The sequence below is a fragment of the Vulcanibacillus modesticaldus genome (genome assembly GCF_001730235.1).
Lineage (GTDB): Bacteria > Bacillota > Bacilli > Tepidibacillales > Tepidibacillaceae > Vulcanibacillus > Vulcanibacillus modesticaldus.
This window is the reverse complement of sequence record NZ_MIJF01000007.1, coordinates 1-46,640: the sequence shown is the minus strand read 5'-3', so window position 1 is coordinate 46,640 and position 46,640 is coordinate 1. Positions and strand designations below refer to the sequence as shown.

Sequence of the window (46,640 nt, the reverse complement as noted above, 5' to 3'; positions counted from 1 at the left end):
ATAGAAAGAGTATTTGCAGATATGAAAGAGAAACATGGTTTGCGTTGGACTACGTTAAGAGGTTTGAAAAAAGTCTCGATGCAGGCGATGTTAGTTTTTGCTGCCATGAATTTGAAAAAGCTAGCGAATTGGACGTGGAAGAGACGTCCGAATCGCTCTCAATTTTTTATTTCATCCAAGATTTTAAGCATTTTTGACAAAAATAACCTCATACTAGGTAATTTAGCATGAGGTTAGTCTTCAGTCTGACCAGACAGAGAAAACTCTGTCTGGTTTTTGCATATAAAAAAGCTGAAGAGATAAGATTTTTTAAAATAAAATATTTGTTGTATAATGGTGTAAATATGTAATCTTTCGTGGTATCGGAATGTATGTATTTTGTTTCAATATTGAGAGGAGATGTTTTTTAATGATTGGTTTGATAAAAAAAATAATTGGTGATGCCAACGATAGAGAGATAAAGCGACTTAGCAAGATTGTTGAGAAGGTTAACCAACTGGAAAATTCGATTAGTTCTTTATCAGATAACGAACTAAAAGATAAAACTACAGAGTTCAAAGAAAAATTAAATAATGGACAAAACTTAGATGACATTTTACCGGAAGCCTTTGCCGTGGTTAGGGAAGCTGCGAAAAGGGTTCTGGGAATGAGACATTTTGATGTCCAAATAATCGGTGGGATAGTCCTTCACGAGGGAAGAATTGCCGAAATGAAAACAGGTGAAGGTAAGACATTGGTCGCTACCTTACCAGCATACTTAAATGCCTTAACAGGTAAAGGAGTTCATATAATTACGGTTAATGAATACTTGGCTGAACGTGATAGAAATCAAATGGGACAAATCTTTGAATTTCTTGGATTAACCGTTGGCTTGAATCTCCATGATATGACTTCTCAAGAAAAGCAACAGGCTTACGCGGCAGATATTACTTATGGTACTAATAATGAGTTTGGCTTTGACTACTTAAGGGACAACATGGTGTTGTATAAAGAGCAGATGGTGCAGCGTCCCTTAAATTTTGCTATTATCGACGAAGTGGATAGTATTTTGATTGATGAAGCGAGGACACCATTGATTATTTCTGGACATGCTTCAAAATCCACAGACTTGTACTATGCCGCTGCTCATTTTGTCAAAGGTTTGAGTGAAGAAGAGGATTATGTTGTTGATGTAAAGGCGAATTCAGTATCTTTAACGGAAGCTGGTGTGGAAAGAGCTGAAAAGGCCTTTGGAATCGAGAATCTTTATGATACAAACCATATGACTTTAAATCATCATATTACTCAAGCATTAAAGGCGAAGGTTTTGATGAAACGAGACCGAGATTATGTTGTTCAGGATGGCGAAGTTATCATTGTTGATGATTTTACTGGTCGTTTAATGCATGGACGTCGTTATAGTGATGGGCTTCATCAGAGCATTGAGGCTAAAGAAGGACTAAAAGTGCAAAATGAAAGTATGACCTTAGCTACCATCACCTTGCAAAACTATTTCAGAATGTATCAAAAGCTTGCTGGTATGACGGGTACTGCAAAAACAGAAGAAGAAGAATTCCGTAAAATATATGGTTTAGATGTGGTAGTTGTCCCTACCAATAAACCAATGATTCGTGAAGACTTACCAGATGTAGTATACAAAACAGAGAGGGCAAAATACAGGGCGGTTGTTGAAGAAATAGTACATCGTCATCATAAGAAGCAACCTATACTGGTGGGTACAGTTTCTATTGAGAAATCCGAGTTATTATCCGATATGTTAAAGAAAAAAGGAATTCCACATAATGTTTTAAATGCTAAATACCATGAAATGGAAGCTGAAATAGTAGCTCAAGCAGGACAACTCGGAATGGTAACAATCGCAACAAATATGGCTGGACGTGGTACTGATATCGTTCTTGGCGAAGGCGTCAAAGAATTAGGTGGACTCCATATCATTGGTACCGAACGTCATGAAAGTAGACGGATTGATAACCAGTTGCGAGGACGTTCAGGACGTCAAGGGGATCCTGGTTCAACCCAATTTTTCTTATCTTTAGAAGATGATTTGATGAGAAAATTTGGTTCTGATCACATTATGGGTATGATGGAAAAGTTAGGTATGGATGAAGATCAACCGATTGAGAGCAAGATGGTTAGTAGGGCGATTGAACAAGCACAGAAGAGAGTAGAAGGTCATAACTTTGATGTAAGAAGGGTTGTATTACAATATGATGATGTAATGAACCAACAACGTGATGTAATTTATAGTCAGCGACGTGAAGTGTTAGAAAGTGAGAATTTACGTGAAGTAATCATTAACATGATTATGAATTTTGTTGAACGTCTTGTGAACTTACATTGTCCTACAGAATTAGTGCCTGAAGAATGGGATTTAAAAGCAATTATTGAACATGCCAATAGAACTTTCTTAAATGAAGGTGCGTTAACAGAAAAAGATATTTGGGGTAAAGAACCGGAAGAGATTATTGAGCTATTCCGCGAAGAGGTTGAAAAGCAATATAGCAAACGTGAAGAAGAACTTGGCGAAAATATGCGTGAGTTCGAAAAGGTTATCCTACTAAGAGCAGTCGATAGCAAATGGATGGATCATATTGATGCAATGGATCAGTTAAGGCAAGGTATCCATCTGCGTGCATATGGTCAAACTAATCCATTACAGGAATATCAAAAAGAAGGATTTGAGATGTTCCAAGGGATGATTCAAGCGATTGAGGAAGAAGTTGCAACATATATCATGAAGGCACAAATCCATGATAATTTACAACGGGAAGCAGTTGCAGTTGGTCAAGCTGTTGGCTCAGGTGAAAAAAATAACAAGAAAAAGCCAATAAAGGCATCTAAGAAGATTGGAAGAAATGATCCTTGTCCTTGTGGAAGCGGTAAGAAGTACAAACATTGTCACGGCAAGGCATAAAATTGGGAGCTATTGCTCCCTTTTTGATTGCAATTTTAATTGGAATAATGAAAAAAACTGTGTTATTATGTTACTTGAATTTTAGAAGAGGTGAAAGGAATGCTAGCAGAAAGTGATATTAAGAACGAATTAGAAAAGATGGCCAAAAGATTGGCGGAGATCAGGGGGTCTCTTTGACTTAGATAGTAAGAGAATTCGGATTAAAGAACTAGAAGAAAAAATGTCCGCTATTGATTTTTGGGATGATCAAAGTGCTGCACAAAAAGTGATTAATGAAACAAATCATCTAAAAGATCAGATTGAAAAGATGGATAAATTAAGTGAACAGTACGATGACTTACAAATTATGTTTGAATTAGCTATAGAAGAAGACGATGAATCGATATTAAAAGATATCGAAAAAGGTCTTAAAGAACTCTGGAAAAACTTTGCCGATTTTGAGTTGCAATTATTGCTTAATGAACCATATGATAAAAACAATGCGATTTTAGAGATCCATCCTGGTGCCGGTGGTACGGAATCTCAGGATTGGGCTTCGATGTTGCTTAGGATGTATACTAGATGGGCTGAAGATCATGGTTATAAGGTAGAAATATTAGATTATCTTGCTGGAGATGAAGCAGGTATTAAAAGTGTTACTCTCTTAATTAAGGGACATAATGCCTATGGTTATCTTAAATCTGAAAAGGGAGTTCATCGTCTAGTTAGAATCTCTCCTTTTGACGCATCGGGTAGAAGGCATACTTCATTTAGTTCTGTTGAAGTTATGCCTGAAATTGATGATGACATAGATATTGAGATTAAGGGTGAAGATTTAAAAATTGATACATACCGTTCCAGTGGTGCAGGTGGACAGCATGTTAATACAACTGATTCTGCTGTTCGAATTACTCATATTCCAACTGGTACAGTGGTAACTTGTCAAACTGAACGCTCGCAAATTAAAAATCGTGAACGAGCGATGAAAATTTTAAAAGCGAGATTGTATGAATTGCAAATAGAAGAGCAACAAAAGGAACTAGCGGAGTTACGAGGAGAACAAAAAGAAATTGGTTGGGGAAGCCAAATCCGTTCTTACGTATTCCATCCTTATTCGATGGTAAAAGATCATCGTACTAACACAGAAGTTGGAAATGTTAATGCCGTGATGGATGGAGAAATAGATGTTTTTATAGATGCTTATTTAAGAAATAAGATTTCTAAAACCTAAATAATAATCGGTTGCTCAAATAAAATACTTGACGGGGAAATGAATTATGAAACGACATCAAGTGAAAGAAAGACATCTAAGAGAATATGGATTATTAATCTCTGGTTCATTAATCATTGCTTTAGCGTTCAATCTATTTTTAAACCCTAATGGAATTGCTCCAGGCGGGGTTAGTGGTCTTAGCACAATCATTGAATATAAATTTGGAATTGAAGCTGCCTTTACCCAGTGGTCTTTAAATATCCCCTTGTTCATTGCTGGAGTAATCATATTGGGAAAACGATTTGGGGTTAAAACAGCAACTGGCTCGATAATATTGCCTATGTTTGTTTATCTAACGAGGAATTTGCAACCATTGACTCATCAACTATTACTTGCTGCTGTTTATGGGGGATTAAGTGTTGGGATAGGATTAGGGTTAGTTTTTCGGGGAAAAGCTTCAACAGGAGGTACAGACTTAGCTGCCCAAATAATACATAAATTTACTGGTATCAGTTTAGGCGTTTCTGTATTAGTTATGGACGGGTTAGTAGTCTTTACCTCAGGAATCGTTTTTGGATTAGAAAATGCCATGTTTGCGTTGATATCCTTATTTATTACTAGTAAAACGATTGACATGGTTCAATTGGGTTTAAATTACTCTAAGTTGGCATATATTATATCTGATAAACAGGAAGAAATTAGCCGAGCGATTCTTAGCGATCTGGACCGCGGCGTGACCATTTTAGATGGAGTTGGCGGTTATACTAGGGAAAAACGTCAAGTCCTGATGGTTGTCTTTCAACAAAAAGAAACTACAAAATTAAAAGAGATTGTAAAACTAATTGATCCCTTAGCTTTTGTAATCGTAACTAATACCAACGAAGTTTTAGGAGAAGGTTTCAAAAATCACTAAGGGAACTTTTGGGAACAATATATTAATAATTAACAGTTTTCTTTGAAAAAAAACTTTGGAGGGAAAAATAATGGCTTTTGATGAACAAACATTAGCTTCATTAAAGGAGACAGCGAACACAATTCGCAAGGACATCGTTAAGATGGTTGCAGAAGCAAGTTCTGGACATCCAGGAGGTTCACTATCGGCTGCAGACATCTTAACTGTACTTTACTTCAATGAAATGAATATCGATCCTAATAATCCACAGGATCCTAATAGAGATCGTTTTGTATTGAGTAAAGGACACGCTAGTCCTGTTCTTTATGGAGCGCTAGCAGAAAAAGGGTTCTTTCCAAAGGAAGAACTAATGACATTTCGTAAGATAAATTCTCGTCTTCAAGGACATCCAAGCAAAAAATCTCTTCCTGGTGTTGAGATGAGTACCGGATCTCTTGGACAAGGCTTATCAGTAGCTAATGGTATGGCTTTAGCTGGCAAATTAGATAACAGGGATTACCGTGTTTATGTTTTACTTGGAGACGGAGAGATCCAAGAAGGAATGATTTGGGAGGCTGCAATGTCTGCAGCACATTACAAGTTAGATAACTTGACAGCTTTCTTAGACTACAACCATCTTCAAATTGATGGAAGAGTCGAGGATGTAATGAATCCTGCTCCAGTAGATGAAAAGTTTCGTGCTTTTGGATGGCATGTGATCATCATTGATGGGCATGATATGAATCAAATTAGTGACGCAATTCAAGAAGCAAAAAGTATAAAGGGTAAGCCAACAATGATCATTGCTAATACCATCAAAGGTAAAGGAGTATCCTTTATGGAAAATCAAGTTGGTTGGCATGGAACTGCACCAAATGCAGAGCAATTAGCACAAGCATTAGAAGAATTAAATGGGGTGAAGCAAAATGACTAAGATTGCAACCCGTGATGCCTATGGTAAAGCATTGGTTGAATTAGGGGAAAAGAATCCAAATGTAATTGTATTAGATGCAGATTTATCTAAATCCACAAAAACTGCGGATTTTGCGAAAACTTATCCTGATCGCTTCTTCGATATGGGAATATCTGAAGCGAATATGATTGGAACTGCTGCTGGGTTGGCAACTGCAGGTAAGATTCCATTTGTAAGTACATTTGCTCTTTTTGGTACCTTAAGAGTAGGAGACCAAATTCGTAACTCTATTTGTTATCCAAACTTAAATGTTAAAATTGCTGTGACCCACTCTGGATTAACTTTGGGTGAAGATGGAGCTTCTCACCAAGCTGTAGAAGATATTTCAATGATGAGAGCTATCCCAAATATGACTGTTATCGTACCAGCAGATGCTGAAGAAACAAGACAGGTTATTCATGCAGCAGCTGAATATGATGGTCCGGTATATATCCGTTTAGGTCGTCCAGCTGTCCCAGTAGTTTTTGATAAAAACTATAAGTTTGAAATTGGAAAAGGAGTAGTAGTGAACGAAGGGGCTGATGTGACAGTTATTGCTATGGGAGTTATGTTAAGTCCTGCAATCGAAGCGGCAAAGGAATTAGAAAAAGAAGGAATCTCTGTACGTGTAATCAATATGCCAACAATTAAACCGATTGATAAGGATATAATTATAAAAGCAGCACAAGAAACAAAAGGAATTGTAACAGCTGAAGAACATAACATTTATGGTGGTTTGGGAAGTGCTGTTGCTGAAGTGGTTACTGAATCAGTACCAACTGTCGTAAAACGAGTAGGCGTGGAAGATACTTTCGGTGAATCAGGTAAGCCTAACGAATTATTAGAAAAATATGGACTAACCAAGGAACATATTATTGAAAAGGTTAAAGAGATTATTAAGTAAATAACATTAAACCAATTAATTAAGGAGTATGGAGAGACAAATTTGTTTCTTTATACTCTTTTTTTATTTAAAGTGTATTTTGCAACGTGTTCAATAAATGTTAACCTATATCATTTTTTTGGTTGACAAATGAGATCTAAATCAATGATAATGTGATTAGTTGAATATGGAGGTGTTAGCTTTGAAGATTAGAGATATGATGTTTGCCGCATTATTTACGGCTTTAGTTGCAGTATTGGGATATATGCCTTCAATCCCATTACCGTTTGGGGTACCGATAACCTTACAAACCTTCGGAGTCATGTTAGCTGGAGCTGTTTTAGGTGCTCGTTTAGGAGGATTAAGTTTATTGGTTTTTATCCTTTTAGCCGCTGTTGGTGCTCCTGTCTTAAATGGCGGAGCTGGGGGATTGACCAAATTATTAGGACCAACTGGAGGATACATTTTAAGTTGGCCACTTGCTGCTTATATTATCGGTTATTTAGCAGAAAAGAATTGGGATAAATTAAATGTTTGGAAATTATTTATTTTCAATATTATAGGTGGAATTTTAGTAGTTTATGCGATTGGAATTCCTTATTTAGTAGCAGTAACTGAATATAAATTAGTTCCTGCATTGATTGGTAATCTAGCCTTTATTCCAGGAGATTTAATAAAAGCTTTTGTTTCTGCCTGGATTGCGATCAAACTTAAGAAAACTTATCCGATCATCAACAAATAATTAGCCACTCAATCACCCGCTCAAGGGTGATTTTTTCTCTTTTTCCTTTTCCTTCGTCAATATTTTCCCGGGAAATATGTCGATTTTAATAGTATTAATGTGGAATTTATATTTTACTCTATTTACCAAAAGGAATTCAGTAGAATATGTCGAATTGATAATAATATATTGCATTCGAAATGACAAGCATTCGACATTATCAGTTCAATCGACATTATCAGTTTATTTATCCGATATTAGAAATTTAATAAACAAAATCTAGCATAATAGGTAGAATCTATTACAATAATATTCTATTTCATCAATATAAGACACAATACAACAAGGAAAGAAGTGAATTATATGATAGAAATGTTCAACGTCTGGAAAACCTATCCCAATGGAGTCTATGCATTAAGAGGAATAAATATAAAAATCGATAAAGGTGAATTTGTTTATGTTGTAGGACCAAGTGGTGCTGGAAAATCGACATTTATTAAATTGATGTACCGAGAAGAACGTTTAACAAAGGGGAAGATTTTTGTAAATGGATTTAACGTAGAAAGATTAAAAGAAAGACAAATCCCTCAACTTAGAAGAAATATCGGGGTTATCTTCCAAGACTATCGATTACTACCAAATTTGAACGTATATGAAAACGTATCTTTTGCAATGGAAGTGATTGAGGCACCAAAGAAAACTATTAAAAAAAGGGTGCCTGAAGTACTAGAATTAGTCGGGTTAAAAGATAAAATGGCAGCATTACCGAACCAATTGTCTGGTGGGGAACAACAACGTGTGGCAATTGCAAGAGCTTTGGTTAATAATCCAGCAGTTATAATTGCAGACGAACCTACCGGTAATTTAGACCCTGAAACTTCATGGGAGATAATGGAGTTATTTGAAAAAATTAATTTCCGTGGCACCACAATAGTTATGGCTACCCATAACAAAGAAATAGTAGATACTATGAAAAAAAGGGTAATAGTAATCAAGGACGGAAAAGTTACAAGGGACGAATATAGAGGTGGTTACAGCTATGAGGATTAGAACATTTGGAAGACATCTAAAGGAAGGTACAAAAAACATTGTTAGAAATGGTTGGATGACATTTGCAGCAGTAAGTGCAGTAACTGTTACTCTTCTCATATTAGGGGTATTTTTAGTTCTGGCAATGAATATCAACCACATAGCTGAGGTAATAGAAAATCAAGTAGAGATTACTGTAGAACTAGATTTAAGTATTGAAGAGAGTCAAATATCTCCAATTGAAGACCAGATTAGAAATATAGACGGGGTAAAATCTGTTGTATTTGTGTCAAAAGAAGAAGGGTTGGAACAACTTAAAGAAAGATTTGGGGAAGACGCCTATTTGTTAGAAGGATTGGAAGAAGAGAATCCATTGAACGATATTTTTATAGTTAAAGCGTATAAACCTGAAAATATTGATTATATTGCAAAGGAAATCACCAAGATCGACTTAGTTACTGGAGTAGATTATGGTAAGACAACAGTTGACAAATTATTTGCAGTCACAAGATGGATCAGGCATATAGGATTAATATTTGTTGTAGGTTTATCCTTTACAGCGATGTTTTTAATAGCCAATACTATCAAAATTACGATCTATGCTAGAAAGAGAGAAATTGAAATTATGAAGTTAGTAGGAGCAACAAATTGGTTTATTAGATGGCCCTTTTTTGTCGAAGGCACTTTGCTAGGAATACTAGGTTCATTAGTTCCGATCGTTTTAATAGTTTTTGGTTACGAATTTTTATTGGAAAAATTAAATTCAAATCTAACATTATCTTTCTTTCAACTATTACCACTTTATCCTCTAGCCTATCAGATTTCTATTTTGTTAGTTAGTATTGGAGTATTCATTGGAGTCTGGGGAAGTATGATGTCAGTGCATCGTTTCTTAAAGATATAAATGGATCAAAGGAGAGGTATCGTAATTATGAAGAAGAATCGGGTGCTCTCAGTTGTCTTGGTTTTCACTTTGCTTATTACATTAATAATACCAGGTTTTGAAGTGAAAGCTGGAAGTGAATGGCAAAAACTAGATCAGCAGATACAAGAAATCAAAAAAAAGAAACAAGAAGCTGCAAGAAGATCTCAGAATATTGATGCCCAAATTGCGGAAATTAGACAAGAAAAGGAAGAAATCGAAAAGGAGCTTATCTCAATAGAATTAGAGATCGATCAAACTGAACAAAAGCTATTCTCTTTAGAACAAGAAATTGAGGATGTAACAGCTAAAGCTAAGACGGCAGCTGATGAGTTGGAACAGGCTACTAAGAGGGTTGAGAAAAGAAAAAAACTCTTAAAAACTAGAGTACGATTGATGTATCGTAAAGGGGATGTACAATACTTAGAAGTTTTATTGGGTTCAAATAATTTTGCTGACTTTTTACAAAGATTTTCGGCGTTACAAAAGATTGTTGAGTCAGATAGAAAAATTTTGACAGATAATATAAGAGATAAAAAAACGATTGAAGCTAAGAAGAAAGAGATTGATGAGCATTTAGCTAATTTAAGAAACCTCTATGATGAAGCTGAGAAAATTAAACTATCTTTAGTAGCAAAACGGAAAGAAAGAAAAGTTAAGATTGCTACACTTAATCAAGCTGAACAAGAATTAAAAGAATATAAGGAAGAAGAAGAAAAACTACTAGATGAATTAGCAGAGAAAGAGGCTGAACTTTTAAGAAAACAATATGAACTGAAGTATAATGGAGCAGCTTTTGTGTGGCCTGTTCCCGCTAGTACTCGTATTACCTCCGACTTTGGATTGCGTAAAGATCCAATAACAGGGGTAGAAAAGGGACATAAAGGGTTAGATATAGGTAGAGCGCCCGGTACTGCCACCCTTTATGGAGCAGATATTATTGCTGCAGCAGATGGAGTTGTTATTGTTGCGTCGTACGTAAGGGGCTTTGGTAATACAGTTATCATTAACCACGGAAGTGGAATTTGGACCCTATATGCACACATCAGAAATGGTGGAATTATGGTTAAAGTTGGGCAAAAAGTAAGTAAAGGGCAAAAAATTGCTGAAGTAGGTTCTACAGGTAGATCAACCGGACCTCATCTACACTTTGAAGTGAGAAAGAATAACAAAGCTGTAAGTCCGTGGGATTATATACCTAGATAAATCAAGTAATTACCGCCTTTATATTTAAAGATTAATATTTTGTACATGCCCATCATATAATGTAAGCAGGAATAAAAGGTGGTGGCGTAAATAATGGTGTTTAGAGGTAGAACGGTAGCTATTTTGTTAATATTAACGATTATTCTTAGTAGTTCAGCAACATTTTTATTGGTTGAACAACCTTCTTTATCATCCGGAGATTTTCCTGAGGAATTAAGAATTGTTGCCGAGGCTTATAAGAAGATTAAAAGTGATTATGTAGAAGAAAAAACTGAAAAAGAATTAATTGATGGTGCCATTTTGGGAATGGTTCAGGCTTTAGATGATCCACATTCCACATATATGGATGCTGAGGAAGCAAAGGAATTTTTCAGTTCTCTAAAGGACTCTTTCGAAGGAATAGGCGCTGAAGTAACGATGGAAAATGGAAGAGTAACTATTATTGCACCAATCAAAGGGAGTCCTTCTGAAAAAGCCGGACTTAAACCACGTGATCAGATTATTAAAGTAAATGGCGAATCATTGGAAGGATTAAGTCTATATGAAGCAGTTAATAAGATTAGAGGGCCTAAGGGAACCAAGGCTGAATTGGAAATCGTCCGTCCAGGTATTACTGAGACAATAACGATAACTGTTATTAGGGATGAAATTCCAATTCAAACAGTCCATTCAAGTACAATCTCAACGAGAAAAGGCTTAATTGGTAAGATTGAAATAACTAACTTTGGAGAAAAAACAGCCACTGAATTTAAAAAAGCTCTTACTGAACTAGAAAATCAAAAAATAAAAGGATTAATCATCGACCTCCGAGGCAACCCTGGTGGTTACCTACAAAGTGTTGTTGAGATTGGAAACTTGCTAGTACCTAATAAAGGCATCATCGTTCAGATAGAAGATAAGTATAAGAACCGAAAAAAATACAATTCCAAGCTAGATGAAGCTAAGTACCCAATTGTGACACTAATCAACGGCGGAAGTGCTAGTGCATCAGAGATTTTGGCTTCAGCTCTTCAAGAAGCAGGAAATTATCCAATCGTTGGAGAGACATCATTTGGTAAAGGAACAGTTCAGAATGTATTTGAAATGACAGACGGAAGTAATATTAAATTAACGATTGCTAAATGGTTGACTCCAAATGGTAATTGGATTCATAAAAAAGGTGTTGTGCCAAACGTTAAGGTTACACAACCTGATTATTTCAATGCAACGCCATTTCCTCAAGATGTCAATCTAAAATTAGATATGAATGGCAATGATGTAAAAAATCTACAATTAATCTTAGATGGATTGGGATATAATCCAAGTAGAAATGATGGGTATTTTGATAAGGGCACTGAGTCAGCAGTTAAGGCATTTCAAAAAGTTAATGGCCTTGAGGTTACAGGTGTGGTTGATTCAAAAACAGCAATGATGCTTCAAGAAACACTGGTTAAACGAATTAAAGATCCAAAAGCTGATGTACAATTGCAAGTGTCAATTGAGACTTTGTTAAAATTAATTCAATAGGCAGGAAACTATTTTCTTTTATCGAATTAATACCACTAATGCAGTTGGAAACTAAAGTATATATTTAGTTTCTATGCATAGTGGTTTTTTCTTTTGGAAGGATGGAAATAAGGAGGGAGCCGAATGGAAGTCTTAATAGGGGTATTGAATCAAATTCCTCAAATATTCCTTCACCCAATGCTTTATGTTGGAGTATTAATAATAGTTTTACAATATCGTAGACAAATTACCTTAGAACGCAAACTATTTAGTTCTCGTATTCATTCATTACCAAAAGAAGTACTTAGTTCTTTGGGGTATGGATTATTAGGTGGAATTATAACTTCCTCGTTAATGATTGTTTTAGGAATCGTCCTCCATCCAAGTGATACGCTATTAATATGGGTAATTACAATTGTCTTAATACTTTTTAATGTAAGGTTCCTTTGTTTATCATATGCCACTGGAATAATTGGGGTAGTTGCTGGAGTATTTCAACTATTTGATTTATCAAAAATCCAATTTTTTAATAATCCGGCCTTTTCGTGGACAACTCCGATATTGGAAGGAATAAATCAGATTCAAATTCCTTCGATTATAGCGATTGTTGCCATTTTGCATTTAGTTGAAGCGATCTTAATTAGATTACAAGCAAGTAAACAGGCAACACCTTTGTTTTTAGAGACAAAGCGTGGGAAGTTAGTTGGAGGACATCACATTCAATCCTATTGGCTATTACCATTATTCTTAGTTGTCTCTACTGGAAATATTGATGCTGGTATTCAGTTGGATTTTTCATGGTGGCCATTAATCGGTAGTGGGGTTGGCTTAACCATTCTTCCTGTTCCGGCAATGATAGGTTATTCCGATTTAACTTCAGTTAATTCTCCCTCTGAAAAGAGTAAAAAAACTTCGAACTATCTACTTTTATACAGTCTAGTTTTATTAGGGATGGCATTTATCGCTGAAAAGTGGGTAGCATTTCAGATTGTAGCTGCATTTTTTGCAGGATTTGCCCATGAAATTATTCTATTTTTCGGCAAACAAAAGGAGAAGACGATGCCGCCAATCTATGTGCACCCTAAAGATGGTTTAAAGGTTTTAGCTGTATTACCAGATAGTATAGCGATGCGCATGGGAATAAAACCGGGAGAGGTAATTAAAAAGGTAAATGGCGTTCCTGTGACTAGTATTGAAGAGTTGTACTATGCACTACAACGTCAATCGGCTTTTGTTAAATTAGAAGTTATCAACCTTGAAGGACATCTGAAGTTTACCCAACATTCAATTTATGATGGAGACCATTATCAGTTGGGAATTATCTTAGCTCCTGATGATAATGCTCCTTATTACATTGAAGTTGAAAATACTAGTTTGTTAGAGTTATTAAAACAAAAGATTCATAAAACGTCACACAGTGCTTAATGTACTTGTAAATACCAAATAATAGTTTTGGGGGTGATTTTTTGAAAATTATTGCTGTTGATTTTGACGGTACACTTTATGAAGGTAATTCAATGAAAGGAACGGTTAAGGCAACCAAAGAGAACTTCACTTTAAAGGATTGGTGGACTATATCAAAAGGAGTACTAAAAGGTGCTATTGTAGCTTTTCATAAAGGAAAAAATGGATTTAAGATAGAGTTTTTTAAAGCCTTTGCCATGACTTTTAAAGGAAAACATCAAAATGAAATTGCGGAATATTTTAATGCACTTGCTGAAGAAAGTGTATTAGAAATCAATCAACAATTATTAAAAAAAATAAAAGAGTACATTAATAACGGTGATAAAGTTATTATTTTATCAGCTTCTCTACAACCATTTTTGCAAACTTTGGTGGCGAGATTAGGTTTGGATTTAGCGGCAATCGGTTCTAAATTGGTTTTTGATGAGAGAGGTATCTGTACAGGTGAAATAGGGATGATCAACCAAGGGGAAAATAAAGTTAATCAATTGAGAAAATGGATTACTGAGAATGGATACGAAAATCAAGAACTTTGGGCTTATGCTGATAGTGAATCTGACATACCTCTATTTGAATATGTGCAACATCCGGTTGTGGTAAATCCATCAAATGAAATGAAAGATATTGCCAAAAAGAGAGGATGGGAGCTTTTTAAGTCCTAGCACTGCTCTTTTTTTTTGCCCATAATAGCCCAATCAAGTGTGATTATTTGATTAAAAAATTTTTTTTGATATAATATAAGCAATTAAGAACGTTTGTTCTTTGTGATTAAAATTAATTTTTTATAGGAGTATAGTATGGAACAAGTTTTTCAATTAGTATCTGAATTTAAACCTCAAGGAGATCAACCTAGAGCGATCAAAGCTTTAGTTAATGGCATAGAAAAAAATAGAAAACATCAAGTTCTGTTAGGAGCAACAGGGACTGGTAAGACTTATACGATGGCTAATGTGATAGCTCAAGTAAATAAACCAACATTAATTATCGCACATAATAAGACATTGGCGGCTCAGTTAGCAAGTGAGTTTAAGGAATTTTTCCCAAATAATGCGGTTGAATATTTTGTTAGTTATTATGATTATTATCAACCAGAAGCTTATGTACCACAGACTGATACTTATATTGAAAAGGATGCTCAAATCAATGAAGAAATAGATAAGTTACGTCACTCAGCCACTAGTGCGTTATTTGAGAGAAAAGATGTTATTATTGTTGCTAGTGTATCCAGTATTTATGGTTTAGGTTCACCAAATGAATATCGAGATTTGGTTTTGTCTTTAAGGGTTGGTATGGAACGGGATCGAAATGAAATATTACGTAAATTAGTAGATATTCAGTACCAACGAAATGATATTAATTTTGTTCGTGGAACTTTTAGAGTACGGGGAGATGTAATCGAAATTTTTCCAGCCTCAAGAGGTGAACAAGCCGTCCGAGTAGAGTTCTTTGGAGATGAAATTGAGCGTATCCGTGAAATTGATGTAATTACGGGAGAAATAATCGGTGATAGGGAACATATTGCTATTTTTCCTGCTTCCCACTTTGTCACCAGAGAAGAAAAGATGAAAAAAGCAATCCAAGGTATTGAAGCAGAGTTAGAAGCAAGGTTGAGGGAATTAAGAAAGCAGGGAAAACTCTTAGAAGCACAACGTTTAGAACAAAGAACGAGATATGATCTGGAAATGATGGCGGAAGTAGGATTTTGTTCAGGGATTGAGAACTACTCTAGACATCTTGAAGGTCGTCAAGCTGGATCAACTCCATATACCTTGCTGGATTATTTTCCTGAAGATTTTTTAATGATAATTGATGAGTCTCATGTAACCATTCCTCAAATCAGGGGGATGTATAACGGTGACCAAGCACGTAAACAAGTTTTAGTAGATCATGGTTTCCGTTTACCATCTGCGTTAGATAATCGCCCTTTAAAATTTGAAGAATTTGAAAAACATATTCATCAAATTATTTATGTTTCGGCAACACCTGGGCCATATGAGCTAGAACGAGTACCAGAAGTAGTAGAGCAGATTATTCGTCCAACGGGGCTTTTAGATCCCGAGATAGAAGTGCGTCCGATTAGTGGCCAGATAGATGATTTAATCGGTGAGATTAATCAACGCATAGAAAAAAATGAACGTATTTTAGTAACAACATTGACAAAAAAAATGGCTGAAGACTTAACAGATTATCTAAAAGAAGTAGGAATAAAAGTTAAATACCTACATTCTGATATTAAGACACTAGAAAGAATGCAAATCATTCGCAGTTTACGTTTAGGAGAATTTGATGTGTTGATTGGAATTAACCTTCTAAGGGAAGGACTGGATATTCCAGAAGTTTCACTGGTTGCGATTTTAGATGCCGACAAAGAAGGATTTTTGAGATCAGAAAGGTCCTTAATCCAAACAATTGGTCGTGCTGCTAGAAATGCTAACGGAAAGGTTATAATGTATGCTGATAAAATAACTGATTCCATGAGAACAGCAATAGAAGAAACCAAACGTCGTCGATCAATTCAGATGGAATATAATAAGAAGCATGGTATTACTCCGAAAACGATAAGTAAGAAGGTTAGTGATGTCATCGAAGCAGTTAAGGTTGCAGAGTCTAAACCGGAATACGAAGCAGGTAAAAAGCAGAAAAAAATGAGTAAAAAAGAACGGATTAAATTAATTGAAAAAATTGAAAAAGAGATGAAACAAGCAGCAAAAGAACTCAACTTTGAACGAGCTGCAGAATTAAGGGATATACTGTTAGAGCTCAAAGCAGAAGGAGTGTAGTTATGGGACGAGATAGGATTGAAATAAAAGGGGCGAGGGTTCATAATCTAAAAAATATCGATGTATCGATTCCTCGAAATAAATTTGTGGTATTAACTGGATTAAGTGGTTCTGGTAAATCATCACTGGCATTTGACACCATATATGCAGAAGGGCAAAGGAGATATGTCGAGTCCCTTTCTGCTTATGCAAGACAATTTTTAGGGCAGATGGATAAACCAGATGTTGATTCAATTGAAGGTTTATCCCCTGCCATTTCTATCGATCAAAAAACAACTAGCCGTAACCCTAGATCGACAGTGGGAACAATTACAGAAATCTATGATTATTTGCGTCTATTATATGCTAGGATCGGTAAACCACATTGTCCAACCCATGGTACTGAGATTAGCTCACAGACTGTTGAGCAAATGGTAGACCGAATCAAAAAATATCCCGAAAGAACTAAACTACAAATATTAGCTCCTATTGTTGAAGGACGAAAGGGAGAACACATCAAGGTTTTAGAAGATATTAAGAAAAAAGGATTTGTTAGAGTTCGGATCGATGGAGAAAATAGAGACATTGAAGAAGAGATTTCTCTTGAAAAAAATAAAAAACATACTATCGAGGTTGTAGTCGATCGGATTATTTTAAAACCGGAGATTGATGCCCGATTAGCCGATTCGTTAGAAACAGCACTTAATATGGCTGATGGTAAGGTTAAAGTGGATATTATTGGGGAAGAAGAATTACTATTTAGTCAAAAATTAGCTTGTCCAATATGTGGATTTAGTATGGATGAATTGGCACCGAGGATGTTCTCGTTTAATAGTCCTTACGGGGCATGTCCTACTTGTGATGGATTAGGTAGTAAAATGGAGATCGATCCAGATTTAGTAATACCAGATAAAACCAAGTCTCTAAAAGAAGGTGCCATTGAACCATGGGCTGGTAGTAATGCAACCTACTATCCTCAATTATTAGAAGCATTATGCGAACATATGGGGGTAGATTTTGATACACCTGTTGAAAAATTAAGCAAAGAGCAATTAAATACCATCCTCTATGGAACAAACGGTGAAAAAATATATTTCCGTTATGAAAATGAATTCGGTGCTGTAAGAGAAGCAAATGTCCCCTTTAGCGGGGTTATTCCTAATCTTGAACGAAGATATAAGGAAACAGCTTCAGATTACGTAAGAGATAATATAGAAAAATATATGAGCCAAAAGGCATGTCCATCATGTAAGGGTACCCGTCTTAAAAAAGAAATAATAGCTGTTAAGGTAGGGGGCTATGATATTTCTTATGTTACAAACTTATCGATCAAAGAAGCTATTCGTTTTTTTACGGAATTAGCATTGACCGAAAAGGAGAAAACCATAGCTAATCTAATTTTGAAAGAAATAAATGCTAGACTAAGATTTTTGGCCAATGTGGGGTTAGACTATTTGACATTAAGTAGAGCTGCAGGTACTTTATCAGGGGGTGAAGCTCAAAGAATACGCCTAGCCACCCAAATAGGCTCGAGCTTAATGGGTGTGCTCTATATCTTGGATGAGCCTAGTATTGGATTACATCAGAGGGATAATGATCGTCTTCTATCAACTTTAAAACAGATGCGTGATTTAGGGAACACTCTGATCGTTGTAGAACATGATGAAGATACAATGTTAGCGGCCGATTACATCATTGATATTGGACCCGGTGCGGGGATTCATGGGGGTTATGTGGTAGCAGCTGGAACACCTAATGAAGTTATGGCTAATGAGAAATCCTTAACAGGCCAATATTTAAGTGGTAAAAAGTTCGTCTCTATTCCCAATCAACGTAGAAAACCAAATGGTAAGTGGATTGAGATTAGGGGAGCAAGAGAAAATAACCTGAAAAAGATTAATGTCAAAATTCCACTTGGAGTATTTATCAGTGTTACTGGGGTATCTGGATCAGGTAAGAGTACCTTAGTAAATCAAATTTTATATAAGGCTTTGGCAAAGGAACTACATCGTGCTAAAGAAAAACCTGGCAAACATAAGGAGATCTTGGGATTAGAACATTTAGATAAAGTTATTGAGATTGACCAAGCACCTATTGGTAGAACACCAAGATCAAACCCAGCGACATATACCGGGGTTTTTGATGATATTAGAGATATATTTGCTACTACTCAAGAAGCTAAGGTTAGAGGTTATAAAAAGGGACGTTTCAGTTTTAATGTCAAAGGTGGCCGTTGCGAAGCTTGTCGTGGTGACGGGATTATTAAAATTGAGATGCACTTTTTACCCGACGTCTATGTTCCTTGTGAAGTTTGTAAAGGTAAAAGGTACAATCGAGAAACATTAGAAATTAAATATAAGGGTAAAACTATTGCTGATGTATTGAATATGACAGTTGAAGATGCACTAGAGTTCTTTAAAAATATTCCTCGAATTAAAAGGAAGTTGCAGACACTTTATGATGTTGGTTTGGGTTATATAAAATTAGGTCAACCAGCAACCACTTTGTCTGGTGGGGAAGCTCAAAGGGTAAAATTAGCATCTGAATTATATCGTAGAAGTAATGGTAGGACCTTATATATCTTAGACGAACCAACAACAGGGCTTCACATGGATGATGTAGCAAGGTTACTGAACGTACTGCAGAGATTGGTCGATAATGGGGATACAGTTCTAGTTATCGAACATAATTTAGACGTAATCAAAACTTCTGATTATATTATAGATTTAGGTCCAGAAGGTGGAGATGGCGGAGGAACGATCATGGCCCAAGGGACTCCAGAAGAAATAGTAGAAATAAAGGATTCTTATACTGGTAAATATCTAAAGCAAATAATTGAAAGGGATCGGGCTAGGATCAATAAAGAAATTGATGAATATATTAAAGCTACTTAACAAAATACAATTCTTTGTTCAAAATTGTTATTGACCTATTAAAAAATAGGGTGTAGAATAATGCTGTAAACGTTTACAGTTAGTTTGATTCTTTAGGGGGGAAACAGAGTGAGGAAAACAACTATCAAAGACGTAGCTAAATATGCAAATGTATCTATCGCAACTGTTTCCCGTGTAATTAATAATAGTCCACTAGCTTCTAAAGAGGCCAAAAAAAAGGTTCTGCAAGCAATTAGAGAATTGGGATATGAGCCTAATGCATTAGCACGAGGATTAGTTAGTCGTAAATCAAATACAATTGGTGTATTGATTCCGGATGTTTCAAACCCATTCTTTGCTAAAGTCTTTCGTGGAATGGAAGATGCAGTTCATAAAAATAATAGTAATGTTTTTATTTGTAATACCGATAAAGATAAAGAGAGAATGTTACGCTACATAAAATTTTTGAGAGAAAAACAGGTTGAAGGTGTAATTTTCACTAGCGAAGAGGTTACCAAGGAGTATTACGAAGCTTTATATAGTTTAAATGTACCAGTTGTGTTAGTAGCTACGGAGGCAAAAGAATATAACCTTCCAGCAGTTAAGGTAAACGATTATCAGGCTGTTAGTGATGCTATAAAATACCTCGTTGATAATGGTCATAGTAATATAGGAATGATTAGCGGTCCTTTAGAAGACAAAATTGCTGGTTTACCGCGTTACGAAGGATATAAGTCAACATTGATGGAAATGGGTATCCCATTTAACGAAGAAAATGTGGTTTTTGGAGATTATCGTTTTGAAAGTGGAAAAAAAGCGATTAAAGAATTACTATCAAAGAATCCTGAAATTACTGCAGTGTTTGTAAGTAGTGACGAAATGGCAATTGGAAGTATTGTAGGAGCTTGTAAAATGGGAATTGAAGTTCCAAAAGAGCTTTCAATTATTGGATACGATAATGTAAGTATTTCAGAAATGTCTAATCCAGCACTGACCACTATTGATCAATCTTTATATCAAATGGGATATCAGGGTGTTGAATTATTATTTGAGATGATAGAAAAACAAAAGAAAGAAGATAGTAGGATATGTAAGGGTGATACAATTTACATTCCACATAGAATTATAGAAAGAGAGTCAGTTTCTAATTTAATCCAATTAAATATATAAATTAGATGAGAAACTCTGATTTATATATATTTTTTCGGCATATTGTAAACGTTTTCAGTAAATAATATGGACAATTATGGGAAAGGGGGAAATAGTGTGAGCTTTGCCCGAAAGTATTGGCTAGAGATAACGATGTTTATACCATTAGTTCTTTATATTTTTTACTTTACATTAATTCCAGTATTACAAACTATAGGTATAAGTTTTATCGATCAAAGCACTGGAAAAATATCTTTAATTAATTATCAAATTTTATTTGCGGATATAAATTTTGAACGTGCTTTATTCAACACGATTTTCATTACATTAGTAGGAATTATTTTGCAGCTGATCATTGCCTTGATAATTGCATTATTATTGAAACAAAAATTCGCAGGTCAAGGATTTTTTAGAACTGTTATGCTAATACCTATGGGTGTTCCAACTTTAGTATCCGGAGCTACATTATTGTTTATATTTGGACAAACAGGATATTTTAATGAATTACTCTATCGCCTCGGTATTATTGATACTCAACCGTTTTGGTTAGGTGGAGGTATAGAGACTTTATTTGTGATTATTTTTGCAGATATGTGGAAGGTTTTACCTTTAACGATACTGTTATTGCTAGCAGGGTTAGAAAGTATTTCTGAAGACGTATATGAAGCTGCAGCAGTAGATGGCGCAAGTAAATGGCTTACTTTTTGGAATATTACATTACCATTATTAAAACCTTCTATCACGATGGCTGTCATCTTAAGAGCTATCGATTCATTTAGAATTTTCGAATTACCATTAGTTATGACGGGTAAAAATGCGCCAGTTCTATCTACTTTTGCCTATGAAACTTTCCGCCGTAATCAATATGGACAATCAGGGGCAGCAGCAACTATTCTTTTGGGAATTATAATTATTTTTATCATCTTTTATATGTTTTTGGTAGAGCGCAAAGAAAGGGAGTAGTTACCTGATGCATATAACGGGTCCAACAAAATTTACCAGATTAATCATTTATGCTTTGTTAATTGTATTTTCAATTATGATGATTACACCAGTTTATATTTTAGTTAAGGTCTCGATTAGTGAACCTAAGGAAGTGAATACTGATCATCCAACTTTTCTTATTCATGATGCCACTTTAGAGCATTGGAAAAATATCTTACTGGCAGATAAAAAAACTGAAAACGGTATGGTAATATATCATATCTCGTCTGATCGGTATACTCTTCGTGGAGTTGACGGATCAACATTGAATTTAACTCCAGATGATCAATATACAATCAATGGTGTTTTACGTAAGATTCAACTAGAAGATGGTAGAAGCATAAGCTTAGACCTAGAAGAATTAAGTAAGTTAAGAGAAATAAGTGAGTCAACAAAAACTTTTTTTAGCAAAGATATAGTTAGAGATTTGTATGCTCCTCTTGGGAAAAGTTTAACTGTGGCAACATTGGCGACGATTATTGCAATTTTAATAGCTTCACCGGCTGCGTATGTGATATCTCGATTCCCTAAAAAAATAAAGTACACAGTTATATTAGCGTTGTTATTCACGCGAATGTTTCCTGATGTAGGTATTGCATTACCTATCGCCACGAGATTTCTTTCATGGCAATTAACGGATACAACATTAGGATTGGTATTAGCACATTTAATTCCTAATCTACCTTTTTTAGCTTGGATTCTTGTAGGAACCTTCGATGTAATTCCTAGAGATCTTGAAAAAGCAGCAATGATTGATGGAGCTAATCGGATTTCTGCACTTACTAAAATTGTATTTCCAATAGCTGCTCCGGGAATTGCAGTTGGGGCAATATTTGTTTGGCTAAATTCGTGGAATGAATTTATCTATGCTAGATATCTATCGACTGTCGCTAGTACATTGCCTATAAAAACCTATGAGGTTATCACAACTGGAACATTTTTTACAGCAGCAGCTTATTCTACTATACTAACGATTCCAGTTATCTTAATTACATTCTTTTTACAACGTTATATACAGTCCGGTATGTTATCCGGTGCTGTTAAATAAAAAATATACGAAAAGGGGTAATGAGAAATGAAATCTTTCCGCAAGTTTTTCACTGTATTTTTTGCAATCATGATTATTGCTACGATTGCATTGACAGGATGTTCAAGTACAAATGATGAAAATCAAGTAAACAATGAAGAACAACCAAAAGAAACTAAGACTTTAAAAGTTGCATTTGGAATGGGAGAAACAGAGTGGGAGTTATTCCGAAACGAGATTTTACCAGCATTCGAACAGGAGACAGGTATTAAGATTGAAGCAATTGAACTAAAGCAGGAAGATTTAATTAATTCATTAACGGCTCAAGTGGAGTCTGGAAATATAACAATTGATATGTTTGCTCAAGATGTTAACTCTCTATCCAGTTTAGTAACTCGTGATTTAGTAGAAGATTTGTCAGCTTATAAAGATCGAATTCCAGAAACTGTTATTCCTGGAATGATGGAAGTTTCTGAATTTGATGGTAAACTATTATTCTTACCTTACCGTCCTAACGTAGAAATTACTTTTTATAATGAAGCTAAATTTAATGAATATGGTTTAGAAGTTCCAAAAACTTGGGATGAACTTCTTGAAGTAGCTAAAGCGTTAAAAGAAAAGACTGGCCAAGGACGTGTAGCAATTAAAGCGAACCTTCAAGGTGACAATATCCTTCATATGTTTGATTTTATTAAAGCAGCAGGTGGAGATCCATATGTGTTAAATGATGAAGGAAGTATAAAAGCTTTTGAATTTATGCAAGAACTATATCCTTATTTAAGTGAACAAAGTACTACTGCTAACTGGGATACAATGAATAAATATCTTGAAAAAGATAGTGTATATCTTGGAGCTAACTGGCCATTCTATATTCCGCAATTTTACAAAAACGGCAAAGAAGAAATTAAAGCATATAGTGGCTGGAGTGGCCCAGTTAAAGAATCACATGCTTTAGGTGGCGAAGTAATTGGTATTCCAAAAGGGTCTAAGAAAGTAGAAGAAGCGATCAAATTCGCGGAATATTTAATGTCAAAACCTGTTCAAGAACTATTGGTAAGCGAGTTGGCATGGCCAGCAGTTCGTTCTGATGCTTATGGATTAGTAAAAGGTTATCAAAAACCATATTTTGAAGCTATTAAAAATGCACTAAACTATGCTGAACCTCGTGGTAATAAACCTTACTGGTCCGATGCTGAAAAGATTTATTTAGATGCTTTCCAAAAGGCAGTAATTAATGGCGAAGACGTAAAAACTGTATTAAATGAGGCTGCTAAAAAGTTAGAAGAGCTTAAAAAGTAATCTACCCTTATTTAGCTAATTATTGATACGGCATAGATATAAAAGTGGGGATAACAATGAAAATAGAAAAAATGAGAAAAAAATCAATATATCCATATAGCGAATGGGAAATAGTTGAAGAATCCTTTGATGTAGATTCAAATCTCCAAGATGAAACAATTTTTGCAATTGGAAATGGCTATATTGGAATGAGAGGTAATTTTGAAGAAGGTTATTCTGGACCAGAAGGAACTTCGGTAAATGGCACCTATTTAAATGGTTTTTATGAATCAGAACCAATTATTTATGGTGAAGAAGCATATGGTTACGCAAAATATAGCCAAACGATGTTAAATGTTACCGACGGTAAAATTATTAAATTATATATTGATGATGAACCATTTGACTTGTTCAAAGGGAAGATACTTTCTTATAAACGTATTTTGGATATGAAAAATGGAGTTTTAATAAGAAGGGTTACCTGGGAATCAGCAACAGGTAAACGGATTGAGCTTCATATAAGAAGGTTGGTTTCATTCAATGACAAACATTTGGTAGCTATTTCCTATGAAGTATTACCACTTAATTTTGATGGAAAAATAACCATAATATCATCATTAAATGGTAAAGTTCAAAATCAGGTTACAGCAGGTGATCCTCGTACTGGTTCTGTTTTATCCGGACAAGTACTTATTACCGAAGATAAAAGACAATTCGGTTCCTTTGGTGCAATTAAACAAAGAACAAGAAATACCCAATTTACTTTAGTATGTTCAATGGAAAACGAGCTAGAAACTGATAATCCATATGAAATGCAATCAGAACTAGAAGCAGATTGGGTAGCTATTAAATATATAGTTGAAGCTAAGCAAGGGAAAAAGATTCAATTATCTAAATATATTTCTTATCATACATCAAGGGATTATCCGGAAGAAAAACTTCTTGAAAATGCAAAACAAACTGTTGAGAAAGCTAAAATAAGTGGTTTTGAAAGCTTGTTAGCACAGCAAAAACAATATTTAGAACAGTTCTGGTATCGCACCGATATCGAGATAGATGGCGATTTAGCTTTACAGCAAAGTATTCGTTTTAATGAATTTCATCTTCTCCAATCTGTGGGGAAAGATGGTAAGACGAATATTGGCGCTAAAGGTTTAACCGGAGAAGGATATGAGGGACACTACTTTTGGGATACGGAGACTTATATCCTTCCCTTTTTCCTTTACACTAACCCAGAAATAAGTAAAAAGTTACTAGAATATCGATTCAATACCTTAAATAAAGCCAGAGAGCGAGCAAAAGAGCTATCTCATAAAGGCGCTCTTTATGCGTGGAGAACAATTGATGGTGCAGAAACATCTGCCTATTATCCTGCCGGGACCGCTCAATACCACATAAATGCGGATATTATTTATGCATTAAAGAGGTATATGGATGCTACAGATGATATTCAATTTTTCTTGCAAAAAGGAGCAGAGATGCTCTTTGAAACTGCAAGATTATGGGTGGATATAGGAAATTATAATCCAAGAAAAAGTAATCGTTTTTGCATTAATGATGTAACTGGACCAGACGAATACACTGCAATAGTTAACAATAATGTTTATACTAATTTAATGGCAAAGAGTCATTTAGAATATGCTTATAAGATGGCTAATCTTATCAAAGAAAAATATCCAAAAGAATATGAAGCACTAGTACAAAAAATCGGGTTAAGTGATATTGAAGTAGGAGAATGGAAAAAAGCTGCTGAATTAATGTATATCCCTTATGATGAAGAATTAGGGATTTATCCACAGGATGACAGTTTCTTAGATAAGGCAGTTTGGGATTTTAAAAACACACCTGAAGAAAATTATCCGTTACTTTTACATTATCATCCATTAGTAATTTATCGTTATCAAGTGTTAAAACAAGCAGATTTAGTTCTTGCTTTATTTTTACAAGGTGATAGTTTTACGCTAGCTGAGAAAAAACGAAACTTTGAGTATTATGAGCCAATCACTACTCATGATTCTTCACTATCACCTTGTATACACAGTATAATTGCAGCAGAAATTGGCTATGATGAAAAGGCTTATCAATATTTTGCTCAAACTGCTCGCATGGATTTAGATGATTATAATGGTAATGTAAAAGATGGTATTCATTCTGCAGCAATGGCAGGAGCGTGGATGTCCATTGTATATGGTTTCGCTGGCTTACGAGATTTTGATGGGAAATTAAAGTTTAACCCGATCATACCAGATGGATGGAAAGGCTACCGCTTCAAAGTAACTTTTAAAGCACGGTTGATTGAGTTAAATATAACCAAAGAAGAAGTGATATATAAACTATTAGAGGGCGAACCTATTACAATTTATCATCTCAATCAAGCACTTACTTTGGAATTAGATAAAGAAGTAAAAGTAAACTTAACTCCAAAATTAGAAGCTGTTATATTTGATCTAGATGGAGTTATTACCGATACTGCAGAATATCACTTTTTGGCATGGAAAAAACTCGCTGATAAAATAGGGGTTCCTTTTGATCGTGAGTTTAATGAAAAATTAAAGGGTATTGGTAGGCTTGAATCCCTTGAACTAATATTAAACCAAGGTAACAAGAAGTTAACTGAACAAGAAAAGTTAGAGTTAGCAAAGGAAAAGAATGAGTATTATCTAGAGTTGATTCAAGGAATCACACCTGCTAATCTTCTACCTGGTATCCTTCCTTTATTAAAGGAACTTAAGGAGAATGGAATAAAAATTGCTTTAGCATCAGCTAGTAAAAATGCAAAAACAGTAATTGATAAATTACAGATCAAGGAGTATTTTGACTATGTAGTTGATGCAGCGAAGATTAAAAAAGGTAAGCCAGATCCCGAAATCTTTATGACTGCTGCTGAAGAATTAAATCTACCTTATCAAAATTGTATAGGTATTGAAGATGCTGAAGCAGGTATATTAGCTATAAAAGCTGCTAAGATGATGGCAATTGGAGTAGGAAAAACAGATTCAATGAAAGAAGCTGATTTGATCGTAAAAGATACTGATGAATTAACTTTAGAGTTATTAAAACAGAGGTTTTCAATAAATAATAAAAGCTAAATCGACTTAGAATAATGTATTTGAATAATAGCTATCTATAGAAAATAAATTCTATTAGATAGCTATTTATTATTTATGGTTTCCTAAAATTAAGAAGTTGTATTATTTAAGAAGTTGTATTATTTAAGAAGTTGTATTATTAAGAAGTTGTATTATTAAGAAGTTGTATTATTAAGAAGTTGTATTTTGTATAAGTGCGACTTTTGGAAGTGAAACGGACAAGGTGAGCACGTTACAAAATACAACTCTTTGTTATAAATATTTGGTGTAAATATTTGTTATAAATATTTGGTGTAAATATTTGTTATAAGTATTTGTAATAGGTATAGTTCGGTTAAAGTTTGTATTCTTGTTCTTTCCGTCCAAAGTTGGAGATCAAAACCATCTTAAGACTCTGTCATAGTACCTCGTTTTTTATTATTTTGGTTTTAAGTTAAAATAATGATGGAGGTATACTATGAACGGGATCTGGAATAACAAAAATTTTGTTAAACTTTGGTTTGGGCAGTTAGTTTCGATATTGGGCGATCAACTTCATTTTATAGCGATGATGGTTCTTATTCAGGATTTTTATGGTGATATCGTTGTAACTGGGACGGTTATGATGGTTACCGCCTTACCAAAGGTGCTTTTTAGTCCATTTGCAGGTGTATTAGTAGACAGGTGGTCATTAAAGAAGACGATGGTAATCGCAGATTTACTGAGAATGGTCTTAGTCCTCTTTATTCCATTTACATTTATTGTCCTAGAAGTAACCGATATGTCAATAATTTTCATATTAACATTTTTAATAAGTACAATCAGTGTTTTCTTTTACCCAGCAAAATCAGCGAGTATACCAACGTTGGTAGAAAAGGATAAATTATTAGTAGCAAACTCCGTATCCGGTTCTACACAAATGATTGTTAGTTTATTAGGTTTAATTGGTGGAGCTGTTTTAGTGTCTATTATCGGTACAACAGGTGCTTTTATTATCGATGCATCAAGTTTTCTAATATCAGCCATTTTCATTTCAATGATTACTTTTCCTCACAAAAGCAAAGACTTAAAATCGCTTGACAATAAAGATTCGGTATACTTTAAAGAGCTCAAATCCGGAGCTAAGTATATTATTAATGATCCACTTTTGCGCTTCTTATTAATATTCTTTACAAGTATAATGCTCGTTGCTGGAGCTATCAATGTTCTCTTATTTGCTTATGTACAAGATATACTTCATAAAGACGCTTCTTTTATTGGCTATTTGGCAGGAGCAAATATGGTAGGAATGTTGATTGGTATGGCATTGATTCCTAAGATTACCAATAAATATCCCAAAGAAAAATTACTCGTCTTTGCTACTTTAATCTTTGCAATAACATTAATAAATATTTCTTATATTGATGTACTAATTCTTGTTATTCCATTGATGGTTATAAACGGGCTTGGAAATGGGATACTAAATGTTGTCGCAAGTACGATATTTCAAGAGCATGTGATCGAGTCAATGAGAGGAAGGGTGTTTTCCTTTATAGATGCTGCAGTTAATTCAGCTGCAATTATCTCTATGTTACCTGCAGCATGGTTGGCTAAACAATTTGGGGTTCAGAGGATATTTTTAGTAACAGGTATTTTTATTATTGGATTTTTCTTGTATAGCTTAAAAAAGGTGAACGAAATATACGATACAAACATTGATAAACCGGAAAATATTAAACAATCAGAAATGATATGAATACGATTTAATAAATATTTATATAATATGAATCTAATTCGGAATTATAACGTATTTTATGATTAGGAAAGGATGTGAAGTAGATGAAAAAATTACTTAGATCTAAAAGTCAAAAGATGATTGCCGGTGTTTTGGGAGGAATTGCGGAGTATTTCTCAGTGGATGTAACTGTGGTTCGTCTGTTATTTGTATTACTTGCAGCATTAACTGCTGTCGTTCCGGCAATTTTAATCTATGTTGTAGCCATGATTATAATGCCAATGGATGAATTTTAGGATTGTGGGGTATCAAGATGAATTGGATTATTAAGATTATCCTAAATGGTTTTGCATTAATAGTGGCAGATCTATTTGTTGCGGGTTTTCAAATTAGAGGAATAAAAGCGTCTCTGATCGCTGCACTCATATTAGGAATAATAAATACAATTATTCGGCCAATTTTAGTTTTATTTACGCTACCAATCACGATTTTTTCGTTAGGGTTATTTATCTTGGTAATAAATGCGATTACTTTTGCTTTAACAGCGTGGATCGTCGATGGTTTTGTCGTTTATAGTTTTAGTGGAGCTTTTTGGGGGGCTATAATGACAACAATCATAAGTTGGCTTTTAAATAGTCTGGCGAAAGATTAAAAATGGGGCCTAATCAGGCCTCTTTTTTTGGAAAAAAGGATTATGGTAAAATGAGAGTTATAATTGGACTAGGAAGGTTGATACTATGCGATACAAATTAGTAGCAATTGATTTAGACGATACGTTATTAGCAGATGACTTAAAAATATCACCACAGACAATCAAAGCCATTCAAGAATCTGTAAAAAAAGGAGTGATAGTTACCTTAGCTACTGGTAGAATGTACCAATCAGCTGTAAAATATGCAAAACAGATTGAGCTAAATGTTCCTATAATAACATATCAGGGAGCGTACGTAAAAAATGTTTTAGATGATGAGGTTTTGTACCAACGTTTTTTACCATCTGATATCGCTATTGATATCATTAAAAAGCTAAAGGTGAAAAATAAAGTAATTCAGGTTTACTTAAACGACGAGTTATACGTTGAAGCAGAACATGAATACATAATAAATTACAGCAAAGCTTCTGGTGTTAACTATCACATTGTAGATGACTTAATCGAGCTCATTAACCAGTCAAAAGAGGATCCAATAAAGGTCTTGACGATTGATGAGCCAAAAGAGATAAAAAAAATGCTAGAAGAATTTAATCAGATATTTCAAAAAGAAATTAATATCACTATCTCAAAACCATTCTTTTTAGAATTTACCCACAAAGAGGCTACTAAAGGACAAGCAATTAAGTATTTGGCTAACTTAAAAGGAATAAATTTAGAAGAAGTGATTGCTATTGGTGACAGCTATAATGATAAAGATATGATCGAGATTGCTGGATTAGGAGTTGCGATGAGTAATGGAAATCCTGATATTAAAAAGATTGCTGATTATGTGACAAAAACCAATAATGACCATGGAGTGTGGGAAGTATTACAGAAATTCATTTTGAAGGAAGAATTGAGTGATGAAAGAAGATAAAATTAAGATTATTAGAGTTCCTCTCCAAGAAATTGAAAATATGGTTGATGATCAGAATGCTTTATTACTGTTGGAAAAAGAAGATGCACGGATATATTTAAAAACTGGACATAATAAGGATTTGTTAACAGTTGAAGAGGTTTATGAAATAGTAAATACTCTTAAAGATTTATTAGTGAAAAATGAATCAAAGGAAGACAATCTAACTGAATGGTTATATCGACAATGGAAATCAAAAGAGAAGTACATTGAGAATGAATCAAGTAGATATTTCAACTCGATGAATTGGAGTCAAGGTTGGATACCATTAATATTTATCAAACAAAGTAAGGGTAGTTGGGAAGATGGATTTATTAAATTGATTTCCTCATACTTAAATGTTGAATTATTTACTGTTACTATTTCAACATCAACGATGATGACTATTGTTTCTAACATGGAATTACAGTTTTCTAAGGAAAAAAAAGATGATATTAGTGAGTTTGTTCAAGGTATATTTGAAATGCTTCAAAATGAATGGGACGAAGAAGTGAAAGTTGGGGTTCAATATCCAGCATTTTGCCTACAAGATGTTGTGGATTTTGGACATCAGTTATTAGATGATGAGAAATGGGTAATGAATCTATGGCCCAAGATCTCCTTCTTTACTCCTTGGAGTCATCAACTTGAACGAATAATTGCTAAGGTTCCTAGAGAAGAACTAAATAAATATTTAGCTGAATATAAATTAGTTGATAATGAATTACTTAAAACATTGGAAGTTTTTATTGAAGAAAGTCTTAATATGAGTGAGACAGCCAGACGACTTTTCATTCATCGCAATACTTTACAATATCGTTTAGACAAGGTAAAACAGCAAATAGGATTAGATGCCAAGAAGATCAAAGATGCCTTTTTAATAAAGATAATCCTCCTATTAAAAGATGGTTTAGATAGTATGCACAAGAATGATAATCAATAATTGTGGAATTTGCGAATAGATAACTCTAAATAATTGGGCTACAATCAGTATAAACAAATGATAGATGGAGGGTTTATTAATGGCAAAATTAAAATTGAATCATATATATAAACGTTATGGTGATGTTGAAGTCGTTAAAGATTTTAATTTAGAAATTGAGGATAAGGAATTTATCGTTTTAGTTGGTCCTTCTGGTTGTGGTAAGTCTACGACGTTAAGAATGATTGCTGGACTAGAAGAGATTTCTGAAGGAGAGCTTTATATTGGTGATGAATTAGTAAATCATAAAGCTCCTAAAGATCGTGATATTGCAATGGTTTTCCAAAGCTATGCTCTTTACCCTCATATGAATGTTTATGAAAACATGGCATTTGGATTAAAGCTAAGAAAATTTAGCAAGGAAGAAATTAAAAAAAGGGTTCATGAAGCAGCAAAAATTCTTGATATCGAGCATTTATTGGACCGTAAACCAAAAGCTTTATCTGGTGGACAAAGGCAGCGTGTTGCTTTAGGTAGAGCGATCGTTCGAGAGCCACAGGTTTTCCTTATGGACGAGCCACTTTCAAATCTAGATGCAAAGTTAAGGGTACAAATGAGAGCAGAAATAAGTAAATTACACAAACGCCTACAGACTACATTTATCTACGTTACCCATGACCAAACTGAAGCGATGACTATGGGAGATCGGATTGTAGTAATGAAGGATGGCGTAATTCAACAGGTAGCCACACCAACAGAAATTTATAATAATCCAAAAAATATTTTCGTAGCTGGGTTTATTGGTTCACCTCCAATGAACTTTATTTCAGGTAAATTAGTTTCGAAAAATGGCTATTTATCCTTTGTTACAGAAGGATTAACAATAGAGATTCCAGAAGGTAAAGCGAAATCAATCCGTGAAAAAGGTTATGAAGATAAAGAAGTAATTCTAGGTATCAGACCAGAAGATATTCATGACGAACTTATCTTCTTAGAATCTTCGCCAAATAGTCAATTTACTGCAACAGTAGATATTGCTGAAAATATGGGATCAGAAATGATTTTATATTTATCCGGAATTGGGAAAGATACTGTGAAGGCTAGAATCAACATTCGCTCTCAAGTTAAGGCAGGGGAAAGTGTGAAGCTAGCAATGGACTTAAACAAAATTCATATTTTTGATAAAGATACAGAAGAAGCATTATTATAATTTTATAGAGTTTATTACCTTCGCTATTCAATCTTGGCGGAGGTTTTTCAATATTCAAAAACCTCCTTCACATAGAGAATCAAAGCTGAATTATCAATGAAAGTATTTTTTGGTATAGAAAATTTTAGAATGTTAAGGTATATTATTACTATATCAAAAGGAGAGATATCAATTGCCGACAAAATTAAAAGTGAGGGAAATAAAGGAATATTTTGGGCTAGAATTAATCAATGAGGAAGCTGACTTAGACAGAAAGATAACGGTAAGTGACCTCAGTAGGCCAGGATTAGTGATGGCAGGATTTTATACGTATTACCCTTCTGAAAGAATACAGATTTTAGGGAAAACTGAATTAACATTTTCGGATGGGTTGTGTTCAGAGATAAGGAGAGAACGGATGACTCATCTGTGTCAAGAGGATACCCCTTGTATTATCATTGCACATAATTTGCCAGTGCCTTCTGAGTTAGTTGATGTTGCAAAGGAAAGAAAAATTCCGATTTTACGGACGACAATAAGCACTACTCGTTTTGTAAGCAAATTAACAAATTATCTTGAGGGTAGATTAGCTCCGACCAAAACTATTCATGGTGTACTGATTGATGTATATGGCGTTGGTGTACTGATTGTCGGTAATAGCGGGATTGGTAAAAGTGAAACAGCGTTAGAATTGTTAAAGAGAGGGCATCGGCTAGTTGCTGATGATGTGGTTGAAATAACCCAAACGGCCGATAATGAATTAATTGGGACAGCTCCTGAAATAATTAGACATTTACTGGAAATTAGAGGAGTAGGAATAATTGATGTAATGACTTTGTTTGGAGCTGGAGCTGTACGTCTTCGTAAAAAATTAACTTTAGTTATTAAGCTAGAAATGTGGAACAAGGATAAGAGCTATGAACGTTTGGGGTTAGATGAGGAAAAGATAAAGATCATTGATACAGAATTACCTGTGAATACTATTCCAGTTCGTCCTGGCCGGAACCTTGCAGCGATTATCGAAGTTGCCGCAATGAATTATCGTTTGAAGTCGATGGGATATAATGCTGCTTGGGAATTATCCTCACGTTTAACGGATGAAATGGATATGAATGAACTTTAGAGAAAGGAAGATGTAAATAATGAATGGAGTAATTGATCCAATTGCATTTCAGATTGGTGGGTTGAAGGTATACTGGTATGGGATTATTTTAGGTTCCGCAGCTGTCTTTGGTTTGCTATTGGCACTTTATGAATCTAAGCGTGTCGATTTTGACACGGATATTTTAATGGACTTACTTATTTTTGCGATCCCTATTTCGATTGTTGGAGCTAGATTATATTTTGTTTTATTTCACTGGGATTTTTATTCAGCAAATCCTTCTGAGATATTTGCTATTAGACGTGGTGGCATAGCAATCCATGGTGCTTTAATTGGTGCTATCTTAACTGGATATATTTTTGCAAGAAAAAAGGGTGTATCCTTCTTGAAATTGGCAGATATTGCTGCCCCAAGTTTATTATTGGGTCAAGCAATTGGTAGATGGGGCAACTTTATGAACCAAGAAGCTCATGGTGGACCGGTTTCACTGGAATTTTTACAGAACCTTAACTTACCACAATTTATAATCTCACAGATGAATATTGATGGAGTTTATTATCACCCAACATTTCTTTATGAATCCATCTGGAATATTCTAGGAGTTATTTTCTTGATTTGGCTTAGATATCGAAATCCTAAGCGTGGTATAGTTATAGCAAGTTACTTTATTTGGTATTCTGTAGGTAGATTTTTCATTGAAGGTTTAAGAACAGATAGTCTTGCTTTTGATGGTCCAATTTGGCTAGCTAAAACTATGGAATTTTTATGGAAGCCAATGGGAATGTTTTTTGAGCCTGGAGCAATGTCATATGGCAATGTAAGAATAGCTCAATTAATGAGCATAACTCTGATTATAATCTCAGCAATATATATCGTTTATAGAAAGTTTTATTCAAAAGATTTAACTAAATACCAAGATTAATCATACAAATCAATCAATATAAATTTGAGCTTATGATTTTCGAAGGAGAAGTTAAGTGAGGTATAAAACAATATTATTTGATTTAGATGGAACATTAATTAATACAAATGAATTAATAATTAACTCCTTTTTATATACCTTGGAAAAATATTTTCCTAACAAGTATAATAGGGAGTCACTTATTCCGCATTTTGGAAAGCCTCTTCACGATCAAATGGTTATTTTAGGGAATGAAGAATTGGCTCCTGAAATGGTCAAAACTTATAGAGAACACAATATAAAAAACCATGATCGTTTTGTCGAAGAATTTCCCCATGTCAAGGAAGTTATATCCCAATTATATGATTTTGGTGCTAAGTTAGGAGTAGTGACTACTAAGATGAGTACTACTGCCTTAATGGGGTTGAAATTGTTTGAATTGGACAAGTTTATGAGTACTGTTATCGCCTATGAGGATACAGAATTACATAAACCTGCACCTGATCCAATTATACTTGCGATGGAACGACTAGAAGCAGATCCTAGAACTACCCTAATGCTAGGAGATTCTCAATATGATATTCAGGCGGCACAAAATGCAGGGATTACTTCTATAGGTGTTGGCTGGAGTATTAAAGGTAAAGATTTTATCAGAGGTTATAATCCAGATTATATAATTGATGATATGCGGGAGCTTTTGTCGATTGTGAAAGGATGATAGAAATTGCGCAACACCACTAGGTATCCTGTACATGGTAGTAATTCTCTTTGGCAAGTATATAAAACTGTGAGTTTTTGGAAGATAATGAAAAGTTTTATCATTATCTCTATTGCTAGAATTACTCCTTGGTTACCTCTTAAAAACTGGCTCTACCGTACATTTTTGCGAATGGAAGTCGGCAAGAGGACAGCTATCGCCTTGATGGTTATGATGGATACCATGTTTCCGGAAAAGATTCATATTGGCGATAATACGATTATCGGTTATAATACAACTATTTTGGCCCATGAATATTTGCTTGATGAGTACCGATTGGGTGATGTCTATATCGGCTCTAATGTAATGATAGGTGCTAATACGCTTATCTTACCCGGGGTTACAATTGGTGACAATGCAATTGTTGGAGCGGGTTCAGTGGTTACCAAAGATGTACCACCAAATACTTTTGTAGCCGGAAATCCAGCAAAACATATTAAAAATTTATAATAAGAAAAATAGAGGGACGTTGTTTCCCTCTATTTATTTTTAAACTATTGTCAAAATTTTTTAAGAATTTTTACGAGAGTTATAAAGTATAATGAAATTAAGGATAATATTGGGAGAGGTCTGTTTTTTTATGTCAGCTATTTATAACTTTTTTCAAACTAACATTGTTATCGTTTATTTTATTTATCCATTAATTTTTTTTCTGATGGGTTTTGGGATTCTATTAAAAAATACTGCTCATAGTCGCTTTAATTTGGCCCAAAGTTTAAATTACCTTGGGTTTTTTGGTATTATTCAAGGAATATCAGATTGGGGTAAAATCTTCATTCCAATTCAACAGACTTACCTAAATCCTTCTTTCATTTTTTTGCTTGGGTCAATTAAAACAATTGCCAGTGCAATTTCTTTTTATTTTTTATTTTATTTTGGAATGCATTTATTAGTAAATACAAGGGAAGGTAGTCGTAAGTATCTACTAATTCCCCTTTTTTTACTATTGGTATGGTTTACTCATTTTATTTTTTTACAACCATTCCTAGTGAATGATAAAAATCATGATTGGTGGTTAGCAATTAGTGATATTTGGTCTCGTTATTTGTTAGCTTTCCCAGGAGGAATTGTTAGTAGTTATGCTCTTTTTTTGCAAAGAAGGGAATTTCAAAGATTTGGTGTTCCATCTATGACACGCACCTTAAATTTTGTAATTTTTTCAATGGTATTATATTCCATTGTTGGCGGTATAATTGTTCCTTATGCCCCTGTGATTCCGGCACTGTTATTTAATTCTAAGCTATTTTTTGAAACTACTGGTATTCCCGTTGAACTATTTAGAGGAATAAGTGGTTTTTTGATGGCTTTTTTTACTCTTAAAATCTTAAAAGTTTTTGATATTGAGTATCAAAACTATTTTTATCAAGCAGAGAGACAGAAGGCTGTAATGAAGGAAAGAGATATGATAGCTAGGGACCTCCATGATGGTATTATTCAATCAATTTATGGCATTGGTTTATATTTAGAAAAAATTCGTAGTACATTAATAGATCAAAACAAAGATGTTAAGAAAGTGCAGAAAGAATTTCAAGAAGTTATTACTAATTTGAACGCTATTATTTACGATATTCGGAGTTATATCAAACATTTAAAAACACCAAAAAATGTTCATCATAGTTTGAAGGAAGTAATAAACAGACTGATTGAGGAATTAAATATTAATGAATATTTACAGCTGGAATTTCAGTATGAATATGCTGGTAAAGAACTTTCAATATTTAAAACTGTGCAAATCTATTACATTTTAAAAGAAGCATTTAGTAATATTTTAAGGCACGCTGATGCTACTAAGGCATCCCTTAAAGTTATAGGAAATAATGAGAATTTATTAATTGAGATCATCGATAATGGAAAAGGAATTGAAAATGTTAATAGTCATTTTGAAAAAAAAGATAACTACTTTTTACAACAAGGATTAAGAAATATGAAACATCGAGCTGAATCAATAGGCGGGGAATTAACCATAGTTTCTACTTTAGGTAATGGAGTGAAAATAACCTTGTTGCTTCAGAAGGGGAGAGAAAATCAGAAAGGAGGAAGTTAAATGTGAGTAGTAAGATTAAAGTATTACTTGTCGATGATAGTGAAGTAGTTCGTCAAGGATTGCGCAGTATCTTATCGTTTTACCCAGAAATCGAAGTAATCGGTGAAGCAGAAAATGCTGATAAGGCAATTCAATTAACAAAATCCGATCGTCCAGAAGTTGTGTTGATGGACATTCGCATGCCTCAAAAAAGTGGGATTGAAGCTTGTAGGGAAATATCTGCAAAGTACCCGGCTACTTCGGTGATAATGCTTACTTCATATGATGATGATGAGACGATATATGAAGCAATTATGGCAGGAGCGAGTGGATATATTTTAAAAGAAATTTCTTCCAAAGATTTGGTTAAAGCAATTAGACAGGTCGCCGGTGGTAAATCTTTAATTGACCCAGCAATCACGGCAAAATTATTAAATAAGATCAGAAATTTGCGAAAAGAGAATAAAATCAATGAGTTGACTGAGCAAGAGAAAAATGTACTGGGTTTAATCGCTAAAGGAATGACGAATAAGGAAATTGCCAAGATGATGGTTTTAAGCGAAAAAACGGTTAGAAATTACGTAAGTCAAATCTTAGCTAAATTGGAAGTAAATAATCGAGCTGAGGCAGCGGCGTATGCTGTTCGGAATCATTTAGATTATTAATTAATAGCTGGAAAAATGTCCTGAAAATAGTCAGGACATTTTTCTTTTTATTTAAGGATATAGTACACTTACGTGTTTGATCAGAAGATGAAATAATTAAATTAGAAATACAACATAAAACGTAGCTTATAACTCAGTTGTTTTTAAATACTAAATAAACGAAAGGAGGTTGGAAGAGCAAAAGGCTTTGAAATTAGTTTTTATTAAATTTGATTAATTGATTTAGTTTTAAAAAAATTAAAATGAAAGCGAGGTAAATGAAATGTTCAAAATTTTTAGTACTATGCCTCATGTTATCTTTGGTGTATGGGGTATCATTATGGCTATTTGGGCGATTGTTGAAATTTTAAATATCAGCGAAAGTAATTATAAGAGACTAAGAACCGTTAGCTTACTTTCATCAATATTTATCTGGATCTCATATATTGTAGGTGGATGGTGGTACTGGGTATATTATGGAGCTAAAGAAGTAGGTGATAAATACGTAATCAAAGGCGGTCCTTGGCCTTGGGCTCATGGGTTCTTTATGGAAACTAAAGAGCATCTATTCTTCATAGTATTATTACTCAGTATGTTGCTAGTAATTATTGTTAAGAATCAAGCTATCATCCATAATAAAAAATTCCAAACTTTAGCTCTCACAGTAGCAGTAATAGTTGTTATTTTTGGGTTTGGCATGGAAGCTTTTGGCTCTATCATTACTAAAGGTGTAAAAGCGGGTTTATTAGGCTTTTAAAATTATGAATTAGGAGGGGAGTTATAAAATGGAACATAAATTGGATAAAAAGACAGTTGGTTTTACTTTGTCTTATGCATATGCAACTATTTTTAGTGCATTATTAGTGATCTTAAAGGAAACATATGAACCTATAAAAGATGCAATGAAAGCGCTTACCGGTCATCACTGGGCAACTCATGGACTATTAACCCTTTTAGTATTCTTTATCCTTGGTTACGTTTTTGCAAAAGACAAATATCTAGAAAAGTATGATGAAAAAAAGCTTACTAATTTAACAATTTGGTCAACAGTGATTGCTACAATATTAATCACAGGTTATTTCTTAATTCATACTTTGGCTAGCTAATAAGTAGTATTTATCTAAACTTTCGGCGACATTATAGGTCGCCCTTTTTTTTTGGGAAAAATGACTTAACAATCCACTCCAGTGTAACTTGCTGTAATTGGTAAAATTAAGTATTAAAAAAGGTCAAATGGATAAAATAACGGATTAGAATCTTTTTTTTTGGAGGAATAAGATGAGCAATAATGTTTATGTTGGTGTGGATATTGGCTCAGCGACCGTAAAAGTTGTTGGTGTTGATCATCAAGGTAATTTGGTTGGTGAGTCAATATATATAAGACATGATCAATTCCCGACTCAAGTGGAGGCGGTTAAACATGCTTTTAAAACATATCTTGATTCATTAGATAATTACCAAGTTGGTGGAGTTGGCATCACGGGTAGTGGCCGAGAATTAAATCGCCATATAATTGGTGGTGATTTAACAAGAACGGAAATTTTTGCCCATTCAGTTGGAGTTCAATATTTATTAAAACAAGGTAAAATCACTAGCAATAAAGATGGGCAAATTAAACCTCTCAACAAGATTGGAACAATTATTGAAATCGGTGGCCAAGATGCAAAAGTAATAGTATTTGAATCTAATGTGCCAGTTTATTTTAATATGAACACCATTTGTTCTGCTGGTACTGGCGAATTTTTGAAACAAATTGCTGATGAAGCAGGGATTTCTTTAGAAGACTTTGGTAGACAAGCTTTATTAGCAAAACAATCAGCCAAGATAGATTCGACCTGTACTGTTTTTTCAAGAAGAGATTTTAGGCATCTTACCCAAAAAGGTGTTTCTTTAGCCGAACGATTGGCTGGAGTTTGTGATGCGATGGTAACAAATTATCTACACAATGTGGTTAAGGGATATAAATTGCCAAGCCCTGTGATATTTCAAGGTGGAGTAGCCTTTAATGAAGGGATAAAACAAGCGTTTGAACGCAAACTGGGTATTGAGATTATCGTCCCTCCTTATCATGATATCATCGGGGCATTGGGAATGGCGGTTATTGTGATGGAAACGAAGATGAATAAACAGGATTATACTACATCATTTAAAGATGATTTTTTTGACAAAGAGTTTGAAAGTCAAATCAGGTATTGTCATGGGTGTGGTAATGCCTGTGAATTATCTCAGCCCATTGAAAAGTACGGTGATGAAACCAAAGTACTAGATACGCTAGGTGGAAGATGCGAGGGATCATTAAATGCCAAAAATGTTAAGGAAACTCCCCAATCTCATGGCACTATAGTAGTACCAATAAATAGAAAAATTAACAATATAACAACAACTAGCAATCATCGGGAAATAGTGAAGGTGAGATCTTCTGCTGGAATATATTTTGCTGGGATAGATGGAGGTTCAAGGGGAACAAAATATGCACTTATAAAAGGTACGGAAGATGATATAGAAATAATTAAGGTTGGTACGATTGAAACTGCTGGGGATGCCATCAAAGCGATTCAATTTGCTTTGATTGAAATAGAAAAACATCTTCCTCTTGGTACAAACATAGGTGGCATAGGAACAACAGGTAGTGCCGGAGAATTGGCGAGGGATATTGTGACTACCAAGACAAAAAACACTTCAGATGTAAGGGTGACTGAAATAATTGCTCACACAACTTGGGCTAGACATATGGTTCCAGAGGTAAAGGTTATCATGGATATTGGGGGTAACGACGCCAAAATTATTGTAATTAACGAACATGGAATCGAATTTGCTATGAACGATAAGTGTGCCGCTGGTGCAGGAGCGTTTGTAGAGGCGATTGCCAAGAGATTTGAAGTACCTTTAGAGGAATTTGGTGATCTAGCGTTAACTTCTAAGTCTCCAGCTAGAATTTCTGGGCGTTGTGCGGTGTTTGGAGAATCTGACATCATTCACAAAGCTAGGGCGGGTTTTCCAACAAATGATCTTCTAATGGGCTTAGCATATTCAATCTGTCGGACTTACCTATCCGATATAGGAAAAGGAAAAATATTATCAGTACCGATAGTTGCTCAGGGAGGAACTTTTTTAAATAAGGCGATCCAAAAAGCCTTTAAGGATACCCTAGCATTATCAGATGATGAATTTATCATCGCCAAGGATCCAAGACTTGTTTTAGGAGCAGGAGCATTAGGAGCCGCCCTTTTATCTAAAGAAGCCTATGAGAAGGGGTTTGATTCAGGCTTTAAAGGGTTTGATTATATTTTAAGTTCCTATTACCATACGAAAACTGTTAGCTGTTCATATCCACAATGTGATAGAACTTGCCATGGATTAATTACGTTATTAGAAAATAGTAGGCCGATTGCTGGTTACAAGTCGATTAATTGTGATTTTGGTTTATTCGAAGGTATGATTCAGGATTTTTCTTCCGAGAAATATATTGAAGGGATATTGGATAGGAGGTTAGTATGATGGCGCTAAAACGCTTACAACCTGTTGTAGGAATTTCCACTTCTTTTACTGGTAAATATAAAGCCAGTAAATTGATCTTACGATTTCTTGAGTTAATTGATGTCAATCTAATCAAAAGCACGAAGACAAAACCAGCGATAATTGAAGCAGGAAGTACAATAGTTAGTGCTGATTATTGTCTACCGTTAAGAGTGTATGTCGGTCACATTTATCATCTAATTCAGGAACATCCAAATATAGAATATATTGTTGCGCCAATAATTAAAGGTGAATATCCATCTTCAAATACCTGTGCTAAGTATCGGGACTTAGATGGTGTACTAATTCGTTCCCTTGGAACTATTACAGGCTATCGGCTAAAACAGAGTGGTTTAAGTGAAATGGATAGATTGAAGGAATTAATAGGAGAAGATAAAACTAAGCAGATGATTGATCTCATGAAGGATTTTCCAACAATCTTGGCCCCTGAAATAGAATCAATAGATAAAAGACATTTAAAACAGGTATGTGTAAAACTATATGCTGATTTGTTTGGCTTAAACAAAGTGGATAAAATGAGGTTAATTCTAAATGATAATTTGGTGGAGTCGGATAATGAAGATATTAGGAAAATCGGAGAAGCCTTTGAACAAGCCTATCGGGAAGTCATAGGGAAGGAATCAGAAAGGTATCAAAACCTATTAAGTGATGAATCTAAACCTAGATTAGCACTGGTAGGGAGAAATTATTTGATTGAGGATCCAGCATTATCAGCAGACATAAAATCGTATTTTAAGAAAAAAGGTGTTATCGTATTAACGAGTCAAGATATCCCATTTAGTGTACTGAGAGAAAGATATGATAATGTTCAGGGTTTTTATGATTCACACAAGATTAGTCAGGCTTTTATTGATACGGTAATTGATCAGGTTGATGGTTTTGTTGTTATTGGTAGTTTTGGTTGTCACCCAGACGCCTTTCAAGTGGATTATTTTGCCAATTATATTACTGAACAAGGGAAATCATGTTGGACATTTAAGTTTGATGAACAGACTGGAGGAGTTGGTTTTCACACAAGATATGAAACCATCCTAGGATTTTTACAGCAAAACCGGGACAAGCGATTAAAAAACTTAAATTATAATAATCAGCCAGCTAAAGTACCTTCAATTGACTGGAATTTTGGGAGAAAATCTGAACCTGTAAAACCTATCTTTATTTGGCCTCATATGGGGACCGGAATAGATTTGATTATCAAAGAGATTTGGCACCAAATAGGCTTAGGAGATTATCTATATCCTCCTCGAGGGGTTAATGAAGAAACGATCACTAGAGGAAACACCCATTATACAGAATCCTGTTCACCATTTGCTTTATACTTAGGTAGCCTAAGGGAAACTCTAGATCGTTTATTGATGGAAATTGAAGAACCTAGAAGGATCATTATCTTAATGGCTAAAGGTAAGGGACCTTGTACATTTGGTTGGTATTCGTTAGCTGGATTTCCTCTTTTGCAGAAAGAGTATCAGGATCGATTAAAAAAACATGGTCACTCCCTTGAAATGATAGCAATCGACAATCAGGGAAGAAATCTTGTATCATTTTTGGAAGAATTATCTAAAATAGCTGACAATGATAGATTATCTCAAATTATCGGACTATTAAATAAAATTCAAACAGAGGAAAGGCTAAATATTATTAATAAAACAAAATTGGAAATTAAACTGATCAGAGTATTAAAAGATATTGTTTGGTCTGGTTGGAAGAAACTGTTGGCCTATGAAGATATCCAAAATAAGGCGTTGATTGTCAGGGCACACGAATTAAAACGTGGTGATACGACAAGATTGTTAAAAAAATGGGTCGATCAATTGGAAGTGGTACATACGCTGCCAGAAATATCAAAGGTTACTCAATTAGCTTTACAGGATTTTGAGCAAATACCACAGGATGGGGAAGTGAAACCTAAAGTTGTTGTCGTTGGAGAAATATATGGAACACTAACACCATTTGCTAATCGGGGTACAGTAGACAATTTATTGGGTCAAGCAGGAATAGAAGCTATTCAAGGGATGAGATTAAGTCATTTTATTCGAGGAGCCTTCAAAGGGGTCAAGAACAGTTTTGTTAGAGAACAACCCATTATTAAGAAATTAATTAAGCTATTAGAGTCAAAAGGCTTATACTATCATAATCGGTGGGTAAGGGAGCCTGGCGCTAAGCCATTTATTGAGCATGAAATTGGAGGAGATGGGCAACCAACAATCGCCCATGCTCGTCATCACATTGAACATGATGGGGTAGATGGGATTGTTCACATTTATCCTTTTAAATGTATGCCAGAGGGGATGGCTAAAGATGCCTTAATAGAAATGAGTCAATTGTATGGAATAAAAAGTTTACATCTATCCTATGATAAGGAAACCGAAATTGAAAGATTGAAAACGGAGATAGGTACTTTTGCTGCATTATTACATCAAGATATAGAGCATCGAAAAGGAATTACAGACTGGAAGAAAAAAGAGTTAATAAGAAGGTACAATATTGGAAAAATGATTGAACAGGCATATCGTAGATCGAATAATAAATTTTTATGGAGTAATCTAAAGTAAAATAGGTTAAATTTTGGGGAGGTGACTCCCCTTTTTATATAGTAATCTTAAAAAAAAATGATTAAATTGAAATAAAAGCAAAAAAAAAGCCTAAAAACAATTAAATATGTCTTATTTTCCGGAAATAAAGCGGTTTCATTTATTATTAAAAAAGTATATTATTAGTTAAGATATTTTTTTGCACGAAAATGCAAACGTTTGCAAGAGATTATAGGAGGATATGATGAAAGATACTAGTTTTGCAATTCACCCAGGAACTAAAAAGACGATAGATAATGATTCCTATTATGACATTGGGAATCTAATTGCAATGAAAAATGATGATAAAATTATTCGCTTTACTTGTGAACAAGGGTATGTAAACATTAAGTACTACAGAGATGACATTGTTAGAATAACAATGAATCCATACCAAGAGCCACTAATGGAGAGTACCTTTGCGGTGGTATTAGATTCAGAAGATGTATCTATTTCAGTAACAGATAAAGAAGATGAAGTTATCTTAAAAAGTTCTAAATTGACAACAATTGTTAAAAAGGCTCCATTTAGAATAACCGTGTTAGATCAAGATGGTAAAATTTTAGTTGAAGAGACAAAAAGAGGAATGGGTTATAACGATAAGAAAGAAGTTATCTGTTTTAAATCAATGGATGAGGCCGATCATTTCTATGGTTTTGGTGAAAAGACCAGCTTTTTGGATAAACGTGGAGAAAAAATGACAATGTTTAATAGTGACGTTTATGCTCCACATAATCCGGAAACTGATCCATTATATCAGTCTATACCGTATTTCATGACTTTACGCGATGGAAGAGCTCATGGTATTTATTTTGATAACTCTTATAAGACAACTTTTGATTTGAAAACTAATAAGGATACTTATTCCTTTTCTGCAGAGGGTGGGCAGCTAGATTATTATGTATTAGCTGGGCCAACACCTAAGGATGTTCTTGAACAATATACTGCACTAACTGGAAGGATGCCAATACCACCTAAATGGGCTATCGGTTATCACCAGTCCCGTTACAGTTACGAAACAGAGCAGGAAGTACGTGAATTAGTTAAAACATTTCTAGATAAAGAGATTCCGTTAGATGTTGTCTACTTAGACATTCATTATATGAATGGTTATCGAGTATTTACATTTGATAACTCCCGCTTCCCTTCTATCGATAAGTTGGTTAAAGATATGAAGGACGTAGGTATTCGTATTGTTCCAATAGTAGATCCTGGTGTAAAGGAAGATCCTGAATACCACATATTCCAAGAAGGAGTAAGAGAGGATCATTTTTGTAAATATATTGATGGCAAGATCTATTATGGTGATGTGTGGCCAGGAAATAGTGCATTCCCAGATTTCATAAACTCTGAAGTAAGGAAATGGTGGGGAGAAAAACATCGTTTCTATTCGGAGTTAGGAATTGAAGGTATTTGGAATGACATGAACGAGCCAGCAGTATTTAATGAGACAAAGACAATGGACCTTAAAGTAATCCATGATAAAGATGGTGAACTTAAAACCCACAGAGAGATGCATAATATGTATGGATTCATGATGGGAGAAGCTACATATCAAGGAATGAAAAAATTACTAAAAGGAAAACGTCCATTCTTATTAACTAGAGCTGGTTTTGCAGGTATTCAAAGATATGCGGCAGTATGGACAGGGGATAATCGTAGCTTCTGGGAGCATCTTGCTATGGCGATCCCAATGTGTTTAAACCTTGGAGTATCTGGGGTAGCCTTTTCCGGAACAGATGTAGGTGGATTTGCTCATGATTGTAATGGCGAGCTATTAGCACGTTGGACGCAAGTTGGAGCATTCACTCCTTTCTTTAGAAACCATACTGTTATCGATTCTGTAAGACAGGAGCCATGGGCTTTTGGTGAGGAGTATGGGGAGATAATCAAAAAATATATTCAACTTAGATATATTTGGTTACCTCATTTATATAAACTATTTGTGGAGACAAGTAGAACAGGTTTACCAGTTATGCGTCCGCTATTTATGGAGTATCCAGACGATAAGAATACCTTTAACCTTTCTGATCAATTTATGATTGGGGATAATGTCATCATTGCTCCAATATTACAACCAAATACTTATCATCGAGTTGTTTATTTACCTGAAGGTAAATGGTATGATTATTGGACTGATGAATCCATTGAAGGCGGAAAGCATATTCTTGTAGAAGCAGAATTAGATAAATTACCAATCTTTGTTAGGGAAGGGTCGATAATTACTCACGGACCAGTTAAACAATCAACTATGGTTCCAGCTGATGAAATTATTGTACATCTATATCCTAAACAAAGTGGAGTCATAGAATATACTTTATATGATGATGATGGAGAGACTTTCTCATATCAAAATGGCGAATATTTAGAGAAGAAAATTACATGTGATTTAAGTGATGATAGGATTGATGTAGCAATTGAAGATGTCGTTGCTAACTATCAACCAACCTGGAAGAAAATGGTATTAAAAGTGCATGACACAACTTCTAAGTTAAACGTATTTGTGAATCAACAAAAAGTTGCTGAAGATCAAATATCTTTTGATGAAGAAACCAAAGTTAGTTCTATTACCCTTAAATAAATAACACCCTCTATTCTTAAAAAGTTTTGAGGTATCATAATTGATACTTCAAAACTTTTTTATCGTTTGCGTGCCCAGTAAGCCGCTAATTGCTAGTTGGTGAAAGTCCAACCTGAGTAAGTGCCAAGACGCTCAGTAGCTGATAGGCAACTGGTGGAGAAATCCTAAGGTTGAAGCCCTGTGACAAAGTAACTCCGTAGGAGTGCGAGCAAACTAGCAGGTTGTAACATAAAGTGAATCCTGCCGCCTCGTCAAAAGAGCCCTCAAAAGAGGACAAAGAGAAGTCGAGCCTGGGGATGATAGGCGAAGACCAGGG

37 protein-coding genes are annotated in these 46,640 nt (G+C 34.5%); all 37 read left to right on the top strand.

What is annotated here, in order from left to right; all coding sequences use genetic code 11:
* Positions 1-231, top strand: a 231-nt coding sequence (locus tag BHF71_RS12220) for a transposase (protein WP_084024109.1), incomplete at its 5' end; no start/stop codon positions are given.
* A gap of 178 nt (positions 232-409) precedes the next feature.
* Positions 410-2,914, top strand: a complete 2,505-nt coding sequence (gene secA2, locus BHF71_RS02145) for an accessory Sec system translocase SecA2 (RefSeq protein ID WP_069656031.1) — start codon at positions 410-412, stop codon at positions 2,912-2,914.
* A 99-nt stretch (positions 2,915-3,013) separates the two neighbouring features.
* Positions 3,014-4,124 (top strand): peptide chain release factor 2 gene (prfB, locus tag BHF71_RS02140; RefSeq protein WP_141705315.1). Its coding sequence is split into 2 segments (ribosomal slippage): positions 3,014-3,088 and positions 3,090-4,124, totalling 1,110 coding nucleotides; the frame shifts between segments, so codons are not numbered across the junction.
* Positions 4,125-4,170: 46 nt separating this feature from the next.
* Positions 4,171-5,019: a YitT family protein gene (locus BHF71_RS02135; protein WP_069656029.1), complete on the top strand. Its 849-nt coding sequence runs from the start codon at positions 4,171-4,173 to the stop codon at positions 5,017-5,019.
* A gap of 70 nt (positions 5,020-5,089) precedes the next feature.
* Positions 5,090-5,932 (top strand): transketolase, encoded by an 843-nt coding sequence (locus tag BHF71_RS02130; RefSeq protein WP_069656028.1) that lies wholly within the window; start codon positions 5,090-5,092, stop codon positions 5,930-5,932.
* Positions 5,925-6,854, top strand: coding sequence for a transketolase family protein (locus BHF71_RS02125; RefSeq protein ID WP_069656027.1), 930 nt, complete (start codon positions 5,925-5,927; stop codon positions 6,852-6,854). Before BHF71_RS02130 ends, BHF71_RS02125 begins: the two co-directional genes overlap by 8 nt.
* 172 nt (positions 6,855-7,026) lie before the next feature.
* Positions 7,027-7,575, top strand: a complete 549-nt coding sequence (locus BHF71_RS02120; RefSeq protein ID WP_425425368.1) for a biotin transporter BioY — start codon at positions 7,027-7,029, stop codon at positions 7,573-7,575.
* A gap of 342 nt (positions 7,576-7,917) precedes the next feature.
* On the top strand, positions 7,918-8,604 hold the full coding sequence (gene ftsE / locus BHF71_RS02115) for a cell division ATP-binding protein FtsE (protein WP_069656025.1): 687 nt from the start codon (positions 7,918-7,920) through the stop codon (positions 8,602-8,604).
* Positions 8,594-9,487: a permease-like cell division protein FtsX gene (ftsX, locus tag BHF71_RS02110; RefSeq protein ID WP_069656024.1), complete on the top strand. Its 894-nt coding sequence runs from the start codon at positions 8,594-8,596 to the stop codon at positions 9,485-9,487. Before ftsE ends, ftsX begins: the two co-directional genes overlap by 11 nt.
* 27 nt (positions 9,488-9,514) lie before the next feature.
* Positions 9,515-10,711, top strand: a complete 1,197-nt coding sequence (locus BHF71_RS02105; protein WP_069656023.1) for a murein hydrolase activator EnvC family protein — start codon at positions 9,515-9,517, stop codon at positions 10,709-10,711.
* Positions 10,712-10,804: 93 nt separating this feature from the next.
* Positions 10,805-12,217 (top strand): S41 family peptidase, encoded by a 1,413-nt coding sequence (locus BHF71_RS02100; protein ID WP_069656022.1) that lies wholly within the window; start codon positions 10,805-10,807, stop codon positions 12,215-12,217.
* Positions 12,218-12,340: 123 nt separating this feature from the next.
* Positions 12,341-13,621 carry a PDZ domain-containing protein gene (locus BHF71_RS02095; protein ID WP_069656021.1) on the top strand — a complete coding sequence of 427 codons (1,281 nt, stop codon included), beginning with the start codon at positions 12,341-12,343 and terminating at the stop codon, positions 13,619-13,621.
* Positions 13,622-13,662: 41 nt separating this feature from the next.
* A complete protein-coding gene (locus BHF71_RS02090) occupies positions 13,663-14,322 on the top strand; it encodes an HAD family hydrolase (protein ID WP_069656020.1) in 660 nt (219 codons plus the stop codon).
* A 135-nt stretch (positions 14,323-14,457) separates the two neighbouring features.
* Complete coding sequence (uvrB, locus tag BHF71_RS02085) at positions 14,458-16,440, top strand: excinuclease ABC subunit UvrB (RefSeq protein WP_069656019.1); 1,983 nt, start codon at positions 14,458-14,460, stop codon at positions 16,438-16,440.
* 2 nt (positions 16,441-16,442) lie between these two features.
* The gene (gene uvrA, locus BHF71_RS02080; protein WP_069656018.1) at positions 16,443-19,313 is read left to right on the top strand and encodes an excinuclease ABC subunit UvrA; all 2,871 of its coding nucleotides are present in this window, start codon (positions 16,443-16,445) and stop codon (positions 19,311-19,313) included.
* Between the two features lie 108 nt (positions 19,314-19,421).
* Positions 19,422-20,462, top strand: coding sequence for a LacI family DNA-binding transcriptional regulator (locus BHF71_RS02075; protein ID WP_069656017.1), 1,041 nt, complete (start codon positions 19,422-19,424; stop codon positions 20,460-20,462).
* 96 nt (positions 20,463-20,558) lie between these two features.
* A complete protein-coding gene (locus BHF71_RS02070) occupies positions 20,559-21,404 on the top strand; it encodes a carbohydrate ABC transporter permease (RefSeq protein ID WP_218064914.1) in 846 nt (281 codons plus the stop codon).
* A 7-nt stretch (positions 21,405-21,411) separates the two neighbouring features.
* The gene (locus BHF71_RS02065; RefSeq protein ID WP_245683804.1) at positions 21,412-22,473 is read left to right on the top strand and encodes a carbohydrate ABC transporter permease; all 1,062 of its coding nucleotides are present in this window, start codon (positions 21,412-21,414) and stop codon (positions 22,471-22,473) included.
* 27 nt (positions 22,474-22,500) lie between these two features.
* Complete coding sequence (locus BHF71_RS02060; protein WP_069656015.1) at positions 22,501-23,751, top strand: sugar ABC transporter substrate-binding protein; 1,251 nt, start codon at positions 22,501-22,503, stop codon at positions 23,749-23,751.
* Between the two features lie 56 nt (positions 23,752-23,807).
* Entirely contained in the window at positions 23,808-26,819 is a 3,012-nt protein-coding gene (pgmB, locus tag BHF71_RS02055) for a beta-phosphoglucomutase (RefSeq protein WP_084024101.1), read from the top strand.
* A gap of 457 nt (positions 26,820-27,276) precedes the next feature.
* Positions 27,277-28,533, top strand: a complete 1,257-nt coding sequence (locus BHF71_RS02050) for an MFS transporter (RefSeq protein WP_069656014.1) — start codon at positions 27,277-27,279, stop codon at positions 28,531-28,533.
* 83 nt (positions 28,534-28,616) lie between these two features.
* Positions 28,617-28,808, top strand: coding sequence for a PspC domain-containing protein (locus tag BHF71_RS02045; protein WP_069656013.1), 192 nt, complete (start codon positions 28,617-28,619; stop codon positions 28,806-28,808).
* A 17-nt stretch (positions 28,809-28,825) separates the two neighbouring features.
* Positions 28,826-29,164 (top strand): phage holin family protein, encoded by a 339-nt coding sequence (locus tag BHF71_RS02040; RefSeq protein WP_069656012.1) that lies wholly within the window; start codon positions 28,826-28,828, stop codon positions 29,162-29,164.
* An 85-nt stretch (positions 29,165-29,249) separates the two neighbouring features.
* Entirely contained in the window at positions 29,250-30,080 is an 831-nt protein-coding gene (locus BHF71_RS02035; protein ID WP_069656011.1) for a Cof-type HAD-IIB family hydrolase, read from the top strand.
* Positions 30,067-31,041 (top strand): PucR family transcriptional regulator, encoded by a 975-nt coding sequence (locus BHF71_RS02030; protein WP_069656010.1) that lies wholly within the window; start codon positions 30,067-30,069, stop codon positions 31,039-31,041. Before BHF71_RS02035 ends, BHF71_RS02030 begins: the two co-directional genes overlap by 14 nt.
* A gap of 79 nt (positions 31,042-31,120) precedes the next feature.
* The gene (locus BHF71_RS02025) at positions 31,121-32,230 is read left to right on the top strand and encodes an ABC transporter ATP-binding protein (protein ID WP_069656009.1); all 1,110 of its coding nucleotides are present in this window, start codon (positions 31,121-31,123) and stop codon (positions 32,228-32,230) included.
* A gap of 172 nt (positions 32,231-32,402) precedes the next feature.
* Positions 32,403-33,332: an HPr(Ser) kinase/phosphatase gene (hprK, locus tag BHF71_RS02020; RefSeq protein ID WP_069656008.1), complete on the top strand. Its 930-nt coding sequence runs from the start codon at positions 32,403-32,405 to the stop codon at positions 33,330-33,332.
* Between the two features lie 19 nt (positions 33,333-33,351).
* A complete protein-coding gene (lgt, locus tag BHF71_RS02015) occupies positions 33,352-34,233 on the top strand; it encodes a prolipoprotein diacylglyceryl transferase (protein WP_069656007.1) in 882 nt (293 codons plus the stop codon).
* 55 nt (positions 34,234-34,288) lie between these two features.
* Positions 34,289-34,930 carry a pyrophosphatase PpaX gene (gene ppaX, locus BHF71_RS02010; RefSeq protein ID WP_069656006.1) on the top strand — a complete coding sequence of 214 codons (642 nt, stop codon included), beginning with the start codon at positions 34,289-34,291 and terminating at the stop codon, positions 34,928-34,930.
* A gap of 6 nt (positions 34,931-34,936) precedes the next feature.
* A complete protein-coding gene (locus BHF71_RS02005; RefSeq protein WP_069656005.1) occupies positions 34,937-35,419 on the top strand; it encodes an acyltransferase in 483 nt (160 codons plus the stop codon).
* A gap of 130 nt (positions 35,420-35,549) precedes the next feature.
* On the top strand, positions 35,550-37,013 hold the full coding sequence (locus BHF71_RS02000) for a sensor histidine kinase (RefSeq protein ID WP_069656004.1): 1,464 nt from the start codon (positions 35,550-35,552) through the stop codon (positions 37,011-37,013).
* 2 nt (positions 37,014-37,015) lie between these two features.
* Positions 37,016-37,657, top strand: coding sequence for a response regulator transcription factor (locus BHF71_RS01995; protein WP_069656003.1), 642 nt, complete (start codon positions 37,016-37,018; stop codon positions 37,655-37,657).
* A 262-nt stretch (positions 37,658-37,919) separates the two neighbouring features.
* Complete coding sequence (locus BHF71_RS01990; protein ID WP_069656002.1) at positions 37,920-38,393, top strand: hypothetical protein; 474 nt, start codon at positions 37,920-37,922, stop codon at positions 38,391-38,393.
* A 28-nt stretch (positions 38,394-38,421) separates the two neighbouring features.
* Positions 38,422-38,742 (top strand): hypothetical protein, encoded by a 321-nt coding sequence (locus BHF71_RS01985; RefSeq protein WP_069656001.1) that lies wholly within the window; start codon positions 38,422-38,424, stop codon positions 38,740-38,742.
* 172 nt (positions 38,743-38,914) lie between these two features.
* Positions 38,915-41,134 carry an acyl-CoA dehydratase activase gene (locus BHF71_RS01980; RefSeq protein WP_069656000.1) on the top strand — a complete coding sequence of 740 codons (2,220 nt, stop codon included), beginning with the start codon at positions 38,915-38,917 and terminating at the stop codon, positions 41,132-41,134.
* Positions 41,131-43,725, top strand: coding sequence for an acyl-CoA dehydratase activase-related protein (locus BHF71_RS01975; RefSeq protein WP_084024097.1), 2,595 nt, complete (start codon positions 41,131-41,133; stop codon positions 43,723-43,725). The genes BHF71_RS01980 and BHF71_RS01975 overlap by 4 nt, the downstream gene beginning before the upstream one ends.
* A gap of 220 nt (positions 43,726-43,945) precedes the next feature.
* Positions 43,946-46,324, top strand: coding sequence for a glycoside hydrolase family 31 protein (locus BHF71_RS01970; RefSeq protein WP_425425366.1), 2,379 nt, complete (start codon positions 43,946-43,948; stop codon positions 46,322-46,324).
* Positions 46,325-46,640: the final 316 nt, after the last annotated feature.

Bases quoted from the DNA above. Each gene is read 5' to 3' on its own strand.
- secA2 (WP_069656031.1), top strand. From the start codon at position 410: ATGATTGGTTTGATAAAAAAAATAATTGGTGATGCCAACGATAGAGAG.
- BHF71_RS02135 (WP_069656029.1), top strand. From the start codon at position 4,171: ATGAAACGACATCAAGTGAAAGAAAGACATCTAAGAGAATATGGATTA.
- BHF71_RS02130 (WP_069656028.1), top strand. From the start codon at position 5,090: ATGGCTTTTGATGAACAAACATTAGCTTCATTAAAGGAGACAGCGAAC.
- BHF71_RS02125 (WP_069656027.1), top strand. From the start codon at position 5,925: ATGACTAAGATTGCAACCCGTGATGCCTATGGTAAAGCATTGGTTGAA.
- ftsE (WP_069656025.1), top strand. From the start codon at position 7,918: ATGATAGAAATGTTCAACGTCTGGAAAACCTATCCCAATGGAGTCTAT.
- ftsX (WP_069656024.1), top strand. From the start codon at position 8,594: ATGAGGATTAGAACATTTGGAAGACATCTAAAGGAAGGTACAAAAAAC.
- BHF71_RS02105 (WP_069656023.1), top strand. From the start codon at position 9,515: ATGAAGAAGAATCGGGTGCTCTCAGTTGTCTTGGTTTTCACTTTGCTT.
- BHF71_RS02100 (WP_069656022.1), top strand. From the start codon at position 10,805: ATGGTGTTTAGAGGTAGAACGGTAGCTATTTTGTTAATATTAACGATT.
- BHF71_RS02095 (WP_069656021.1), top strand. From the start codon at position 12,341: ATGGAAGTCTTAATAGGGGTATTGAATCAAATTCCTCAAATATTCCTT.
- uvrB (WP_069656019.1), top strand. From the start codon at position 14,458: ATGGAACAAGTTTTTCAATTAGTATCTGAATTTAAACCTCAAGGAGAT.
- uvrA (WP_069656018.1), top strand. From the start codon at position 16,443: ATGGGACGAGATAGGATTGAAATAAAAGGGGCGAGGGTTCATAATCTA.
- BHF71_RS02065 (WP_245683804.1), top strand. From the start codon at position 21,412: ATGCATATAACGGGTCCAACAAAATTTACCAGATTAATCATTTATGCT.
- BHF71_RS02060 (WP_069656015.1), top strand. From the start codon at position 22,501: ATGAAATCTTTCCGCAAGTTTTTCACTGTATTTTTTGCAATCATGATT.
- pgmB (WP_084024101.1), top strand. From the start codon at position 23,808: ATGAAAATAGAAAAAATGAGAAAAAAATCAATATATCCATATAGCGAA.
- BHF71_RS02050 (WP_069656014.1), top strand. From the start codon at position 27,277: ATGAACGGGATCTGGAATAACAAAAATTTTGTTAAACTTTGGTTTGGG.
- BHF71_RS02045 (WP_069656013.1), top strand. From the start codon at position 28,617: ATGAAAAAATTACTTAGATCTAAAAGTCAAAAGATGATTGCCGGTGTT.
- BHF71_RS02040 (WP_069656012.1), top strand. From the start codon at position 28,826: ATGAATTGGATTATTAAGATTATCCTAAATGGTTTTGCATTAATAGTG.
- BHF71_RS02035 (WP_069656011.1), top strand. From the start codon at position 29,250: ATGCGATACAAATTAGTAGCAATTGATTTAGACGATACGTTATTAGCA.
- BHF71_RS02030 (WP_069656010.1), top strand. From the start codon at position 30,067: ATGAAAGAAGATAAAATTAAGATTATTAGAGTTCCTCTCCAAGAAATT.
- BHF71_RS02025 (WP_069656009.1), top strand. From the start codon at position 31,121: ATGGCAAAATTAAAATTGAATCATATATATAAACGTTATGGTGATGTT.
- lgt (WP_069656007.1), top strand. From the start codon at position 33,352: ATGAATGGAGTAATTGATCCAATTGCATTTCAGATTGGTGGGTTGAAG.
- BHF71_RS02000 (WP_069656004.1), top strand. From the start codon at position 35,550: ATGTCAGCTATTTATAACTTTTTTCAAACTAACATTGTTATCGTTTAT.
- BHF71_RS01990 (WP_069656002.1), top strand. From the start codon at position 37,920: ATGTTCAAAATTTTTAGTACTATGCCTCATGTTATCTTTGGTGTATGG.
- BHF71_RS01985 (WP_069656001.1), top strand. From the start codon at position 38,422: ATGGAACATAAATTGGATAAAAAGACAGTTGGTTTTACTTTGTCTTAT.
- BHF71_RS01980 (WP_069656000.1), top strand. From the start codon at position 38,915: ATGAGCAATAATGTTTATGTTGGTGTGGATATTGGCTCAGCGACCGTA.
- BHF71_RS01975 (WP_084024097.1), top strand. From the start codon at position 41,131: ATGATGGCGCTAAAACGCTTACAACCTGTTGTAGGAATTTCCACTTCT.
- BHF71_RS01970 (WP_425425366.1), top strand. From the start codon at position 43,946: ATGATGAAAGATACTAGTTTTGCAATTCACCCAGGAACTAAAAAGACG.